Source organism: Ruegeria sp. AM5, from assembly GCF_056540645.1.
The window spans coordinates 337,705-393,887 of record NZ_JBQFXC010000001.1; the positions used below are offsets into that span (position 1 = coordinate 337,705).

A 56,183-nucleotide genomic window follows, 5' to 3' on the forward strand; every position below is an offset into this window, starting at 1 on the left:
TGGAAAAAGCAGTCGAGAAATACGGCGGTGGCCCGTTCGAGGTGCCTCCGGGTGGCCATTTCATCAAGATTGACCGTTTCAGCGGCGCGCGCCTGCCAGAAGACGCGAGTGGAGAATATGTGGTCGCCGAGTATTTCCGTGATGGCGTGGATGGTTTTATCGATCGCGTCTATGACGGTGGCTTCGCGATGGGATCTGACCTACCGTTGTTTGAAGAGGCAAGTTCGGGCCGTCAGGTGACCACCTCAACCGGGGATACGATCACGGTTGGCCCCAATGCCAGCCAGGGCGATCTGCAGGGCGGCGGGCTTTACTGATCCGCCCAAGTTTCCCGGCTCAGTCGTCTTGTGGTGCCTCGCACCTCTTGCTATCACGCACACCTGATTGAGCAAGTTGGGACCTGACCATGCGCGCCGAAACCCAGAATATCGTGGCGGAAATCGAAAAGTCGCTGGAGCTGCTGGCGCAGCGCATGGACTATGAAACAGCGCCGCACCGGTTGGAGGAATTCAACGCGCGTGTTGAAGATCCGAACCTGTGGGACAATCCCGAGAACGCGCAGAAATTGATGCGCGAGCGGCAGTTGCTGGTCGATGCCATCGAGACCTACGAATCTATCAAGACCGATCTCAGCGACAATATTGAGCTGATCGAACTGGGCGAGATGGAAGAGGACGAAGAGGTCGTGACCGACGCCGAAGAAGCGATCAAAAAGCTGCAGACCAAGGCCGCAAAGAAAGAGCTTGAGGCGCTGCTTGATGGCGAAGCGGACGGCAATGATACCTTCCTTGAGATCAACTCGGGCGCGGGCGGTACGGAAAGCTGCGACTGGGCCTCGATGTTGGCGCGGATGTATGTCCGCTGGGCCGAGAAAAAGGGCTATACGGTCGAACTGCAATCCGAGACAGCGGGGGAAGAGGCGGGGATCAAGTCCGCCGCCTACAAGATCACTGGCCACAATGCCTATGGCTGGCTGAAATCGGAAAGCGGTGTGCACCGTTTGGTGCGTATCTCTCCGTTCGACTCGGCGGCCAAGCGGCATACCTCGTTCAGTTCGGTCTGGGTTTATCCTGTGGTGGACGACAATATCGAGATCGAGGTGAACCCATCGGATATCCGCGTTGATACCTACCGGTCCTCGGGCGCGGGCGGTCAGCACGTGAACACGACGGACTCGGCCGTTCGGATCACGCATATTCCAACCGGAATCGTGGTGACCAGTTCCGAGAAATCGCAACACCAGAACCGAGATATTGCCATGAAGGCGCTCAAGTCCCGGCTGTACCAGCAAGAGCTGGATCGCAGAAACGCCGAGATCAACGCCGCCCACGAAGCAAAGGGTGATGCGGGCTGGGGCAACCAGATCCGGTCTTACGTGCTGCAGCCCTATCAGATGGTCAAAGACTTGCGGACCAATCACGAGACATCGGACACCAAGGGTGTGCTGGATGGCGATCTGGATGGTTTCATGGCGGCGACACTGGCCCTGAATGTCTCAGGCAAAAGCCGGTCCGAGGCACAGGGCGAGGGCTAATTGCGGCAGTCCCTGACCTCGGCTATGAACCTGATCAAGGGCCACTGGCAATTGATCGCAATTGTCGCGTTGGTGTTTGTGTTCTGGAACACGATGCTGATGCTTCCGTTGAAAATCCTGGTTGTGTTCCTGCATGAGCTTTCGCATGCAGGTGCCATTATACTGACCGGTGGTTCGGTTGAAAGTTTCTCGGTCTCTCCACAACAAGGTGGTCTGGTAATTGGCCGAGGAGGCAATCGGTTTGTCAGTCTGTCAGCGGGATATCTTGGGTCCTTGATGCTTGGGATGGGCCTGCTGATGATCGCCCTGCGCACCAATGCCGATCGGGCTGCGCTTGGTCTCTTTGGGGGAGTCATGCTGATTGTTGCGCTCCTGTATATCCGGGAACCGTTTGCCATGGCGTTCAGCGCGGGCTGTGGAGCGGTGCTGCTGGCCACCGCGTGGTTCCTGAACCGCAACCTGTGTGATCTGATTCTACGGGTCATCGGGCTGACCAGCATGATCTACGTTCCGTTTGACATTTTCGATGACACGATCCGACGCGCGGGATTGCGATCAGATGCATATATGCTGGCTGAAGAATTCGGCGGAACCACCATGATGTGGGGCGGGTTGTGGCTGGTGCTTAGTCTGGTGATGATCGTCTTTGGTCTGATGAATGTGCTGGGCCGCGACAGCAATGTGCGGATCGACCTCAGGATCAGATGATGCGCGCTCTTGCGCCGCTCTTCTTCGCGAAATTCTAAAAAGATACATTTAAACAGTGGCTTTAAATGGTCCGAGCACGTCGCTAGGCTGATGACGAGCAGCCAAAGGACCAACCCGCATGGATTTGACCAGAGCATCCGCGACGGACCTTCTTGACGCCTTATCCCGCCGACAGCTTTCAGCTGCAGAACTGATGCGCGCGACGCTGGAACGGATCGCCCAGGTGAACGGTGAGGTAAACGCGATTGTCGCGCTGCGGGATGAAAACGCTTTGATGGCCGAGGCGCGGGCGGCGGATGCCGCGTCACCTCGCGGCGCGCTGCACGGGTTGCCGATAGCGGTGAAAGATCTGGTAAATGTGGCAGGGATCACTTCGACGCAGGGTTCGCCATTGTTCAAGGATCATGTGCCGCAAACTGACGATCTGCTGGCCGCCCGGCTAAGGGCTGCTGGGGCAATTCTGATCGGTAAGACCAACACGCCGGAATTCGGACTGGGTTCGCACACGTTCAATCCTGTCTATGGTGCAACACGCAACCCTTATGATCCCACGAAAACCTGTGGAGGTTCGTCGGGCGGTGCAGCAGTGGCGTTGGCGACGGGAATGCTGGCGCTGGCGGACGGCTCGGACATGATGGGCAGCCTGCGCAACCCGTCCGCATGGAACAACGTATACGGGTTCAGGCCAAGTTGGGGGCGCGTTCCGTCTGAGCCAGTGGGGGACGGTTATCTGCATCAGCTTTCAACTCTGGGGCCTATGGCGCGCAGCCCTGAAGACATCGGGCTATTGCTTGACGTCATATCCGGCCCCGATCCAAGGATGCCATTAAACACAGAGGTCGAGCGCGTGTCGCCCGTTCAAGCGGCTGATCTGACAGGGATGCGCATAGGCTGGTTGGGCGACTGGGGCGGGGCGTTTCCGTGCGAAGAGAGTATCCTCGCGCTATGCCGCGATGCGTTGCACGTTTTCGAAGAACGCGGTGCGCGCGTTGAGGCGCTTGCACCACCGTTTGACGCGGACCTGATCTGGGACAGTTGGATTACTCTGCGCTCCTGGTCAGTGGCCGCAGGGTTGGAGCCTTTGGCCAAGAAGAAATCATCACTCAAAGATACCGCGCAATGGGAGTTGGAGCGCGGCCTGGCGCTCAGCGCGATGGATGTGCACCGGGCCAGTGTGAACCGGTCTGACTGGCACAAGCGGGCGGTGGAGCTTTTCGAAGACTATGACGCCTTGGTGTTGCCCGCAGCGCAGGTCTGGCCGTTCGAGCTCGAAACGCCGTACCCAACCGAAATCAAGGGGCAGGGGATGGATACCTACCATCGCTGGATGCAGGTCGTGACACCCGTCAGCCTTTTGGGGTTGCCCTGTCTGGGTGCGCCTGTCGGTTTTGGAGCACAAGGGCTGCCGATGGGAATGCAGCTGTTCGGTCCGCGTGGTGCAGATGCGCGGATCTTGTCGACTGGGGCGGCATATCATTCTGCAACGCTTTGGCCTCAGAAACGACCCGCCATGTAGAACAACCGCCCGGGAGGAGAAAACAAGAATGGACAAACCCTTTGGTGTGCCGACGCTGAAACCCGTTGATACCGCGATGCTGAAAGAAGCGTTACGCCGAGCTTGGCAGGATTATCGCCGCGCGCCGCTTTTCGGACTTCTGTTCGCAGGCTTCTACGTGCTGGCCGGGTGGCTGATGGCGTGGGTCACGCTGCAGACGGGAACGTCGTTCTGGCTGGTTTTGGCCGCGATCGGCTTTCCCCTGATCGGGCCGTTTGCTGCCGTGGGATTATATGAGGTCTCGCACCGGTTGGAACTGGGCGAGCCGTTGAATCCCGGTGCGATATTCGGCGTGGTCATACAGCAAAGCCGAAGGCAACTGCCGTCGATCTGCGCCATTATCGTGGTGATCTTTCTGTTCTGGTTCTTTCTGGGCCACATGATCTTTGCGCTGTTCATGGGGCTGTCGACGATGACCAATATTTCAACATCATTTGAGGTGTTCCTGACCCCGAATGGGCTGAGCATGTTGGTACTGGGCACACTGGTCGGGGCCGTATTTGCAATCATTCTGTACATGATCACCGTGCTGTCGATTCCTATGCTGCTGGATCGTGAGCTGGATTTTGTGACCGCGATGATCACCAGCTTTGCCTATGTCAAAGCGAACATGGGTGTGATGCTGGCGTGGGGGGCCTTCATCGCGATCATCACTTTTTTGGCGATGATCCCTTGGTTCCTGGGCCTGTTTATCGTCCTGCCTTTGCTGGGGCATGCCAGCTGGCATCTTTATCGCTTGATCTTGGACAACGATCCGTCCGGGGTTGCTCAGCCGACACCCTCTTAAATCTGTCCGTTTAAGTCAGGCCCTGATGAATTGTGCGCCTTTCGGGCCGATTGCAGTGCTGCGGACAAATCATGCCCAAGGTGATGCAGCGTAAGCCGTCTTACATCGGATCCACTGCCACCGGCCAACCGATACACATAACCCGACCATTCCTGAGGTGCCCATTCAGGCGGAAGGTTCAGAACCATCATTCTGCAATCCTGTGCGCCGGGCCGGGACATCAATGCGCAGACTTGTCCGCCGATGTGAGAAACGATGCCCTGAACCTCACGCATGGGCGCGGAGCATTTCGGCATATGCGACAAGGGTTCATAGCTGCGCAGCAAGGTGCAATGCCGAATGCGGCGCATAAACAGTAGCCGGTGAAGTGTTGGTTCGCGTCGGTTTGGTGAGGCCTCAGCGGCGTGATAAAATCCGGTCGCCATAGTTTTTTCTGACCCGGTGACGAGAAATCGATCGATGATTTCTGATGCGGGATGAGCGGCGACCGGTTCTATTTCATCCAAAGGTTTCAGCAGGATACGCGCGTCGATATCGAAGAATCGACACATCCGGTCCAGCACATCCGGCCTGGGAAAACTTTCACCTGACAGATAGCGATTAAACTGAGTTCGATTGATACCCAATTGGCGGCAAAGCTCTGAAACCGACCGATAACTGTTTGCGAGCTGCCTAAGGTTGGCTCCGAACATGCTGCGCAATTCTGCGGGGCTGCGATTGATGTCGGTCACTTCTGTCCCAGATTTCCGTTTGTATCTTCAGCAAAAACAGGTTTGCGGCGGCACAGCGGCCGCGCAGTATTCAGAAATCGTAAAGTTGACCCCAACGGGCGCTGCAAAGCGCCTCGCTACGCTTCACAGGCTAGTCTGATGATAAGCAAAATCAATAGGCTTTCAGCCTATTTGCATGATCTTTTTCATGCTGTTGCTCATATTTGATGAACGCATTAAGCCTTTTTGAGGTTAGCAGGGCACAATGGCCAAGCAGGCCGCCGCCCCGAGAATGAATTCAGTCCCGGGGCGGAAATGGGGCTTAGTCACCGCGCAACAGGGCTGCAACTCCGGTACGGGCGATTTCAATCAAGCCAAGAGGGCGCATCAGATCGGCAAAGGCATCGATCTTGTCCGGTGCACCGGTGATCTCGAAGATGAACGAATTCAGCGTACTATCGACGACATTGGCCCGGAAAATGTCGGCCAGTCGCAGGGCTTCGACCCGTTTATCGCCTTCACCCACAACCTTTATGATCGCCAGCTCGCGCTCGACCGAAGCACCTTCGACGGTCAGATCATGCACGTCACGGACCGACACGATGCGTCCAAGCTGCGCCTTGATCTGCTCGATCACTTGCGGGGTGCCGGTGGTGACGATGGTAATTCGGCTGAGATGCCCGGTATGGTCAACCTCAGCAACCGTTAGACTTTCAATATTATAGCCACGACCCGAGAACAGACCAATTACGCGGGCCAGAACCCCCGGTTCGTTTTCAACCAGCACCGCGATCGTGTGTTGTTCCTGCACGTCCGAGAATGTCGGGCGTAGGTTATATGCAGAATGGCGGGTGGAGCCTTTGACGATGTTTAGCGGAGTCATTGATAGACCTCATCTTGGACATAAGTTTCTTCGGGCTTTCGTAGCGCAGAGATCAGCGCTTGGAGGCAAACTACGCAAGCCAGTATTAGGATCGGGGCAAACACGAGGCGCAAAGACAATATCTCGGTCATCTTGAAAAGCACCATATGTGTTGCTGGTCCGATACCGATCCACATTGCGGCGGCCAGTACCAGACGCCATGGAGAAGTTGTCAGGACGCCAGCTCGAAGCAGGAACAATGCAACGATTGCAAGCAGCCCAGATTCATAGAACCAGAAGTACGGTGTAGACATGGAAATACCCAGAAAGAGCACCGCTACCCGCAAGTCAAAACCTACCCTTGGGCTGCGCCATGCAACGAAGACTGCAATTCCAGACAACACTGTCAGAGTCCATTGCATCGCAAGCGCGAGCGTTTCTGGCACACCTATGCTGGCCAGCAAGGAATAAGGGCTAAGCATCAGCGTATTGAGATGGATGGATTCTCGTATCTCTTCAAAGTGGACGCCCATCATGTTGCGCATTTCGGTCCAATATTCAACGCCAACGACCAGGGTGGCCAGAACGGACAAGACCACCGTCGTGACCGTTGCTGATATGATCGTTTTCCACGCACCGCTTGCCAAAAGCGCAAGCGGTATGAGCAGGCCGAGTTGGGGTTTAAGCGTCAGCAATCCAATAAAGAACCCTGCCAGCACGAAGCGGTCGTTCTTTAGCGCCGCTAGTGCGGCCAGAAGGCCTGCTGCCCAAAGGGTTGTGGTCTGCCCCATATACAAGTTTGGCAACATGGCGGGGGAGAGTGCAAAAGCAAACCAAACCGGTACAATTCCGCAGGAAAACGGTCGCACAGCAAGAAGCATTGCGACAATTGAGATCGCCGTGAAAATTGCCCAAGCCGGAGAAAACGACAATGCCCCGAGTGGTTGGAGTGCGACAAGGAACGAGGGAGGATAAGACCAAGGCATCCAATCGTCTTCCTTGGACGCTTCGTGTATTTCCGACAATCTGTCGATATCAAATGCCGCAAGCGGTTCGCCTAAATGCGCGAGGTGACCTGCAGCCCAGAACACCTTGAAATCAACGGATAACGCCATTTTTCCTTGATCAACAACGGCATACCAGCCTGTGCCGACCCAGAACAATATCAACGCTAGAACGAAGAGTGGAACCATGAGCCCCACTTGCCAACCGCGACGGCCGGCGAATATCGACAAATTCTCTTCCGGGCTCGAAGCTCTGGCTGAGAACTGACTGCTGAGATCACGCATGATCTAACCCTTTTTCATGTCACGTGCGGCGACCTTAGCTCCGGCATTTGACCTAGATGTGGCAAAGCGGTGCTCAAACAAGCACAGCTCCACCAGCTTGGATAACACCTTGCGTTTCGGCTTCGCCCAGCAGCATCTCATTGTGGGCCTTGCCCGATGGGATCATCGGGAAGCAATTCTCGTGCTTTTCGACCACGCAGTCGAAGATGATCGGACCGTCGTAATTGATCATCTCCATGATCGCGTCGTCCAGATCAGCTGGGTCGGAACAAAGAATACCCTTTGCGCCGAAAGCTTCTGCGAGTTTAACGAAATCGGGCAGGGCCTCGGACCACGAATGCGAATAGCGTTCGCCGTGCAGCAGCTCTTGCCATTGGCGCACCATTCCCAGCCGCTCGTTATTTAGGATGAACTGCTTCACGGGCAGGCGGTACTGCGCGGCCGTGCCCATTTCCTGCATGTTCATCAGCCACGAGGCCTCACCGGCCACGTTGATGACCAGCGCATCGGGATGTGCCATTTGCACACCGATCGAGGCGGGGAAACCATAGCCCATGGTGCCCAGACCGCCCGAGGTCATCCAGCGGTTGGGGTCTTCAAAACCCAGGTATTGCGCCGCCCACATCTGGTGCTGTCCAACCTCGGTTGTGACATAGCGGTCGTATTTCTTCGTCAGCTCTTCAAGCCGTTGCAGCGCGTATTGCGGCTTGATGGTCTTCTCGCTGTTTGTGAAGGCAAGGCAGTTGACCTTGCGCCATTCGTTAATCTGGTCTTGCCACTGCTTGATATTGGCAGCGTCTGTTTTGCGACCGCGTGCTTTCCAGACTTTCAGAATATCCTCAAGCACGTGGGCAACATCGCCAACTATTGGAATGTCGACACGGATAACTTTGTTGATCGACGACGGGTCGATATCTACATGGGCTTTGATTGAGTTCGGCGAGAACGCATCGATCCGGCCGGTGATACGGTCATCAAATCGCGCGCCGATGTTTATCATCAGATCGCAATCATGCATCGCCATGTTGGCCTCGTAGAGCCCATGCATCCCAAGCATGCCGATCCAGTTTTCGCCCGAGGCCGGATAGGCCCCAAGCCCCATCAGAGTCGAAGTGATCGGAAAGCCGGTTGCATCCACCAGTTCGCGCAGCAGCTGGCTGGCAGCTGGACCAGAATTGATAACGCCACCACCGGTATAGAAGACTGGTTTCTTCGCGGTCTCGATTGCTGCAACAAGTTCCGTGATTTCTTCCAAATCGCCTTTCAATACCGGCTGATAATGGGAAGTTGACGGTTTCGGCGTTGTATACTCTCCCGAGGCAAACTGAACGTCCTTCGGAATATCGACCAGCACGGGGCCGGGGCGACCCGATGTGGCCACATGGAAGGCTTCGTGCATAGTCGCCGCCAGCGAGTCGGTATCCTTCACCAACCAGTTGTGCTTGGTGCAGGGGCGGGTGATGCCCACGGTGTCGGCTTCCTGAAAGGCGTCAGAGCCAATCATGAAGGTCGGAACCTGACCGGTCAGAACAACGATCGGAATTGAATCCAACAACGCATCGGTCAAGCCGGTCACGGCATTGGTCGCGCCAGGACCGGATGTGACCAAGGCAACGCCCGGCTTGCCGGTCGAGCGGGCATAGCCTTCGGCAGCATGTACCGCACCTTGCTCATGCCGTACCAGAATGTGACGGATGTCATTTTGCAGAAAGATCTCGTCATAGATCGGTAGGACGGCGCCACCTGGGTATCCGAATACCGTGTCCACGCCCTGATCCTTGAGGGCCTGAACAACCATCTTTGCGCCGGTCATCTCACGTGTCATCTGCTTTGCTCCGTTCGCGACATGTGTCTTGCGTGTTGCCAAAAAAAAGCCCCCGAGATTTTCGGAGGCGCATGGGTTCGATTATGGTTTACCGTTACCGGCCCATGCGCGTGTTTCCTACGATTACGACTAGCGCTTTCATCGCCAGAGGCTCCTTCTTTGCGTGCAGGGACATTATGGTTGAGGGGAAGGGGCGTCAACAGGCAAATACAAAAATATTGTAAGTCCGGGCTTGTGGGATTTGATATTTTGTTGCGCAAAATGACGCAGATCGAGAAATATCCGCGAAAATTCGCCGTAAATTGGCGTGCGATCGGGCGATCAACAGTGGTCTGATTGCGTCAGGCCTATGTCTGAAACAGACCAGAGCAGCGCCCGATGCTGAGGCAGGCTGGTGAAAACAGCGCTAAATCGGGAGGTCAGACATGCTGCACGATCTTGTGGATCTGGGGCGCTATCCGATCGATCGGCCTGATTCATACGGGTACAGGCAGCTGATCGCGGACCTGAGGCGGGACCTGGAAGTTGATGGATGCGCGGTCCTCCCCGGCTTTGTGCACGAAGATGGCCTTGGGAAACTGATCGCTGAGGCCGATCACGTCGCTCCCAAAGCGCATCGATCGTTCAATCGCACGAATGCCTATTTTACGCAGGATGATCCCAGTTACGGGATCGGTCATCCAATCCGACGGTTTTATGACCGATCCAACGCCTTTGTTCCGGCTGACAACTTCCCTGTCACAAGCCCGCTGCGGCGTATTTATGAGTATGAAGGTTTCATGCCTTTCATCCGCATGGCTTTGAACGAGCCGGAGGATCGGTTCTTCCGATATGATGACCCGTTGGCGGATGTGATCATCAATGTGGTCGAGAAGGGAGGCGGCTTTCCGTGGCATTTTGACACCAATAATTACACCGTGACGCTGGCAATCCAGAATGGCGAGGAGGGCGGTGCATTCGAATACGCACCCAATCTGCGGACCAGTGAAGACGAGAATTTCAAGGGCGTCGCTGCGATTTTGGATGGCAGCAGGAGGGGTGTACACCAACTGGAACTGCAACCGGGTGACCTGCAGATTTTCAAGGGGCGCTATGCCTTGCACCGGGTTGCGCAGGTCGAAGGACAACGGAAACGCTATGTTGGTATCTTTTCGTTTGTCGAAACCGAAGGCATGTGTGGTGGGGTGGAGCGGACCCGTCAACTCTATGGCCGTGTGCTGCCGCATCATTATGAGCGTGAAGGGTTGCGGGGTGATCAACTGCTTGACTGATATGTGCTAATCTCGGGCCCGAGGTTGGAAAGGGCTGTTTTGATGCAGATATTACAACTTACACCATTTGTCCTTTGTTCTTCTTTGGACGCGCAGATTGAGTTCTACACTCGGCGGCTTGGGTTTTCCTGCACATTCAGGCAGGACAATTATGCCTTTTTGCGCCGTGATCCTGTGGCGATCCGATTATTGGAAAGTCCACCGCGTCAGGATGGGCGCGCATTGGGGGATGAGCAGTCGTTCTATGTTGACGTCAAAGGAATCGACAGCCTGTTCGAAAGCCTGCGCCCCAGGTTGGAGGAGCTGCCTGAAGGGCGGGTGCGCCCGCCATTCGATCAGCCCTATCAGCAGCGCGAATTTCATGTCCTCGATGAAGACGGTACTTTGGTGTTCTTTGGTGAAGATATCAGTGAACGCGGCAGCGGGTAGTGCTCCCGCCCGACTTCAATGTGCCGTTGGCACATCTCCTTCGGTTGGGCCGGGCAGCGCGTTTCGCGCTGCGGTCATAGCCCGGGGCTGGTGCCCTGCAGGACGCCATGCTCCAGGGCATAGCGGGTCAAGCCGGCGGTGGAGGAGATGCCAAGTTTGCGCTTGATGTTCTTGCGATGCGTCTCAACTGTGCGCACCGAAATGTCCAGCGCCAGTGCCACCTCTTTGTTGGATTTACCCTGCGCCAATTCCAGCAGGATTGTCTGTTCCCGGCCGGTCAGCGCCTCGCGCGTGTTGCCGTCCTTGGGCTCCAGCGAGCCGCTGGCCCCGGTACAAAGATACCGCTCGCCCCGCATCACTGCATCGATGGCTTGCTTGATCTCTTCGGTGGGAACGTCCTTGAGGATATAGCCTTTGGCGCCGTGGCTGAGCGCGGTTGAGATGTATTCGGGACTGTCATGCATCGACAGGATCAGAACGCGGGTTTTGGGCAGGCGCTCTAAAATGATCTCGGTGGCGTTCAACCCGCTCAGGCCGGGCATGTTGAGATCCATCAGGATCACGTCCGGCTGCAGGTGGGTTGCTCGATCGACAGCTTCTTGTCCGTTGGAAAGTGTGCCGACAACTTCGATCTCATCATAGCTTTCCAGCAGAGACTGAATGCCTTCGGCGACCATGGGATGATCGTCGACAATAAGGACCCGGATGATTGAGTCGGACATCAGATACCGGCCTTTCGTTTTGGCGTTGGGTCTTCCTGTGGTGGCAGCATATGACTGAGCGGCAAGCTGACCTCAATCACGGTGCCGCTACGCCCGCCGCGCGATGAGAGGATGCGTAAAGTGCCGTCAAGCTGTTCGATCCGTTCCTGCATGTTGCGTAGCCCGATTCCGGTGCTGACATGGCCTGGTTCGTTCCGCAACCCGCGACCATTGTCCGTAATCCGCATCGTGGCGCCTTTCTTATGACCCCGCAGGTCAATGGTAACACGGGTTGCTCCCGAGTGGCGCTCGATATTGGTCAGGGCTTCCTGCGCAATACGGTAGAGGGCAATCTTGCTGTCTTGATCCAATCGGTTTCGGAACACCACGGTTGAGAAATCGGTTTCAATACCCGTGCGTTCACTGAAATCGTCGGTCAAAGCCTTGAGCGCTGGCCCAAGCCCCAGATCATCCAGAACACCCGGACGCAGGTCGCGGCTGATGCGGCGAACCTCGGTGATGGCGGTTGCCAGATTGTCGATACCTGTTTGCAATGGTTCCTGCGCCGACACGTCGTCCCCGCGGATCAGACGTCGTCGGGCGTTGTCCAGTGCATAGCGTACGCCAACCAGAATCTGGCTGATGCCGTCATGCAATTCGCGGGCGACGCGCCCGCGCTCTTCTTCCTGAGCGTCCAGTACCCGCTGTGTCAGTTCCTTAAGCTTGGCATCAGCCAGCCGCCGTTCGCGGAAGTTCAGCAACATGCCCGAGGCAAAGACGATCAGAACAGCGGCCAGAACAATGCCTCCGATATAAAGGAAGGTTCGCTGCACGCGCGCCTCAACCTCAGCCCGGGCATTGGCGACGGTGGCGACGATGTCATCGATGAACACACCCGTGCCCACCACCCAGCGCCAGTCCTGCAGGCCAACAACATAGGCGATCATCTGAGCCTCTTCACCGGTCGATGGTTTTTGCCACATAAAGCTGTGCCAGCCTGCACCCTGTCGGGCGAGCGTGATAAACTCATCCACAATCGGGGTGCCATCGCTGTCGGTCAGATCGGCCCAGTTGCGATTGATGAATTCGGTCTGGCGCGGGCTGACGAGGTTGTTGCCGTCATAGTCATAGACAAAGAAGAACCCGTCCTTGCCGTAAATCATCGCCGACAGAATCTGGGTCACGAGGTTTTTTGCGATTTCGTCATCCGGGGAGGCGCGACCGTAAATATAGGCAAACCCGTTCCGCGCCTGGGTCACGTAATTACGCAGCTCTTCTTTTTTGGCTTCGATCAGGCGGCGCTCGAGGGCCTGTATCTCACTCTCGGCGGTCGCGCGCGATTCATAAGCGACCACCATTGCAATGGCCGCAACCGCTGCGATCAGCGGGATTGCGGCAACCAGCGACAGTTTTTGCGCATAGGTTAGCGAGATTAGGTTCCGGATTCCTCCCATGTTCGAATCGATACGCAAGCTGCCGGCAAATTGCAAAAAATTTGGAAGAACACATTGCTCGGCCACAGTGATTTGGGCGCGAGCGGTTAAAATCAACCGGATTTGTGCTTTTGAATGTGGAAAAACCCGACTGGCTACGTAGTAGTAGGTATTCACATTCATGTGTGTGGAACTAGGCTAACGCGCACTAGAAACGATCGACCCGGCATCACCCGGGGAATGAATATGAAGGGGAGGATCACTCATATGGATCGTCGTAAGTTTCTGAAAACATCAGCACTGGGCGGCTCGGCCGCTGCAGCCACCACGCTGGCAGCGCCCGCCTATGCGCAAGGCAAGCGCACGCTGACTATGGTCACCTCGTGGGGCCGTGGCCTCGCAGGTGTGTTCGACAGCGCGCAGCGTTGCGCCGACAGCATTACCACAATGTCGGATGGCGACCTGAACGTTGAAATCAAAGCCGCTGGTGAACTGGTTGGTGCCTTTGAGGTGTTTGACGCGGTATCGTCCGGACAGGCCGATATGTACCACGCGGCAGACTACTACTTTGTGGGTCAGCACCCGGGCTATGCGTTCTTCACCGCTGTTCCGTTCGGCATGACCGCGCAGGAACTGGTGAACTGGTACTACCATGCCGGCGGCATGGAGCTGCATGATGAGCTGGGCGAAATCTTCGGCCTGAAATCCTTCCTGGCCGGTAACACTGGCGCGCAGGCAGGTGGCTGGTACTCGAAAGAGATCAACAGCCCCGAAGACTTTAACGGCCTGAAATTCCGCATGCCGGGTCTGGGTGGCAAGGCGCTGGGCAAACTGGGCGCATCCGTTCAGAACATTCCGGGTTCGGAAGTGTATCAGGCGCTGTCGTCCGGTGCTATTGATGGAACCGAGTGGATCGGTCCCTGGGCTGATGAAAAAGCGGGCTTCCAGGAAATCACCAAAACCTACTACACCGCGGGCTTCCATGAGCCGGGTGCGGGTCTGTCGCTGGCCACAAACCGCGAGGTTTATGACAGCCTGTCCGCCGCGCAGCAGAAGATCATCGAGATCGCAGCTGCCGAGTGCCACCAGTGGAACCTGGCACAATTCCTGGCCAACAACGGTGCAGCGCTGCAGCGTCTGCAGGCCGGTGGTGTTAAGGTCATGGAATTCCCGGACAGCGTTTGGGACGCGTTTGGCGCAGCCAGCCAAGAAGTTCTGGATGAAAACATGGGTGATGAGCTGTTCAAGCGCATTCACGACAGCGCCATGGAGTCGATGGCAGCATCGTCGGCATGGAACAACCTGTCGTCGGGTGTCTACACCTCGCAGCGTGACCGCGTACGCGGCTAAGCAATCCGCTCAATGCAATCGGTTCCCCCGTCAGCGGGGGAGCCTTTCCTGTTGCACATAAGCGGCCCGGACATGCCGTCATAACCAAACGTGCAACCGATGCGACCTGGGGACAACATGCAGGACGAAAACGGTATCTCGTTCTTCGGCGCCCTGTGGAATGGACTGGTCTGGTTCATTCAGAACATTGCCGAAGCCTTCTATAATTTCGGATACGCCATCACGCATCCGCAGCTCTGGCTGGACTGGTCGAACAAAGAAGCAATCATGCGCTTTGTTTATTATGGCGGGTCTGTCGAGTTCTTCTTCGTGATCTTCGCGCTGTTTCTGGTGCTGACGGCCATTGGTCTTTACTATCGGAACTTCATGTGGGGAATGGTGCGCGGGCTCGAGGGCTTCGCCAATACCACTGGCCGCTTCTTTGCGTGGGCGGGATTGCTGATGGTAATTCAGCAGATCGTTATCGTATTCATGCAGCGGGTGTTCACACGGCCGGATATGTCCTTTGGGCTGGGTATACCTTTTCAAATGGATATCAGTTGGTTCGCCGAAGAACTTAAACTCTACAACGCCATGGTTGTCTGCCTCTGCTGCACTTATACATTCGTGCAGGGCGGCCATGTGCGCGTTGACCTGATCTATGCGGGCATCAGTCACAAGGCCAAACGCGTCGTTGATATGTGCGGGGCGGTTCTGTTCATGATGCCCATGGCCGTTCTGACCTGGATGTATGGATGGTACTTCATGTGGCGGCACCTGATCGTGCCGAAACCCTCGGCCAGTGACACGCTGGATAGGCTTGTGGCCAAGTCCCGAGCGCTGCGTTGGAACGTGGAAACCATCGGGTTTAGTCCTAACGGGTTCAACGCCTACTTCCTGTTCAAAATCCTGCTGGTGGTCTTTGCCGCCATGGTGTTCCTGCACGCGATTGCGTTCCTGTATCGCTCGTATCTGGAATACGTGGAAGGGCCGGAAAGTGAAGGAAAATACCTCGACAAGGACAGCCTTGGCGAGGGTGAAGAAGCCTACGAAGGCGCGCATTAGGGACGGAGAACCAGACAATGCTATTCGGACTTGATGGCGTCGAGATAGGCCTCATTATCGTATTTTTCTGCCTCTTCGGAGGCATTCTTTCGGGTTTCCCCGTGGCCTTTGCCATCGGTGGGGCCGGGGTGATTTCGTTCGGGATTATCGCTGCTTTGGATAGTGCCGGACTGTTGATCCACCAGGCGATCGACACCGGCTCGCAAGCCTACCGCGACGTGGTGAATTCTGGCGTCAAACCTGACGTGATATCCGTGTTCCGATACCCGGATTTGCCAAGGATCGCCGAGCCGGTCTTTGTACAAGGCTGGGAAACCGCGCTGGACCGGAATGTTTCCTTCATCGTGAACCGCATGAACGAACGTGTTCTGGCCGGGCAGTCGATCGAGACGCTGCTGGCGGTGCTTATGTTCGTTCTGATGGGCATCACGCTGGAGCGTTCAAAAATTGCAAACGACCTGCTGACCACGATGGCGCGCGTCTTTGGCCCGCTGCCCGGTGGCCTTGCGGTCTCGATTGTGGTCGTGGGCGCGTTCCTTGCTGCCTCGACCGGAATCGTCGGCGCGACCGTTGTTACCATGGGACTGTTGGCCCTGCCGACCATGCTGCGGAACAACTATTCGCCGGAATTGGCGACAGGTGTGATCGCGGCCTCGGGTACGTTGGGGCAGATCATTCCACCGTCCATCGTGATCGTTCTGCTAGGTACACTGGCTGGTGACCTCTATTCGACCGCGCAGGAAACACGCGCGGTTGAGGCCGGGTGCACCGACGCACTGACCTATCTGGGCGAGCCTGCAGTTGTTTCGGTGGGTACACTGTTCCAGGCCGCGCTGCTGCCTGGGATCATGTTGGCGCTGCTCTATGCGCTCTATGCCTTTGGCTATGCGCTGTTGAACCCGGAAAAGGCCCCGGCTGTTGAATTGTCGGGAGGCTCGGGTGAAACCATCACGCGCTCGGAAGGGCTGACCTGGCTGCTGGGCGCTCCGGTTGCTCTGATTGTTGGCGCGGTGCTTCTGGGAAGCGCGGGAGTGATTGGCAGCCAGAACATCTCGGTCTCGGCATTTACGGATATCGGGCAGGGCGCCTCGCTGCGCACGAACGTGTCCGAAGAGTGTAAGGCTTCGATGATCGAACTGCATGGGCAATCAGCCTGGGACCAGGCCGTGGCCGAGCAGGAAGCGATTGACGAAGCAGGTGGTTCGTCCGAAGCCCAGCGTCTGAGCGAAGAGGAACTGGCTGCTGCGCAAGAGGCCAAGATCGCCGCTGCAGCGCCAATTGGCAACGGTGTCGCCGTGATTGTGGTACTGCTGGGTCTGACACTGGTACTGGGTCGCGGAATCGCACCGTCGCAAGCGCCGCAGCCTCTGATCGTCGGAGCGATTGGCCTGTTGCTGATGCTGTTGGTCGACGTGTTGCTGATCGCGCCAACGACTTCGTCCGGGGCTACGTTCCTGATACTCGCCATACCTTTTGCGCTCGCAATGCATGGGTGCAAAGAAGCTGCCGCCCGTTGCGCGACCAATGATCTGATCCGTGTGGTCTTCCCACCGCTGGTGCTGATCATCGCGGTGTTGGGTTCGATTCTTGGCGGTGTCACCAACCCTACGCCGGCTGCGGCACTGGGGGCGGGTGGAGCGATCATGCTAGCGGCCTATCGGAAACTTCAGGATCAGAACCGGTCGGGCAAAGTGATCATCTGGTCGACCTTCGCGGTGATCATCGCTCTGGTGATGGGTGTGAACTTCGATCTGCGCATCAATCAGGGCAATGTTTCGGTCGAAAGCTGGATCGCGTTCATCATCGCCTATTCAGCCTACCTCTATGCGCTGTTCGGCTTGATCTACGGCTGCTGGGTTTTGTTCTCAAGCGGGGTTCTGACACCGGTGGTGCGCGAGACGGCCAAGGTGACATCAATGGTCTTCACCATCCTGATCGGATCGCAATTGCTGAACCTGGTGGTGATTTCCTTTGGTGGAGAGCACTATATCCAGCAGTTCCTGCGCAGCTTTGATAATGAATTCACGGTTTTCCTGATCGTGATGCTGGTGCTGTTCATTCTTGGCTTTGTGCTGGATTTCCTTGAGATCATCTACATTGTGATCCCGATCGTGGGCCCCGTGATCTATGGCGGATCGTTTGATCCGAAATGGGTGACCATCATGGTGGCGGTGAACCTGCAGACCTCGTTCCTGACGCCTCCGTTCGGATTTGCGCTGTTCTATCTCAGGGGTGTTGCGCCGAAAGAGGTCACCACTGGCCACATCTATCGCGGCATCATACCGTTCGTGATCATTCAGGTTGTGGGCATCGCAATCCTGTGGTTCTTCCCGTCGATTGTAACCATCGTTCCTGACCTGATCCCGAACTGATCTGTCGCTTAGACTGACGAATACGGAGGCCCATTAGGGCCTCCGTTTGTTTTTCAGGAATTCGGCTGTGGGTGTGTCAGCCTTTCAAACTCCGCTTCAGTGGCATGATCGATTGCAAGGTCTGTGGTCTCGACAAGTCCGGCATTGGGATTGTCGAACGTGGCCTTGTCCAGCTTGCCGACCTTTTGCCCGACAATGGTGGTCACCACCGCATCGCCAGTGACATTCACTACCGTCCGCATCATATCGAGGATCCGGTCGACGGCCAGAATGATGCCGATGCCTTCCAGCGGCATACCCAACTGGTTCAGAACCATCGCCAGCATCACTATCCCCACACCGGGCACACCTGCCGTGCCGATTGAGGCTAGAACCGAGATTGAAATCACGGTCAGATAACCGCTCAACCCCAGATCGATGCCATATGCGTTGGCCAGAAATACCGTCGCCACACCATGCATGATTGCGGTGCCGTCCATGTTGATCGTCGCCCCTAGGGGAATACCGAACGACGCCACGGAACGGTCAACGCCGACGCGCTGAGTCACGCATTGTAAGCTGGCCGGAATTGTCGCGTTCGAGCTTGAGGTCGAGAACGCAAACACCTGCGCCGAGCGCATCTTGCGCAGGAATACCCGAGGGCTCAGCCCGGTCGTAAAATACAGCAGCGCCATCAACGTGACACACAGATGGAATACCAGCGTCAGGCTGATCGTGGTCAGATAGCCGATCACCGGTCCGAATAAGCCAAAGCCCTCCATCGCAAAGGTTTTGGCAATCAGGCTGAAGACGCCGATGGGGGCGAAGGCCATGACGATATTGACGATCTTCATCGCCAGTTCATTCATGAACTCGCAGCCTTCCACAAAGGCCTTGGCGCGGCTGCCCATCATTAGCACTGCAATACCAACGACCATTACGTAGAAGATGATCTGCAGCATCTCACCATTGGCCAACGCGTTGATCGGGTTCTTGGGAATGATGTTTGCCAGTATTTCCCAAGTGGTCTGTGGGTTGGCGACGCTTACGCTGTCACCGGCCAGATGCAGGCTCGTGAATCCTGTGCCCGGCCCAATGAGGCCCGCAAAGATCAAGGCAGTTGTCACGGCCAAGGCGGTGGTGGCCAGATAGGTAACGAAGGTCAGCCCTCCGACACGGCCCAGCAATTTGACATCGCCAATGCCGACAACGCCGCACAGCAGTGAGAACACAACCAGCGGCACAACAAGCATCTGAAGTGCATTAAGGAACATTTGCCCAAACATGGACAGCACACCCTGCACAAGTGTTGCGTTGAGCGCAGCGATATCGAGATAGTTCAAGACCAGACCAAAGATCGAGCCCAAGGCGAGCGCGACCAGAATCTGGGTCGTCAGCGTGGCCGAAATCAGTCGGCGTGCGGCATATGTCATTTTCCCCCTCCTTCAGAACCTCTGCGACAGGGTGGGAGGCCTGCCGTAGCGACAATAAAGCCAGCCCGGTCAGCGTCTGATTGAGCTGCGGGTTTCAGGTTTGGGCTGGACGTTTAGAAGTGCGGCTAATTTGGTGACCATGCGTCAACTTTCAATCGCACGGGCGGGGGAAGGTCGATTAAGATTGCTTAACAATTGGGCGCAGCATGGCGGAAGGTAGTTTAACGTGATGAAAAAAATGTATTTATTTTGTCGATACAGGTGCTGAAAATTCGATCAAATCCCAACGATTTCCGAAAGGATCCCGCCAGACGGCGACAATTCCATAGGGTTCATGGCGCGGGCGCTCTTCAAATCCTACGCCTGCTTCCAGCATCGCCGCGTGATCGCGGTAGAAATCATCTGTTTCGAGGAAAAAGCCAACGCGCCCACCGGTTTGATTGCCGACCGATGCAATCTGTTCCGCGCCCACCGCCTTGGCCAGCAACAACGAAGCACCATCCGAGCCCGGAGGCGTGATCCGCACCCAGCGTTTACCATCGCCCAGATCAATATCCTGCGTCAGAGTAAAGCACAGCACTTTGGTGTAGAACGCGATCGCTGCGTCATAATCCGGGACGACCAGCGTCACCGCATGAAGGCTCTGACGCATGATAGATTAACCTTTGGTGGGGTGGCGGTCAGGCAGTTGGATGTTGGCCACCTGCTCGGCAATCGGGGCCGACGATAGGGGGTGGTGGGCCGTATGGTCACACTGCTCGGGATTTTTAATTCGCTGCCATTCACCCTGCATATAGACCTGCAAGCCCGCGAATTTGGCCTTGTACCCCATCTTGGGGCTGCCGGGCACCCAATAGCCCAGATAAATATAGGGCAACCCAGCCTCGCGCGCGATCTCGATATGGTCGAGAATCATGTAAGTGCCCAGCGAGCTTTGCTGGAACTCTGGATCGTAGAATGAGTAAACCATGCTCAGCCCGTCATCCAGTACATCGGTCAAACTGACGGCGATCAGCTCGCCGGTTTCGGGATCGGCATATTCTACGACTCGGCTGCGGATCGGGGTTTCCTCGATCATCGCGGCGAATTCGAAGACATCCATATCGGCCATGCCGCCATCCGCATGGCGCGCGTCCAGATACCGACGGAACAGGTCGAACTGTTCATCCGTTGCCCAGGGCGATGTTGCACGTCGGATCAAGTAGGAATTGCGCTTGTGGGCCCGTTTTTGGCTTTTGCTTGGCTGAAAGGCTGACACATCGATACGGGCAGATAGACAGGCGGCGCAGTCGGTGCAGGACGGGCGATACAGAACGTTCTGCGAGCGGCGAAATCCTTGTTGCGAAAGGCAATTGTTCAATTGATCCGCACCTTCCCCCTGTAGGGCGGTGAACAGTTTGCGCTCCATCCTGCCCTCAAGGTAAGGGCAGGGCTGGGGTGCCGTCACATAGAATTGTGGCGCAATTGGCAGCGTGTGTCGCATGAAGGTCCCGCATTTCCTCGGAACCGATGATAGCAACGGTTTTTGGCGCAGCCAAGTGTTTCACTCAGGTGTTTTTAGGCGCGCTGGTTGATCATCACGGTGCCGAGGAAGGCATCGGTCAGGCCCTGACAGCGGGCGCTGGTCATCATCATGATGACCGAAATGATCTGTAGTACCGGGATCGCCATGCTGACAAAGTAACCTGCCGTATGTGCAATGGCTTTCCCCGTATCCATTCGGGCGCCAAAGGCGTCACGCAACTCTATCCCCATGAAGCGCATCCCCAGTGTGGCCGAGCCGTTGGCGATGGTAACGACGCGATAGACAAAGCTGATGACTGCGTAGATCAGCGCCAATATGAAGAAGCCCATGCCAAAGGTCAGCAGAATCGCAACTGTACAGAGCAATGAGATAAAGGCGATGTCGAACAGCCACGCGAAAAAGCGCTTGGTCGCTACGGATTGGTAGAATTCGGGTTGGCTGTCGGGGTCAGGCAGATGAGACATAGACTGTAATCCGGGTTTTGTGCAGAAACACCCTGTCCCGATGGGGGGGGACAGGGCAAGCCACGATTAGGCAGGTTGTTCGCCGTTTTCGTCATCACGATTATCGCGGGCGCGTTCATCCATGAACTCGTCGAACTCGGCCTTGTCCTTGGCTTCACGCAGGCGGTGCAGGAACGCCTCAAAGTCTTTCTGTTCACGCTCCAAACGCGCCAGTGTGTCGGCCTTGTAGGCGTCAAACGCGCTGTTGCCCGAAGGTTTCATGGCGCTCATGTGGCTGTTCCACGACGAACGGCGGCTGCAGGATTTGCTGAACATGCGTTTGCTCCAGATCATATAGGCAAGAAAGGCCAGGCCGATGGGCCAGAAGAAGATAAAGCCAAGGACCATTGCGGCGATCCAGGCGCCTTTTCCCTTGCTATCAAGCCAGGCTTCGCTTCGGTGCAGCCATCCCGGATTTTGGGGAACGGCGTGGTCGGACAATGCGGTCATGTGCTCTCTCCAGCTAGGATGTAAATGCTTTTCACATTACCAAGATGGGAGGGGGGATAGGTGGTTGCAAGGGGGTATGTGAAAAAGATTTACATTTTTCGGAAACCAGCGTCTAACCGGGCGGATCAATCAGCGGGGTAAGGCGGATTTGCGTCTCAGTAATTCAGGCCAAGCGACGCAGCCCATCGGTTAAACGTTTCATTAAGAACGCTTAATAATCAAACCCTTCCATAGGGTTTGCGCAATGGCTGCATACATAGTTTTCCGAGGAGCAATCAAGGGAGGTCGCGGAAATGAATGTTGTGAACACAACTCATTGGCCGTTCGGGCCAGAGGAGAGTTTCATCTTGTCGACCGAACCAGGCCTAGCTTCGCAAGGCGGCGTATCTAGATCGATTGATCAAGTCGATTTGCCTTTTTTGAACCTCGATCCCCATGATCTCGAAGGGAAAGAAGATCTGCCGGATTTCGAACCGCGCGGGTTTTGGGACGGGATGATCGACAGCACGGTCAGCGCGTATCAGGGCGCTGGGTCTCACGAGGTTGAGTTCAGTCTTTTGATGGTGAACCACGAGATCGCGACACGCGGAAGCGCCACGCTCATTTCGGAGCTGTACCATACACAGCAAGTCGCGCTTGAAACCATAAGCATGCATGGAACGGCCATACCTGTTTCTTACGAGGCCCGGTCCGCCTTTGGATTTGAGGGCGTTCACATTGGTCAAGCAGCACAGTTTCAGCATCTGTCTATAGCCAGCGAACAGGGGGAGATGTTCGATGTGCATGGGGTCGATGCAAATGGCGATCTGGTTCTGGCGTCATTCGGCTATTACGAGGTCGTCGAGATCGCAGGCAAGCTTCATCAAAACGGTATTTCTGATTTTGCGCTGAGTTTTGAGGTGTCGTTCGAGCTCGAAATGAATGAGACCGGTCTTTATGAAGTATTTGCTGCGGTCTCGTTCGATGGCCAAATTGACTTTAACCACGGAATGTCGCGCTTTTTTGAGTTTGAAGAGGATATGTATTTCCCAGCTCGCAATCTGGGGAGTGTGGAATTTGGCCCTCTGCCAGATGGCCTGTTCCAACAACTGGCGATGTTTCAGGCTCATATGGGTGACGCCTGGGACGAGTTGGTGAGTTTGAACGATCAGCTTGAGGCGGTGTTTTTGCAGCTTCGTGAAGACGAGCACTATGACGAGTGGGATTTGGCCGGGCAGGGGATTGAAAATCCGTTCACTTTCGATTTGCCGCCAGTGGATCAGTGGCTATAACGATTTGGACATTAGGCCCTTTCTGCTGTTCAATCGGACAGGGCTAAGCCAACTCTGTCCGATCATGTGCGCTGGCCGCATCTGATTTTCGGCCGTCACAAGTCATAGGCAAATGGAAGATATTGAAAACACCAGCCCACCGTCACTCGATCAGATCCTCTCGCTGGAAAAACAGGTATGGACTGCGCTGGTTGAAGGCAATGCACAGGCCGACCGGGCACTTCTGAGCCCCGATTTTCTGGGCGTGTATCCAACGGGTTTTGCCAACCGCGACGATCATGTTGGCCAGTTCGCCGATGCGCCTACGATGGCGCAATATGAACTCAGCGATACCAGGTTGCGCGTCTTATCGGCGGATGTGGTCTTGCTCTCATACAGGGCAGATTATCTACGCCCCGAAGCACAGGAATGGGAGGCGATGCTGATCTCATCCCTATGGGAGCGGCGTCACGATGTCTGGATCAACAGTTTCAGCCAGGACACGCCACTGGAACGGTCATGAGCCAGCCTCTTGTTATCAACCGCTTGCCGCGCGCTTTTCATACCGATCTGGGTGACGAAACACGCGCGGCGCTGCCCGATTTGACTGCCGAGCAGGGGGAGTTGATCGCGGGAACTGCGGGCTCTAGCCCCTACCTGAAAGGGTTGATTGACCAAGAAAGGAACTGGTTGCCACACGCGTTGCAGCAACCGGAGCAGGCATTGTCGGAACTGATGGACGCGGCGCGCGCGCTGCCGTCGGATCAGTTGAAACCCGGTTTGCGGCAAGCGAAGAGGCGCATGGCCTTGCTGACGGCGCTGGCCGATCTGGCGGGTGCGTGGCCGTTGGAAAAGGTAACTGCTGCGCTGACTGACTTTGGCGCTTTGGCCGTAGATGTGGCAGCGAAGGCCGAAATTGCCGCGCTGATCCGGCGCGGCAAGCTGCCGGGTATGACCGAGAATGATGTCGAAACCGCAGCTGGTATGGTCATTCTGGCGATGGGCAAAATGGGCGCATATGAGCTGAATTATAGCTCGGATATCGATCTGATCGTGCTGTTCGACGAAACCCGTTTCGATCCCGATGATTTCTATGAAGCCCGTCAGGGAATGGTGCGCGCCACGCGGAATTTCTGTGCCACGCTCAGCGACAAGACGGCGGATGGGTATGTATTCCGCACCGATCTGCGACTGCGCCCGGACCCGGCAGTCACACCCGTGTGTCTGGCGATGGAAGCGGCTGAGCGCTACTATGAAAGCCTTGGGCGCACGTGGGAACGCGCGGCCTATATCAAGGCACGCCCCTGCGCCGGGGACATCGCGGCAGGTCAGAGATTCCTTGATGCATTGCGCCCGTTCGTCTGGCGGCGGCATCTGGATTTTGCCGCCATTCAAGACGCCCATGACATGCGCTTGCGCATTCGCGAGAACAAGGGAACGGGCGGAAGTCTCTCGATTCCCGGCCACGATATGAAGCTGGGGCAGGGCGGTATTCGAGAGATCGAGTTTTTTACTCAGACCCGTCAATTGATCGCGGGCGGACGTGATCCCGACCTTCGCGTCCGGGGTACCGTTCCCGGTCTGGCGGCGTTGGCGTCGAAGGGCTGGGTGCCCGAAGACGTCGCAGAGAAACTGACTGACCACTACCGCGCCCACCGCGAGGTCGAGCATCGCATCCAGATGGTGCACGACGCACAGACCCATAAGGTGCCAAATTCAGAGGACGGTTTCGAACGGGTCGCGTGCCTGATGGGGATCAGCAGCGCCGAATTGACCGCCGAACTGACCCGCCGCCTGACCGAAGTGCACGAACTGACCGAAGGGTTCTTCGCCCCTGGACCAGGCGCGGTACCCGTGCCGCTTCAGGAGGTTGAGTTTGACAAGGGTGTGCTGGCTCGCTGGCCGACTTATCCGGCGCTTCGATCGCAGCGTGGTGCACGGATATTCGAGCGGCTCAGGCCGGAACTTCTGGCGCGATTGGCAAAAACTGCGAAACCCGACGAAGCGCTATTGGCACTGGATGGTTTTCTGGCGGGATTACCCGCCGGAGTGCAGCTGTTTTCCCTGTTCGAGGCGAACCCGCATCTGATCGATCTGCTGGTCGATATCGTTGGAACGTCACATGCGCTCGCCACCCATCTGTCGCGCAACGCCTCGGTTTTTGATGCGGTGATTGGTGGCAGTTTCTTCAGCGATTGGCCCGGGCAGGCGACCTTGCAGTCGGACTTGACGCAGGCCTTGGCAGAGGAAAGCGACTATGAAACACAGCTCGATTTCGCACGTCGCTGGTGCAAGGAGTGGCACTTTCGCATCGGTGTGCATCATCTGCGCGGACTGATCGATGGGGCGCAGGCCGGGCAGCAATATGCCGAACTCGCGCAGGCCGTGATTGCGGCGGTTCTGCCCTGCGTTGTCGACCAGTTCTCCAAAAAGCATGGACCGGTGCCGGGGCGCGGCGCTGCGGTTTTGGGCATGGGGTCACTTGGGGCAGGGCGCATCAACTCGCAATCCGATCTGGACATGATCGTCATTTATGACCCGCAGGATCAGGATATGTCCGACGGTCCTCGCCCGCTGGCGACGCGGACGTATTATGCTCGGTTCACCCAGGCACTGATCACGGCGCTCAGCGCGCCAATGTCGCAGGGACGGCTTTATGAGGTCGACATGCGTCTGCGCCCGTCGGGCAATCAGGGGCCGGTGGCCACAAGCTGGGCCAGCTTCACCAACTATCAGCAGAATGAGGCCTGGGTGTGGGAACACCTTGCTTTGACTCGCGCCCATGTCGTCGCAGGCGACGCCGGTCTGGCCGAGGATATCGAAAACTTCCGCGCCGATTTCCTGTCGCAACCGCGCGACCGTGACAAAGTGCTGAAAGAAGTGGCCGAGATGCGCGAAAGGCTGGCCGGCGCAAAAGCGCCAGCGGGCGTTTGGGACGCAAAGAATGGGCCGGGCCGCATGATGGATATCGAACTGATGGCAGAGACGGGCGCATTGCTGGCCGGATTGCCCCAGCGCGATGTCCATTCGGGTCTGGATGGGGCGGTCGCTGTCGGGCTGCTGGATGTCGCGCAGGCGCAAACCCTGAAGGGTTGTTACGATTTATGCTGGTCGGTGCAATGTGCGGCGCGTCTGCTGTCGGGAAAGGTGATCGAGGCCGACAAGATCGGTGAAGGCGGTACGGCCTTTCTGTGTCGGGCGACCGGGTTCGATCAGGTCGAACAGCTGCAATCCGCGTTGCAAGACAATTACAGCACTGCGGCCTCGTTGATCGGCGCAGTTGTCGGAGGGGTTGAAGATGGCACGCAGTGATGATCCGAATGACCACAAAGGCCTGATCCGCGAGGCGTATCGCATTGAAGGCATCACCTTGCCCGAGTGTCGCAGCATCTTTCTGGATTGGGCGCTGAGCCTGCCCGGAGAGCTTGACCAAAATCAGGCTCTGACCAACCTGCACGCAGTCTATTCGGAACAGGCTGCTGATCATCCGATGACGCAGGTCCTGACCGAGGGTTTGCAGGCGGCCCATGCCCCCAAGCGTCGTGGCGGCTGGCGCAAGCGCAACCGTTAACGGGGCTTTCACCCACGCGCATTCACGATTATGAGGGCGCCATGACAACCACAGCTGATCGCCCCCGTATCCGTTTGAAACCCAAGGCCAATGCGCGTGGCCTGCGCCACGGGTTTCCCTGGGTCTATGCCAATGACATCGTCACCGACCGCCGGACCCGCAAAATCGGGCCGGGGTCCTTGGCTGTGCTGGAAGACGAGAAGCGCGCGCCAATCGCTCTGGTCGCAGTGAATCCGGTCTCGAAGATCATGTGCCGGGTGCTGGATCGCGACATTAACGCGCAGTTGGATGCGGACTGGTTTGAAACCCGTCTGCGCCGCGCGCTTGAGATGCGCGAGCGACTGTTCGATGCGCCTTACTATCGCCTGATCCATGCCGAGGCGGATGGGTTTCCCGGGGTGATCATCGACCGGTTCGGAGACGCCTGCGTGATCCAACCCAACGCAACCTGGGCTGAGGCACATCTTGAATCTCTGACCGACGCGCTAGTCAAGGTGACCGGGGTCGACACCGTGCTGAAGAACGCCTCAGGGCGCACGCGTGTGCTCGAGGGGTTGGACGACACCAATCTGACCTTGCGCGGCATCGCGCCCGATAAGCCTCTGCCGGTGCCAATGAATGGCGCAACCTACATGGCTGACCTGACTGGTGGACAGAAAACCGGCCTGTTCTATGACCAACGCCCCAATCACGCGTTTGCCGCCAAGTTGGTTCACCCCGAGGCGCAGGTGCTGGATGTATTCAGCCACGTCGGAGGCTTTGGTCTGGCCATGCTGGCGGGCGGCGCAGCACAGGCATTGTCCGTTGACGGCTCGGCAGCGGCGCTCGAATTGGCGGCGAAGGGTGCGGAGGCCTCAGGATTTATAGACCGCTTCCAAACGCGGCAAGGCGATGCCTTCGATATACTGACCAAGCTGGGCGAAGAGGGTGCGTCGTTCGACGTCGTCATCTGTGATCCCCCGGCCTTCGCCCCCTCGAAACAAGCATTAGACGCTGGCCTGCGCGCTTATGAGCGTATTGCGCGTCTGGCAGCCCCGCTGGTCAAGCCGGGCGGGTATCTTGGCCTATGTTCCTGTTCTCACGCCGCTGATTTGGGCCGCTTCCGCGACGCCTCATCCCGCGGGATCGGACGGGCAGGGCGACAGGCCCAGCTGATCCACACGGGATTTGCCGGGCCAGACCATCCGCAACTGCCGCAGCTGGCAGAAAGCGGTTACCTCAAAGCTGTGTTCTACCGCCTGTGAAAGCGGTTCTGGATACCTGCGTCATCTATCCGACAGTGATGCGAGAGATGCTGCTGGGTGCTGCGCGGCTTGGCCATTTCACGCCCGTCTGGTCGATGCGTATCCTCGAAGAATGGGCCCGTGCCGCCCGCAAGCTCGGCCCCGAGGGAGAGGCGCAGGCACGCGCCGAAATCGCGCTGGTTCAGGCCCAATGGCCCAATGCCGAGCAACCCGCCAACCACGGTGTTGAACAACGCCTCTGGTTACCGGATGCCGCCGACATCCACGTTCTGGCTACGGCGGTCACAAGCTCAGCGGATGTCGTTGTCACCGTCAATGCCAAGGACTTTCCCAAGAATATTCTGGCCGAGGAAGGGCTTGATCGGCGCGACCCCGACGGGCTGCTGCATGAATTCTGGCTGTCGGACCCAGAGGGTCTGACGCAGATCGCCACCACTGTCCTTGCCGAAGCTAACCGCCTGTCCGGCGATCAATGGACTCTGCGCAGCTTAATGAAAAAAGCCCGCCTGCCGCGCCTGGGCAAGGCCCTCACAGCGTAGTACCGGATCCTCTTCATCTGGCCATAAATATCTCGGGGAGCGCGAGGGGCTGGCCCCTCGCTCCCGATCTAGCCACCAGAACCCCACTTCTGTTCCAAAACCTCCAACGCCGCAATTCGCTCATCCGTCTTGGGGTGGCTCATCAACCAGGCGGGTACGACGCCCGCACGCTGCTGCGTCAGATCCTCTAGCTTGTGGAACAATGATTTCTGCGGACCAATACCGATCCCTGCCTTGGTCAGCAGCGCGGCCGCATATTCATCGGCCTCATATTCATCACTCCGCGACAGGCGGGAAGCCAGCAGATGGGTCAGCATGTTCGCAATCCAGGCACCAATGAAGGGGATGAAGCGGTTCAATAGCATCATCAAGGCAGCGCGCAGCGCGTTTTGGCCCGAGAAATCAATCATCCGCCGCCGTGCGTGGCCAAGCGCGACATGGCCCAATTCATGCGCGATTACGCTTGCCATTTCTTCGGCTGAAACCTCGCCATTGCGGAATTTTCTATAGAACCCGCGCGTGATGAAGATACGCCCGTCGGGCGCGGCCAGACCATTCACCGGATCAATCTCGTAGATGTAGACCGGGACCCGGTCAATTTCCAAAGCTGCAGCCAGCCGGTCCGTCATGCGTTTGAGCGCAGGGTCTGCAAGCTCGGTCGATTTCGCGTCCAGTTCACGATGCGTGCGCCAGACGGAAATCCGGTACATCACAACGGCATAAGCTATGGCCAACAGGATCGGGGTTAATCGAAGCATGAGTTAGATATGGGCGGCCCGCCCCGAGGAGGCAAGCGGTAACTCGCCCTTCACGTCCGATCAGATGTGCGGTTCAAACCAGCGCTACCTGCTTGGCGAGGGCAGGTGCAGGTTCGAATGAAATTCGGCAAGGGACTGCTTGGTCAAAACTGTGCCCTTCGAGGCCTCAAAAAATGCGCGTTCAGCTTCCTTTTCTGCGACCAGAGCATCAACTCTCAGGTCCCTCACATCCGCGCGCAGATCGTCGCGCGCCTCCTCGTAGGTGTCAGCGTCACGCAGCTCATCCTCAAGCGCACTCAGCTTGTCATCGTAGTCGGGATCCGCAGGATCAAGCGCGGCGATATCATCGGCGATGTCTTCGCTGCTGCGGCCATCGTAGCCTTCGTTCAGATCACGCAGTTCACGGCGCGCCTCATAGAGGTCACCGCGCAGGTCGTAATAGGTTTCCGCTGCAGCCTGATAGGTCGCGATCTTGCCGACATTGCTGTTGGGCGAGGCGTTGCGGAACGCCGGGGCTGCTGCCTTAGACGCATTCAGGTTACGCAGCTTGTCCGAGCCATCGGGATCGGTGATCGCTGCAACAAGCGGGTCGCGGTAATAGCGGTAGCGGTCCTTCTTGCGATCGGAATATGGCTTGTCGTAGCGCAGTTGATAGTCGGTTTCATCATAGAACTTCTTATCATCCGAATAGCGGTAGCCGTCAGGATCGTAAGACACCGGCTGGATCGTTGCCCAGTCCTTGTGCCGGTAGTTTGGCTGTGGCAGATCGAGATTGCCGTGGAACTCGCCCAGCGTCGCCTTGGTCAATGTCCGCCCTTTCGAAGCGTCATAAAAGGCAGCCTCCGCATCTTGCAACGCGTCGCGGGTTTCGTATCTCAGATCCCTCACATCCGCGCGCAGATCGTCGCGCGCCTCCTCGTAGGTTTCAGCATCGCGCAGCTCATCCTCAAGCGCACTCAGCTTGTCATCATAGTCCGGATCCGTAGGATCAAGCGCGGCGATATCATCGGCGATGTCTTCGCTGCTGCGGCCATCGTAGTCTTCGTTCAGATCACGCAGTTCACGGCGCGCCTCATAGAGGTCCTCGCGCAGGTCGTAATAGGTTTCCGCCGCCGCCTGATAAGTTGCGATCTTGCCGACATTGCTGTTGGGTGAGGCGTTGCGGAACGCCGGGGCCGCTGCCTTGGATGCATTCAGATTACGCAGCTTGTCCGAGCCATCGGGATCGGTGATCGCCGCAACAAGCGGGTCGCGGTAGCGACGCTTGCTGGGCTTTTTATCGTCATAGTGCTTGGTTTTATTATCTGTGCGAGCAACAGGTCGCGGGGAATACTCAACCGGAGCAACCGACGCCTTGCGGTACGATTTCTTTACCCGGTTCGCGCTTGACTTGGTTTTTACCGGCGAACGCTTGCCAAATAGTTGCTCGACATCGCGTTTAAACTCTCTTCCAAAGCCCGCCAGTGTGGTCTTTTGTACCTTGCCGTTCCGTCCCTTAGCTTTAGCAGAGGTTTTGGCTGACCGGTGGTGTTTTGCCTTTTGCTTCTTGTTAAACCCGAAAGCCTTTTCCACGCGGCGCGTTTTGGACTTGGCCTTGCCGGGATCTTTACCCGCGCTTTTGGCACCCTTAGTCTTGCCGGATTTTCCCTTTTCGCCACCTTTGTTGCCGTCGTTGCTTTTTCCAGAATTACCTTTGCCGCCGCCGCGGCCCTTTCCATTGCCATTATCATTCTTGGCATAAGCGGCGTCAGGGGAAAGTACCAATGTCGCGGTCGCACCCGATGCAATTGCGAACGCTGTAATGGTCAAAACAGATGTCAGGATATTTCGTAGTTTTGAAATGGTCATCTCAGCCCCCCAGCTTCAATCCCTTTGTCGTATATCACGAATTCGAGAGAGGCAGGGAATTTTGCCGAGATTGTTTCTTTGGTGGTGCTTTTGACGCGAATATCTCTGAAAACTAGGCCTATTGTTTCCGGTTTCTGAGTTAACCAGGACTCCGACGGTGACTAGCGCGTCAGTTCCCGCATACCTTGTTCCAAACCCGCCAGCGTCATGGGTACCATGCGATCTTCGAATATCTCACGGATCATGCCGATCGAATGGGTATATTCCCAATACTTCTGAGGCACTGGATTGATCCACAGGTTCGATGTCCACTGTTCGCGTGCACGGCCCAGCCAGACTTGGCCAGATTCCTGATTCCAATGCTCATTTGCACCGCCGGGATAAGCGATCTCGTAGGGACTCATCGAGGCATCGCCGACAAAGATGCATTTGTAGTCCGGCCCGTATGTGCGCAAGACCTCGTGCGTCGGAGTTTGCTGATCCCAGCGGCGGCGATTGTCGCACCAGACGCCTTCATAGAGGCAATTGTGGAAGTAGTAGTATTCCAGATGTTTGAATTCGGTTCGGGCCGCTGAGAACAGTTCTTCGACGACCTTGATATGCGGGTCCATCGATCCGCCCACGTCCAGAAACAAAAGCACTTTGACGGCGTTGTGTCGTTCGGGTCGGGTTTTGACATCCAGATATCCGTGTTCAGCCGTAGCCCTGATCGTTCCATCCAGATCAAGCTCTTCCGCTGCACCTTCACGCGCCCAGCGGCGCAGGCGTTTCAAGGCAACCTTGATGTTCCGGGTGCCCAGTTCAACAGTGTCATCTAAGTTCTTGAATTCGCGCTTGTCCCAGACCTTTACTGCACGCTGATGGCGGCTTTCTTTCTGGCCGATGCGCACGCCTTCGGGGTTGTAGCCATAGGCACCGAAAGGTGAGGTGCCCGCGGTGCCGATCCACTTGTTACCGCCCTGATGGCGACCCTGTTGGTCCTTGAGGCGCTCGCGTAGCGTCTCCATCAGCTTCTCAAAGCCACCAAGCGCCTCGATCTCGGCTTTTTCTTCATCCGACAGGTGCTTTTCGGCCATCTTTGCAAGCCACTCGGCAGGAATATCGACCGCCTCGAGTACTTGATCGAAACTGATTTCACCCAACCCTTCGAAACTGGCGGCAAAGGCACGGTCGAACTTGTCGATGTTGCGCTCGTCTTTCACCATCGAAACGCGGGCGAGATAGTAAAACGCCTCGACATCGTATGTCGCCAAGCCCTTTTTCATCCCTTCCAGAAACGTCAGGTACTCGCGCAGAGATACGGGAATGCCCGCGTTTCGGAGGTTTTCGAAGAAGGGCAGGAACATCGTTCTATACCAGACGAACAATGACCAGTGAAATCACCAGCCCGACCAACGCAAAGGCAATGCCGTAACCTGCAGCGTATTGAGCCATATCCGCACCGCTTCCGTTACGTTTGCGTGCTGTCAACGCGCCCAGAATCGCGCCCAGAATAGCCATGCCCAGAACCACTATCATGTGACGTTATCCACCCGTGCTTGTGGCGGCTGACTGCGCGATGTCTTGTGTGACCGAGCGCACCACCAAATCCGAGCCGAAGCCGTAACGTGCCCATCCGATACTGTCCAGCCGAACGCGACGTGCCTGATCTAGTTGACCGGACTGCCGCAGCGCCTCGGATTTGAGCAGCAGCAGGGTGGCCAGAAGGGCGGCGTTCTCGGCCTTCGTCATAACACTGATTGCTTTGTTCAATTCGGGCAGGGCCTCGGTGCCCTGACCCTGTGCCAAAGCAAATGCTGCGGTTTGTGCCGTGATATGAGCGCGCTGAATTTCCGTTCCCGGGGTGGCGTTCAGGTATTTCAGGGCAATTTCATATTGCTGCTGCGCCGCCTCGGGGTCGTCGAATTGCCCCATGCGCCCCAGCAGATAATGCGGATAGGCGCGGCGGTGGTCGGTCCAGCCTTGCTGTTGACCAATTCGCGCTGCCTCGTTCGCAGCGTTAACGCGCTTGGCCGTACCAGTGCCAGCCCCCAAAGCGCGTTGAACTGCATTAATCCACACCCGAGGTGTCTCAGTAACCTGTTGTGGCGCAACCCGATCCCCTCTGGGGTTCAGCCGGCTGAGTACGCCGGGCAGAACCGCTGCCACCTGTTCGCGTGTCATGCCATTTTGCAACTCAGGCGCATAGGCTGCGCGCAGGATCAACATGTCGAATCCGGTCAGAACCGTGTGGAAATTGTCGTCGTTGAATACTGAATCGGTTAGGCGATAGAGGTCGTTCAGAGGTCCAAGTGCCTGAGCCAATTCTTCATGCAGGCAGTCCCGAATTTCCTGTGGGCTGGCATCGTAGGGGATGAATATCCCGATCCGTTCACGTTTTCGCAGTTCGGTCCAGTTGCTTTTGCTTTTGCGCCTGTCACGGCGGTATTCTTCCAGACTTGAAGAGTTGGGCACGACGAAACAGGCTGCCTGCGGCAGGATGCGGCGGATCTGTTTCTGGCTTACAGCCTCGATCGTGATGTTCGCCTGACCCTCTGGAATCTGCCGGATGTCGATCTTCGCCTCACGTTGCAACCGGGTCAGTAGCCGGCTCAGGTCGGTCTGCATCGTTGGTGGCGGTGTCCCAGTCAGACGCACCGTGATGGGTCCATCAAATCGGGTGAAAACGGGCAACTCTGCGCCGCTCTCAAGTGCGAAATGCAGCGATAGGAAATCTGCGGCGATGTTCTTGTTTGAGCGGGCAGGCGGGCTTGGACGAGCAGCGCCGAAGGATTTAGACGGCGGCAGCGAAGCTTCAATCACCTGGGTACGGGTCGGCGTCTCGATCCGGTCGACCGTGGTGCAGGCAGACAGCGCCGCCAGAAGTAGGGTTGCGCCTAAAAGCCTCATGGTCGCTGATACTTCAGGAACGGCGACAACTTGCCGATGCGGTCATAGAGTTTGCGTGCGGTATGGTTGTTTTCCTGCGTCAGCCAATAGACTGAGGGGGCTTTCTGCCTGTCCGCTTCTTCATAGACGGCCTCAATCAGGGCGCGCCCAACTCCGGTGCCTCGCGCTTCTGGGCGGGCATAGAGATCCTGCAGATAGCAGACACTTTCTTCCTTCCAGGCGTGGCGATGAAACAGGTAGTGGGTCAGTCCAAGCAGTTGCCCATCCAAATCCGCGACAAAACAGGAAAAGTCATTCGGATCATCACCTAAGAGCCGCGCAAAGGTGCTTTGGAAAGTCGAATCCTGCACTTCGGTTTCATAAAATGCCAGGTAGTCACGCCACATTTCGGCCCATTGATCCCGGTCTTCTGGTTGCAAGGGGCGAATTGTGACGGCGTTAGACATTTTACTATTTCCTGCTCTGGAGGCCCGATTGGCGCGGGGTCTTTCGTTGATGTAATGCTGACACCCGACCGTACCGATGACAAGCTGTGATCACCGCTTGCTGCGCGCCATAAAGGCCAGCCGTTCAAACAGATGTACGTCCTGCTCATTTTTTAGAAGCGCACCATGTAGCTTGGGCAGTGCATTCACACCGTCGCGTTTAAGGTCCTCAGCGCTCAAGTCCTCAGCCAAGAGCAGTTTCAGCCAGTCCAGCACTTCCGAGGTCGAGGGCTTTTTCTTCAAACCCTGCGTTTCGCGGATTTCGTAGAACTGGGTCAGCGCGGTGGTCAGCAGCGCATCTTTGATGCCGGGGTGATGGACTTCGACGATACGGCGCATCGTGGCTTCGTCTGGAAAGCGGATGTAGTGAAAGAAGCAGCGGCGCAGGAATGCGTCAGGTAGTTCCTTTTCGTTGTTCGACGTGATTATGACGATAGGGCGGTTCTTGGCACGGATCGTCTCGCCAGTCTCGTAGACGTGGAACTCCATCTTATCGAGTTCCTGCAGCAGGTCGTTCGGAAACTCGATATCAGCCTTGTCGATCTCGTCGATCAGCAACACGACCTTTTCATCCGCGTCAAACGCCTGCCACAGCTTGCCCTTGCGAATGTAGTTCGAAACATCATGCACGCGCTCTTCGCCAAGCTGGCTATCGCGCAAACGGCTGACCGCATCGTATTCATACAACCCCTGTTGCGCTCGGGTGGTGGATTTCACGTTCCACTCAATCATCGTCAGCCCCAGCGCGCCTGCGACCTGTTTCGCCAGCTCGGTTTTGCCGGTTCCGGGTTCGCCCTTGACAAGCAGCGGGCGTTCCAGCGTGACGGCGGCGTTCACGGCAATGTTCAGATCGTCGGTGGCAACATATTCTGCGGTGCCTTGAAAACGTGCGGTCATGGGACCCCTCATGTGGTTTCCGCGGAATGCGGGCTGGGTTTGCTCTGCTCGGGTTACAGAGAGGCAAGGTTATTTACAAGCCGGGCCGCAGCGTCGCGAAAGGATGGAATGGGCTGTAAGTCCAATCTGTTTTGGGCGATTCGTTCGGGGCGGGGTATCGCAGGGGTTGAAGCTGCCTGAAAAACGCCTTGCGAGAACCACAGAAAAACAAGGTTTTGTTGTTACAAGTCTCAATATTAGAGCAGTCGGAGTGACGCGGCGGCGAGGCATACGTTTGTGTAGTGACAATCTCTGCCCCGTCGGATAAACGCTCCGCAGAAGGGGGTGCCGAATGTCAGGTAATACAATCGCAACCGACGTTTCAGGCCATACCGAGGGAGCAAATATGAAGCAGGAAGTTTTTCTGCCGGAAGATTACCGTCCGGCTGAAGATGAACCTTTCATGAATGATCGCCAGCTTGAGTATTTTCGCCGCAAGCTGATGGATTGGAAGACAGAACTACTCGCAGGCAGCCGTGATACGATCGAAGGTCTGCAGGACAACACCCGAAACATTCCCGATGTCGCTGACCGCGCAAGCGAAGAGACCGACCGTGCGCTGGAACTGCGCACCCGGGATCGTCAGCGTAAGCTGGTGGCCAAAATCGACTCGGCCCTGCGCCGGATCGAAGAAGGGGAGTATGGATATTGCGAGAAGACCGGTGATCCGATCTCGCTCAAGCGCCTGGATGCGCGTCCTATCGCGACTATGACGCTTGAGGCGCAAGAGCGTCACGAGCGCCGCGAAAAGGTCCACCGCGACGATTGATCGCTGGGAAATTGCAACAAAACAACAGCGCCGGGGCCTGTCGCCCCGGCGTTTTTGCGTTATGGCAGGCCCATGAATATCAATGGTCTGAATTTCTGCGTCATTGGCGGCGGCATTGGGGGCATGGCGGCGGCACTCGCACTGCGAAGTCAGGGTGCTCAGGTGACGGTTCTGGAGCAGGCCCCAGAACTGACCGAAGTTGGTGCTGGATTGCAAATCAGTGCGAACGGGATGGCGGTACTGCGTGCGCTAGGCGTTGCTGGTAAGGTCCCGGAAGCTGGACAAATCTCGGGTGGGACCGTTTTGCGCGATTACCGTAATGGGCGCGTGATCAGTCGGGTCCCGGTCCCTGCCGCTGGGTCGACTTACTATTATCACCGGGCAGATCTGCTGGACCTGTTGCACAAAGCCGCCTTGCGCTCTGGGGTGGATATTCGGCTGGATGCACCTGTCGCCACGGTTCATAAACACCCAAGCGAAGCCGAGATCGTTCTGGAAAGCGGCGAAAGGCTGCGTGCGGAATGCGCAATCGCCGCAGACGGTGGGCGCAGCGCTATCCGCCCGATCTTGAATGGTCCCGAGGTCCCGGTGTTCACCCATCAGGTTGCCTGGCGAGCAACGATCCCCTGGACCCAGCGAGAAGAACTGCCATGCGCGTCCTTGACGATGGGGCCAGGCCGGCACGTGGTAACCTACCCGCTGCGCGATCAACGCCTCGTGAACATCGTGGCCATAGAAGAGCGTTCCGACTGGCAAGAGGAAGGCTGGCGACGTCAGGGTGATCCCGACGACCTGCGAACCCGGTTCGCCGATTTTGGCGGACCGGTTGGTGACATATTGTCAAAGATTGAAGAGGTTCACCTTTGGGCGCTGTTTCTGCGCCCCGTGGCGCAAATCTGGCAGAATGGGCGATTGGCCGTGCTTGGGGATGCGGCGCACCCGACGTTGCCTTTTATGGCCCAAGGAGCTTGCCTAGCACTGGAAGATGCCTGGGTCCTGACACGCGCGTTCCAGGACAACTCAGGCGTCGCCCGCGCATTGGCTACCTATGAAGCCACTCGACGACCGCGTGCCAGGCAAGTGATTGGCGCCGCAGGCGCAAATGCGCGTAATTTCCACCTTCGTGGGCCAATGAGGCTGGCCGCGCAGGCCGCCTTAATGGCGGTTGGTCCACGCTTGGCGCGGCGCTACGAGTGGATCTATAGCTACGACGCGACCGCGTAAGCGTTCACAGGTCGAGATCAACCCAGACCGGCACATGGTCCGAAGGTTTTTCGTGCCCCCTCACTTCGGCATCGATCCTGCAATCACGCATCAAATCTGCAGCTTGCGGCGTCAGAAGAAAGTGATCGATGCGGATCCCGTCGTTTCTGTTCCACGCACCGGCTTGATAATCCCAGAATGAGTAATGACCGGGGCCTTGCGTTCGTGCGCGAAAGGCTTCGGTGAAGCCCAGATTTAATATCTTGCGAAATGCTGCACGGCTTTCGGGCCGAAACAACGCATCCTCGCGCCAGGCGTCGGGGCGCTTGGCATCTTCGGCCTGCGGAATAATATTGTAATCCCCGGCCATCAATGCGGGTTCCTCTGATGCCATCAAATCGCGGGCACGATCATAGAGGCGCTCCATCCACTCAAGCTTGTAGTCATATTTCGGCCCCGGCACCGGATTGCCATTTGGCAGATACAATCCGCAGATGCGCAGTGCTCTCTTTCCTATGACAGTGGCTTCGATCCAGCGCGCCTGCTCATCACTTTCATCACCGGGCAACCCAAGGGAGACATCCTCAAGCGGCAATTTCGAAAGGATTGCAACGCCGTTGAAGCTCTTTTGCCCATGGGTTTCAACGTTATATCCACGCTCCCCGAAAATCTCGCGGGGGAAATTCTCATCGATTGATTTGATTTCCTGCAGCAACACGACATCGGGCTGTGCCTCATCCAACCAGCGAGGTAACGCCTCGGCCCGTGCCTTGATACCGTTGATGTTGAATGTGGCGATTTTCATGCGTGATCCTCCGGTGCCATTGGCAACCTATCGCGCAGAATACACGCAACGGCAAGTTGCCGAACAAGTTAGCGAGGCTCTGCCTCGCGCTCCGAGGTATTTTTAGCCAGATGAAGAAACGGATTCTTAACCATATTCGTCAAAACTGAGTATGCGGTACAGGCGGAGGCGCCGATGACCGCGCCAGGTGAAGCTCTCTGACTTTGACTGTCAGAGAGCGGATCCCTCTTCATCTGGCTAAAAATACCTTGGGGGTGTGGGGGCAAAGCCCCCACTGGCGCTACATCGAGAACGATGTGCCGCAGCCGCAGGAAGACGTGGCGTTGGGGTTCTCAATCACGAAGCGCGCGCCGATGAGTTCCTGTGTGAAATCAATTACCGCGTTCTCCAGAAACGGCAGAGAGATCGAGTCGACGATGACCTTTTGGCCTTTGCCCTCTAGCACCAAATCGTCCTCTTTCGGCTCATCCAGGGCGATCTCGTATTGAAAACCGGAACATCCGCCACCCTCCACAGCGACACGCAGGGCCTGGCCCTGATCTGCGGCACCGATTTCGGCCAGGCGTTCAAAGGCGCGTTCTGTGACTGTTGGGGGCAGATTCATGCCGGTCTCCAAAGGTTTATTTCCTTAGCATCGTACAATATATGGAATCTGACGACAGGCGACAAGGACAAGACCTTTGGACAGAGCGGGTTTTGCCTCGGACCCAGGCCGCGCAAGGGGGCGGCTTGTACCTGAGGAGGAAAGCAGTTTTCGGTCATGCTTTCAGCGCGACCGTGACAGGATAATTCATGCCAGCGCGTTTAGGCGCCTCAAACACAAAACTCAGGTGTTTGTCGAGCATGAGGGCGACAGTTATCGAACCCGCCTGACGCATTCCATTGAAGTGGCTCAGGTGGCCAGGACGATTGCCGGGGCCTTGGGTTTGAACGGCGAATTGACCGAGGCAGTCGCTTTAGCGCATGACCTAGGGCACACACCGTTTGGTCACACGGGCGAGGATGCTCTGCATGCGTTGATGGAGCCATATGGTGGCTTCGATCACAACGCGCAGGCCATTCGGATCGTAACCAAACTTGAGCGTCACTACGCCGAGTTTGATGGGTGCAACCTGACCTGGGAATGTCTGGAAGGAATAGCTAAACACAACGGACCGGTTACTGGCGAGCTGCCCTGGGCGCTGGCCGAATGCAACCAGGGCTTTGACCTCGAACTCCATACCCATGCGAGCGCCGAGGCGCAGGTCGCGGCGCTATCGGACGACATTGCCTACAACAACCACGATCTGTTTGACGGATTGCGGGCGGGATTGTTCAGAGATGAAGACATTCAGCAGCTTCCCATAATTGATGCCTGTTTCGCCGAAGTGGATGCCAAGTATCCGGGTCTTGACCCTTATCGCCGTCGGCACGAGGCGCTCAGACGGGTATTTGGCGTCATGGTTTCGGATGTTATCGACACCTCACGCGCGTTGATAGCGGCCTCGGGGGCGCAGTCGGTCGAGGATATCCGCCATCTGGGTTATCCGGTCATTCAATTTTCGGATGATCTTTGGGCGAAGCTCAAACAGATCCGTGCCTTCCTGTTTTCGCGCATGTATCGCGCACCGAGCGTGATGGAAGTGCGCGCCAGTGTCAGCAAGGTGGTTGAGGAACTGTTTCCGATTTACCTGTCCGACCCGAAACAGATGCCCAGGCACTGGCATGTCGATATCGAGACGGCAAAGGATGAGACCGCGCTGGCCCGCATCGTCTCGGATTATATCGCGGGCATGACCGACAGGTTTGCGCTGCAAGACCATGCCCGGCTTACCGGAGATCACTCGATCGCAATATAGGCGATGGCCCAGACCTGTTGGCTGGCTTGTGTTTGAGCCAGTTCAGCATCATTCGTGGGCGGGAAAACGATCATCGTGGGGCCGTAACTACCAATGCCCATCGGCACGCCATCCGCGTGGGTGGCCACGATGGGTTGATGTGTCTCGATGCTTTCCCATGGGATTTCAGCCTGATAGCCATCCATAGCCATGGGCAGAGCAGATTTGCCCCTCGCACCTGCCATCGTCATCACGTCGGACAACAGTGGGCCGGAAAAGGTATAGTCGCGCTGGTTCTCTGGCGGGCCGTAGGGGATGGCGATTTCGATCTGTTCCAACCCGTCCAGCATGGCAGCGTCAAAGCCTGCTGCACCGTCATGTGTGACTTCGAGAAAACCCAACAGCCCACCGTCGTTCTCAGCGCGCGCGGGCAGATTGGTTTCGGTGATGGCGCCACCGAGCGTCAGCAGTACGTGGCCTTGAGGTGAGGGCATCTCGGCCCATGTGGGCAGGGCGGTGGTCAGCAACAGGGCGAAGGGCAGGGTAAGGCGCATTCAGGGGCTCCGGTCACGGTTTTCCCCGACCTTAGCCCTGATAGCGGTTAATCCAAGCGCAAAATTTAGGCGTCCATTGACCTTGGCGCTTTGCGTGGTAAACCCCGCGGCAAGCAAAAGGACATCCGAAATGAACCTGTTTTCCGAGATCCGCGGCCTGGTACTGGACGCGCTGGCGCAGATGCAGTCCGAAGGCGCGCTGCCTGAGGGGCTGAGCTTTGACAACGTGGCGGTTGAGCCTCCGCGCGATGCGGCGCATGGCGATATGGCGACCAATGCGGCGATGGTACTGGCGAAACCGGCGAAGATGAAGCCGCGGGACATTGCGGATGTGCTTGCGGGCAAGCTGTCTGCAGACGACCGGATCACCAGCGCCGAGGTGGCGGGCCCGGGCTTTCTAAACCTGCGGCTTGCGTCTTCAGTTTGGCAGGGAGTGTTGGCTGCGGTGCTGGAAAAGGGCACCGGTTATGGCCGTTCGACCATGGGATATGGTCAGAAGGTGAACGTGGAGTATGTCTCGGCCAACCCGACCGGCCCGCTGCATGTGGGCCACACGCGGGGGGCTGTGTTCGGTGATGCGCTGGCAAGCTTGCTGGCCTATTCGGGCCATGAGGTGACCCGCGAATACTACATCAACGATGGCGGCGCGCAGGTGGATGTGTTGGCGCGGTCGGCCTATGAAAGGTATCGCGAGGCGAATGGTCTGAGCCCAGAGATCGCCGAGGGCCTGTACCCGGGCGATTACCTGATCCCGATCGGTGAAGCGCTGAAAGAGAAATACGGCGACAGCCTGATCGACAAGCCGGAAAGCGAATGGCTGGAAGAGCTGCGCAACTTTGCCACCGACGCGATGATGGACCTGATCCGCGCCGACCTGAAGGCGCTGGGCGTTGAGATGGACGTGTTCTTCTCAGAGAAGTCGCTCTACGGCACGGGTCGGATCGAGGCGGCGCTGCAGTCTTTGACCGACAAGGGCCTGATCTACGAAGGCGTGCTTGAGCCGCCGAAAGGCAAGAAGCCCGAGGATTGGGAGCCGCGCGAGCAAACCTTGTTCAAATCTACTGAACACGGGGATGACGTCGACCGCCCGGTCAAGAAATCGGACGGCAGCTGGACCTATTTCGCCCCGGATATCGCTTATCATTATGACAAGGTGAGCCGTGGGTTTGACGCGCTAATCGACGTGTTCGGTGCGGACCATGGCGGCTATGTCAAACGGATGAAGGCGGCGGTTTCGGCCCTTTCCGATGGTAAGGTGCCGCTGGATATCAAGCTGACCCAATTGGTGAAGTTGTGGAAGAATGGCGAGCCATTCAAGATGTCCAAGCGGGCAGGGAACTTTGTCACGTTGCGCGATGTAGTCGATCAGGTCGGGCCTGATGTAACCCGTTTCGTGATGCTGACCCGCAAGAACGACGCACCGCTGGATTTCGATTTCGACAAGGTGCTGGAACAAAGCCGCGAAAACCCGGTGTTCTACGTCCAATACGCTCATGCCCGGGTCATGAGTGTACTGCGCCGTGCGGCTGAGGCCCGGATCGCTGCCGATGATGCGGCTCTTTCCGGGGCGGATCTGGGCAAGATTGATCACGCATCTGAGCTGACGGTTGCCAAGAAACTGGCAGAATGGCCACGTTTGGTTGAAATCGCTGCACGGACCAATGAACCGCACCGGGTTGCCTTCTATCTCTATGAATTGGCAGGAGATTTTCACGCGTTGTGGAACAAGGGTAACGACGAAACCCAGCTGCGTTTCATCCAGGATGGCGATGTTGCCACAAGCCAGTCGAAAATCGCGCTGGCCCGCGCTGTTTCTGTTGTGATTTCAGCGGGCTTGGGTATTCTTGGCGTTACCCCGGCGCAGGAGATGCGGTAACAAATATCGCCCGAACCGCCGGTCTGAGGCAGACAAGAAATGACCCGCGCGCCACTTTTCCGGCGCACTCGGGCGGTGAGGCGGATATGGCACGTTACGATTACTCGGGGCAGCACAGCCCCGAGCAAATGCATTACTCGAATCAAGCCCATGCGCATGATGCGTATGACTATTCCGAAGAAAGCTATGGCTATGACGAAGCCCCGCGTGCAGGCGCAGGGCTGGGCCGTATTGTCAACGTTTTGGGGGCGGTTGCGTCCTTGGCACTGGTGGCAGGTGTAGGTGTTTGGGGCTATCAACTGATCATGCGCGATGTCAGCGGTGTACCTGTGGTGCGCGCTGCCGAAGGACCGATGCGTGTACAACCCGAAAATCCCGGCGGAACGCCTGCTGACCACCAGGGGTTGGCGGTGAATGCTGTTGCAGCGGTCGGAACAGCTGCGCCGCCAGCAGATCGGCTGATCCTGGCCCCGCGCCCTGTTTCGCTGACCGATGAAGACACACCCATGACTGGGCTTGAGGCCACGAATGCCGTGCAGGTCATCGAAGAGCCTGCCACAGATCAGGCCGTTGTGAATGCTCTGGCCGAGGGGCTTGCTGCCGATACCACGCATGAGCAAACGCCGGAAGAAGGCGTTCAGTTGGCTTCACTGGTCACGCCCGAGGAAGAGCCTGCGATCGACCCGGCAGATTACGCCGCGCAACAGCCTGACCCGAAGATAGCCGCTTTGCCGGGGGTGCGCCGGTCGCTGCGACCAGCCGTGCGGCCCGCCCGTGCAACACCGAGTTCTATTTCGTCCAACAGTGCAACCGAGGCGGCGATCAACGCTGCTGTAAAGGCTGCCGTTGGACTGGATGTGGACCCGGATACGCTGACCAAAGGAACGCGGCTGGCGCAGCTTGGAGCCTATGAAAGCGCCGATGTTGCACAGGCCGAATGGGCGCGCCTGAATGGGCGCTTTGCCGAGTATATGGATGGGAAACAGCGAGTTATCCAGAAAACTTCAAGCGGTGGCCGCACCTTCTATCGCCTACGCGTCATGGGATTTGATGATCTCGGCGACTCGCGCCAGTTCTGTGCCGCTTTGGTTGCGCAGGGTGCCGACTGTATCCCGGTCGCCGTCCGGTGAGATTTGGCGCGGTTATCACCGATGCCGAAGGGCTGCGCCTGACGCCGGATGAAAAAGCTTTGTTCAAAGAGATGAACCCGTTCGGGTTCATTCTGTTTGCCCGCAACATCGAATCCGCTGATCAGACCCGCGCCTTGTGCGAGGACTTCCGCGCAGCGGTTGGCCGAAATTGCCTAATCACCGTCGATCAGGAGGGGGGCCGCGTACAACGTCTGCGCGCACCTTTAGCCCGTGAATGGTTGCCTCCTTTGGATCATGTCGCGCATGCCGAAGATCAGGCCGAGCGCGCGATGTATCTGCGCTATCGTCTGATCGCGCATGAACTGCTGGAATTGGGCATCGACAGCAATTGTGCACCGATGGTCGATCTGGCCCGCGAGGGTACTCATGCGTTCCTGAAGAACCGCTGCTATGGGTCTGATCCCGAAAAGGTTTCCGCGATTGGTCGAGCCGTTGCCAACGGACACTTTGATGGCGGAGTGTTGCCGGTAGTAAAGCACATGCCCGGCCACGGTCTGTCGACGCTCGACAGTCATCACGAGTTGCCGCATGTGGATCTTTCTCTAAGTGCACTGGAAGCAGCAGACTTTGCACCATTCCGCGCGCTGAACGACTTGCCGATGGGGATGACGGCGCATTTGGTTTATGACCAGATCGATCCACGGCCCGCAACGATTTCTGCTGGAATGATGACGATGATTAGGGAGCGCATCGGTTTCGACGGTCTGATTATGACCGACGATATCACGATGAAAGCCCTGAACGGCGCGCCCGCCGACTTGGCCCGACAGGCACTGGACGCTGGATGCGATGTTGCTTTGCACTGCAACGGGGCCTTTGAAGAGCGTGCTGAGGTGCTCGAAGCCGCTGGTGAGATGTCGGATGCGGCACAAGCCCGCGCAGATCGGGCGCTGGTCCGGAGACAACCGCCACAGGAACTTGACATCCAAGCCGCCGAGGCGGAACTATCTGCCCTAATGGGCGGGCAGGTATATGCAGGATAACCTTTTCAGCGAAGACCCGGTCTCGGTTGCCGATCGGCTGGCCGCCGAGGCTTTGATTGTAGACGTCGACGGGTTTGAAGGTCCGCTCGATGTGCTTTTGACACTTTCGCGTACGCAAAAAGTGGACCTGCGAAAAATCTCGGTTCTTGCGCTGGCTCAACAGTATCTGACCTTTGTCGAAAAAGCGCGTCAGTTGAGGATCGAACTGGCCGCCGACTATCTGGTGATGGCCGCTTGGCTAGCTTTCCTCAAATCCCGCTTGCTGCTGCCCCCGGACCCGGATGACGAAGGCCCATCGGGTGAGGAACTGGCCGCGCACCTCGCATTCCAATTGGAGCGTCTGCAGGCCATGCGCGATGCCGCTGCGCGCCTGATGGCGCGTGACCAATTGGGCCGTGATTTCTTCAAACGTGGGCAGGGTGAGGATGTTACGCGTATCCGCACCGTGACCTATTCCGCGACGCTACTGGACCTGATGCAGGGCTACGCGCGTATCCGCACGCGCGACGAGTTCCGACCCTTCGTCATGGACCGCGACGCCGTTTTCACCATGGAACAAGCGCTTGAGCGGATGCGACCCCTGATAGGCTTTGCCGGTGCGTGGACGGATATGGAGACCTACCTGCCCGAAGGCTGGGATGCTGATCCGGTGCGGCGACGCTCGGCCACGGCTGCAACCTTCGCAGCCTCGCTGGAGCTGGTGAAAGAAGGACATATGGAGATCAAGCAAAGCGAGACCTTTGCGCCGATCCATCTGCGTAAGAGGACTGAGACACGTGACTGACGCCAACGAAGAAACAGGCACACTGTTCGAAGCGCCGCCCTTGGCGGAACAGGAACGTATGGTCGAGGCCGTGCTGTTTGCCAGCGCCGAGCCAGTGACGATTGGCGATCTTGAAGCGCGGATGCCCCATGGCAGCAATGCCGCGCAAGCTGTTGAATCGCTTCAGAAACGGTACGAAGGGCGCGGGGTGCGTGTGGTGCGCGTTGGTGAGGCTTGGGCGATCCGCACAGCCCCCGATCTTGGCTTCCTGATGCAGAAGGAAACGGTTGAGACCCGCAAGCTTAGCCGGGCTGCAATCGAAACGCTGGCAATCGTGGCCTATCACCAGCCCTGCACGCGTGCGGAGATCGAGGAAATCCGGGGCGTGTCCGTTTCGCGCGGAACTATCGACCAGTTGCTCGAAATGGAATGGATCCGGCTGGGCCGCCGCCGCATGACACCGGGCCGTCCGGTGACATTCGTCGTAACGCCTGAGTTTCTGGATCATTTCGGGCTGGAAAACGCCCGTGACCTGCCGGGCCTGAAGGAGTTGCGCGCAGCCGGACTGTTGGAGAATCGCCCACCCCCTGGTGCTGTGTCGCTGGGCGAAGGGCAGGGTGATGACGAGGACGAAGATCAAACCGAGCTGTTCGAAGAAGAGTGATCGGACAGCCCTTTTATTGCCGCAGATCCCGCCTATCATTGGGTGCAGGAAACGGAGTTGAGCCAATGAATGCCAATCGGATCATCGATATGATCGTGCGCCGGGTGATGCGTCGCCTGGTGAACCACGGTGTGGACAAGGGTATTGATATGGCCAGCAAGGTGGGCCGTAAACCGGGTCAGTCTGATACTGGGAATGGCCCCGAGGCGGACCGCCAGATGCGCGATGCGACCAAGCGCCAAAATCAAAGCGCAAAGCAGATGCGGCAGGTGTCGCGTCAGATGCGTCGGTTCATGAAGTTCTGAAACTCAGCCCACAGCTTTGAAATGCTTGGACAGTTTCAGGCCTTGACCCTGATAGTTCGAAGCAATCCCAGCACCATATAGCTGTGTCGGCATTTCGGCCATCTTCTCATAAACTAGGCGCCCGACGACTTGTCCGTGTTCCAACACAAATGGCGCTTCGTGGCAGCGCACTTCCAGCACCCCGCGTGATCCAGCGCCGCCTGCTTCGGCATGTCCAAAGCCCGGGTCAAAGAATCCGGCGTAATGTACCCGGAACTCGCCGACCATAGCGAGATATGGGGCCATTTCAGCAGCATACATTGGCGGGATATGCACCGCTTCGCGGCTGACGAGAATGTAGAACGCGCCGGGGTCGAGGATGATGCGACCGTCCTTGGTATGCACCTCTTCCCAGTATTCCTGCGGGTCGTATTCGCCGATCCGATCCAGATCGATCACCCCGGTATGGGGCTTGGCGCGATAGCCGACCAGATCGGTATCGGGCAGTTGCAGATCGACCGAAAACCCCAACCCGTCCTGAATGACGGCTGGCCCATCAACCAACGGCGTTTGACCATGCAACGCGGTCAGCTCGGCGTCGCTGAGTACCGCCTGACCTTTGCGGAAACGGATCTGATTCAGACGCATTCCGGGGCGCACCAGAACCGAGAACGATCGCGGGCAGATCTCGGCATAAAGCGGACCTGTGTAGCCTGCGGGAACCCGATCAAACTCGGTTCCGCCATCGGTGATCGTGCGCGTGAGCAAGTCGAGCCGCCCGGTCGAGCTTTTGGCATTGGCCACCGCACTGACGTCATCGGGCAGGGCGAGCGATTCCATTAGCGGCACCAGATAGACACAGCCCTTTTCCAGAACAGCGCCTTCAGTGATGTCGATGCGGTGCATCTCAAACTCGGCCAACCGGTCTGCGACAGAACGCCCTTCGCCCGCCAGAAACGACGCGCGCACCCGGTAAGCCACTGTTCCCAAACGTAGATCAAGGCTTGCCGGCTGCACCTGTGCAGGGATGATGTCTGGGCTTGCGGCGATCTCACCGCGTGCAATCATCGCCTCAAGCTGTTGATTTGGGCAAACACCTGTCATCTCGATCCCCTCTGCTGCCAGAGCGGGATCTGGCCTATGTGCCATAAACGTCGGTGTGATTTGGTCGGGCTAGCAGGACTCGAACCTGCGACCTTCCGTCCCCCAGACGGACGCGCTACCAGGCTGCGCCATAGCCCGACGTTGAGGTGTTCATAAAGACTTTCCCGGCGGGGGCAAGAGGAAATCATCGCCTTTTTTGCTATCCCGCCGTGTGGTGTTCGACGCGATTCAGCCACCTGCGCAGGTCCTTGGCGATGGGTGCAATCTGGTGCAACAGCTCATCGTCATACTCGTCACGATTCCATGCCAGCGAGGCAATACCACCCATCAGCGGCGCTGCATCCAGCTCAGCCGGTATCGGTTTGGGTTCGGGGGTTGCGACGGGTTCCGGAGCCTCTGGGGCAGGGGAATGGGCGGGTTCGCCCAAATCCATGTCGATCTGGTTTGCGGATGGTTCCGGCGCTGAAGCGAACGGAACCACAGTATCGTCGATGCTGGGTGCTGGCGTGTTTTCGTCCAGGCTAGGCGACAGCGATGCAACATGCGCAACGCCCTGTTCCCGAAGGATACGCTGAACACCTTTGATGGTAATCCCGTCCTCGTGTAGCAGTTTCTTGATACCGCCCAGCAGACGCATATCATTGGGGCGATAATATCGCCGCCCACCGGCGCGTTTGACGGGTTTGACTTGGGTAAACCGGCTTTCCCAGAAACGCAGCACATGAGCCTGAACTCCGAGCCAGTCCGCAACTTCACTTATGGTGCGAAAGGCATCGGGGGACTTACTCATAACCTGGATGTCCTGAACTTACTTGCGGTTCCCTGCGGCGACGCGATCCTTCATCAGGTGCGACGGACGGAATGTCAGTACACGACGGGGCTGGATCGGAACCTCTTCACCGGTTTTAGGGTTGCGACCGATACGGGCGGTTTTGTCCCGAACGCTGAAGGTGCCGAATGACGAAATCTTAACCTGTTCGCCACGCACCAGCGCGTCAGACATGTGGTTCAGAACGCTTTCGACCAGCTGTGCGCTTTCATTGCGTGACAGGCCAACCTCACGAAAGACGGCCTCGCTCAGATCCATTCGGGTCAGTGTTTTGTCGCCCATGCTTTTTCCCCTGTTGATGTCTGAGCATATGGCTATGCAAAATTCGCTGTCAATATCAATGAATTGCAGGAGGCTCTGTAAGCCGGATTGTGCCGGTCACCAACGCAGTGCGACCGCACCCCAGGCCAGACCGCCACCAATCGCCTCTGTAACGATCAGATCGCCGGTTTTGATCTGGCCGTTTTGCTTGCCCACCGACAGGGCCAGAGGGATGGAGGCTGCCGATGTGTTGCCATGGTCCTGAACGGTGACCACAACGTTATCCATCGGCAGGCCCATCTTCTTGGCGGTGCCCTGAATAATGCGGATATTGGCCTGATGCGGCACGATCCAGTCAACATCGTCGCTGGACAGACCTGCACGCTCCAGCGCGACTTCTGCGGTTCGGGCCAGTTTTTCGACCGCATGACGGAAGACCTGATTGCCCTGCATCCGCAAGTGGCCGGTGGATTGGGTCGAAACCCCGCCATCAACATAGAGAAGGTCTTTGTAGCGTCCGTCCGAATTCAAGTCGGTCGCAAGAATACCGCGATCATCCGAAGTGCCCTGACCCTCTTGCTCTTCCAGAACCAGTGCGCCCGCGCCATCGCCAAACAGCACGCAGGTCGACCGGTCGGTCCAGTCCATGATTCGTGAAAAGGTCTCGGCGCCGATCACCAGTACGCGCTTGGCCTGACCGGACAGGATCAGGGCGTTGGCGTTGCTGAGCGCAAAGACAAATCCAGCGCAGACCGCCTGTACATCGAAGGCAAAACCTTTGGTCATGCCCAACCGGGCCTGAACCATGGTTGCCGCCGAAGGAAAGGTCAAATCAGCTGTGGAGGTTGCCAGCACAATCGCGTCGATATCATCCGCCGTCAGTCCGGCATCAGCCAGTGCAGCTTCGGCCGCTTTGGTGGCCAGATCGGAAGTGGTTTCGTCCTCGGCCGCAAAGTGTCGCCGCTCGATCCCGGACCGGGTGCGAATCCATTCGTCCGTCGTATCCAGCGTTTTCTCGAACTCAGAGTTCGGTACAACGCGCTCTGGCAAATAATGCCCGACACCTACAACAACTGAGCGGCCTGCCATGCTGGGGTACTGCCTTTTTTGTTATTATTCCGATTGAGACACGGAATGGGCCGCATCTTGTGCAAGTGCGGCTGTTGATGCAACCCGTGCCGCCAATTTTTCGGCGAAACCGGATTCAGCCAGAGTGAAGGCCAGCTTAACCGCTGCGGAAACGCCGGTTGCGTCCGCTCCGCCGTGGGATTTCACCACGGTTCCGTTGAGTCCCAGGAACACGCCGCCATTGACGCGGCGCGGGTCTATCCGCTTTTTCAGACGATTCAACGAGGTGATTGCCAGGATCGAGGCCAGCCGGGATAGAGGCGAGTATTTGAACGCCTCACGCAGCAAATCACCGATAAGGTTCGCGGTGCCTTCACCAGTTTTAATGGCGACATTGCCGGTGAACCCGTCAGTCACGATCACGTCAGCTTTGTCGCCGGGGATATCGCTGCCTTCGACAAAGCCCACGAATTCGAAATTCGCCTGATCGGCAAAGTCCGAAATCATCGCATGGGCTTCTTTCAGTTCGGCGCGGCCCTTGTGTTCTTCGGTGCCGACATTCAGCAACCCGATCCGAGGGCGGCTGAGCGCCATACCGTTGCGCGCGTATGAAGCCCCCATCAGCGCGTATTGCAAAAGGTCCTTGGCATCAGCGCGCACATCTGCGCCGACGTCCAGCATCACGTTGAACCCATGCGGATTGCGCGAGGGCCACAGGATCGCGATGGCAGGGCGGTTCACGCCGGGCAGCTTGCGCAGCCGCAACATGGACATGGCCATCAGCGCGCCCGTATTGCCGCAGGACACTGCGCCGTGCGCTTCACCTGCACGCACCGCTTCCAGAGCGGACCACATCGACGTGCTCTTGCCGCTGCGGACAACCTGGCTTGGTTTGTCTTCCATCGTGACCACGTCCGGGCAATCACGAAAAACGACGCGCCCATCAAGGACACGCCGTTTGGCAACCAGCTTGCGTAGTTCCTGTTCCTGACCGTGCAGGATGAACCCGATCTTCGGGTTCTTGTCCGCAGATTTTGCAATGCCCGCCACAACGACGGCAGGGCCCGAATCTCCGCCCATAGCGTCAACCGAGATGATGATCCGTCCGGTCTGCGTGGGCTGATCCGTCATGCCTTGGCCTGCGTCCAATCAGGCTTAGGCCGCGTCTTCGTCCAGGTCGATTTCGTCGGCCTGAGCGACGACTTCACGATCGTCATAGTGGCCGCAAGATGCGCAAACGTGGTGTGGGCGCTTCAGCTCGCCGCAGTTCGGGCATTCGTTCGGGTTTGCAGCAACCAGAGCGTCGTGTGCGCGGCGGTTGTTGCGACGCGACTTGGAAACTTTGTTCTGTTGGACGGCCATGGTCTCAACCTTTGTCTGATATGGGCTGACAGAATCGCTGTCAGCCGGGTTACGTACTTTGTTTTCTCGTGGTTTGACGCGCGTTTAAGGGGCTTGCCCCGCAATGTCCAACCCAAATTCCAATGAGCGCGCGAAAATACTGCGATTCTCGTCATGTTCAAGCGGTTTTTCTGACGGCCTGCTATGACAGGAAATCCCTCGCCTGTCACTCGTCTTTTTTCATCGCATCCCGCAGCCCCGCCAAACCAGCGAAGGGTTTTACATCCTCATCTGTGAGGGCCTGTTTGCCCGGTTCGGTATAGTCTATCTGGCCCAGCTCGACTCCATCCTTCCGTGGGTATTGGGGCAGGGCCAGCGACAGCGCTTCAACCATGATCAGCGCAGGATCGATCTCGGGGCCAAGCGGTTCGGTCTCGTCATCCTCGGGGATTTCGAACTCGGGCTCTTCCGGATCGCTCCAATCGGCCACAAAGACGCGACTCACCGGGGTGTCGATGCGTGTGGTCACAGGTTCCAGCGTCACGACACAAGGTTGGATCACCGTTGCGCCCAGCTTGCCAGAAAGCATCCAATCCCGTTTGCCCTGCGCGCGCAATTCGCCGACAAAGCTGAGCTTGCGCAGGCCAAGCAGGCCGAGCTCTTGTTTTATGGCCTCCAGCGCGTCGCCGGTCGGGCGCAACTCAAACGGGGTCGGAGCGTTTTGCGGCAGGTCTGCGACGCGTAAAGATGTCTGGTTGCTCATTCGTGAGGTTTTCCTGTGTTGAACCGGAGCCTTGGTTTCTGTAATCGGATAGGGTCCGCAAGGGGCCATGGCAAGAGGATGTGCATGTTGAAGGGTTTGAACAGGTTGAAACCAGCGTCGAAAACGCTTGTCTTTGCGGCCTGTCTGGCGGTCGCGGGCGCATGTTCACCAATCTTCAAGAATCACGGCTACGTGCCTCCGCCAGAGGATCTGGCCAAAATCAAGGTCGGCGTCGATACCCGCGATAGTGTTGAAGAAACCATCGGCGCGCCCAGCTCGGCGGGGGTAGTGCGGGATTCGGGCTATTACTATGTCGCCTCGCGCGTCCGTCATTATGGGCCCAAACGACCCGAGGTCGTTTCACGTGAACTGGTCGCGATCAGCTTTGATCAGCGCGGTGTCGTTCGCAATATCGAGCGGTTCGGCCTGGAAGACGGCTATGTCATCGTGCTGGATCGTCGCGTGACCGATTCCAACGTGGAAGACAAAGGCTTCCTGCGTCAGCTTCTGGGTAACATCGGCAACTTCAACCCGGCAAATATTCCTGGCGCAAACAACTAAAGCGACCAATTCTCTTGCAGTGGTCACAGGACAGTCACACATTCTGTAGTAAGGACCAGACAGATGTGACCGGTCAGCAACCGCAGGAGGATGCGACCATGGCGGTTTTGTTGGACAAGGGCCGATATCGCGCCCGCTTGGCGCAAACCAAGCAAGACGTGGCGGCGGCGCAGACGCTGAGGATGCTGACCTTTGCTACTGATGGTCAGGATTGTGATGCTTTTGACGAACGCTGCGCCCATGTTCTGGTCGAAGATCTGCAGGCCGGTGAGGCGTTGGTGTGCTGTTTCCGTGTGCTGACAATGCAGGGCGGCTTCGAAGTCGGACTCAGCTACTCGGCACAGTTCTATGATCTGTCGGCGCTACGCGATTTTACGGGACCGATGGTTGAGATGGGCCGGTTCTGTATCCACCCGGACTACAATGATCCGGATATCTTGCGTGTCGCGTGGGGCGCAATGACGGCGTATGTCGATCAGAACGGGATCGAAATGCTGTTTGGTTGTTCGTCATTCGCTGGAACCGAAACAGCCGAATATCTTGACGCTTTTGCGATGCTCAAACACCGGCATCTGGCACCAAGGCGTTGGTTGCCACGAGTCAAGGCGCCGGATGTGTTTCGCTTTGCGGCGCGTTTGCGCCGACGCCCCGATGTAAAACAGGCGATGCTTCGGATGCCGCCCTTGTTGCGCACCTATCTGATGATGGGGGGGTGGGTCAGCGATCATGCGGTGGTAGACAGGCACATGAACACCCTGCATGTGTTCACCGGCCTTGAAATCGAAGCAATTCCCCCAGCTCGTAAACGGTTGCTGCGCGCGGTGGCCGGGTGATTTGAGTATCTGGGAAAAGGTGAAGTTGGGGCGTTGACGCCTTGCTTTGGCCGGTTTAGCTGGCGGGTATGGCGAGAATTCCTTTATTGCAGATGTCCGGTATCTCTCTGACGTTCGGGGGTGATCCGGTGTTTTCCGATCTGGACCTTGTGGTTCAACCCGGTGATCGCGTGGCGCTGGTCGGGCGGAACGGGTCTGGCAAATCCACTTTGATGAAAGTGATGGCCGGGCTGGTCGAGGCCGATCAGGGTGAAATCGTCATCCCTCCTGGTAAATCAGTGGGTTACATGGAGCAGGATCCCGGAATGCAGGGATTCGCGACGCTTGGAGACTACGCCTCAAGCGGGTTGGAGCCGGGTGAGCTGTATAAGGTCGAACGCGCGGGCGAAGGGCTGAAATTCGACCCTGAGCGCGCGGTCGAAACCGCTTCGGGTGGGGAAAGGCGACGCGCCGCCTTGGCCAAGCTGATGGCCGAAGCGCCGGACCTGATGTTGCTGGACGAACCGACGAACCACCTGGATATCGAGGCGATTGCGTGGTTGGAGCGTGAGTTGGGATCGACGCGCGCGGCTTATGTTTTGATCTCGCATGATCGCGCTTTCCTGCGTGCGTTGACCCGTGCGACGCTGTGGATCGATCGCGGAGTTGTGCGGCGGCAAGAACAGGGCTTTGCGGCCTTTGAAAACTGGCGGGACAAGGTCTGGGAAGAGGAGGATCAGCAGCGCCACAAGCTGAACCGCTTGATCAAGTCCGAGGCGCGATGGGCCGTCGAGGGTATCAGCGCCCGCCGCAAGCGCAATCAGGGTCGTGTTCGGGCGCTACAAGCCTTGCACGCCGTGCGTGCAGCGCAGATCAAACGTCAGGGATCGGCTGCCATGACGTTGGAATCCGGTCCGAAATCAGGCCGCAAGGTCATCGAGGCCAACGGCGTTTCAAAGTCATTTGACTCTCAGCAGATCGTGCGCAATTTCGATCTTCTGGTTCTGCGCGGTGACCGTGTGGCCTTTGTTGGGCCGAACGGTGTGGGCAAAACGACGTTGCTGAAAATGCTGCTAGGTCAGGTTGAACCAGACGAGGGTTCGGTGGTGCTGGGCACTAACCTTGAGATCGCCGTGTTCGATCAGGCGAGGGCACAGTTGGACCCGGAAATGAGCCTGTGGGACAGCTTGACCGGCGATCCCGAGATGCGGGTCTCGGGCAAGGCCGATCAGGTGATGGTGGGCGGCCAACCCAAGCATGTAGTGGGCTATCTCAAAGAGTTTCTGTTCGATGACGCGCAGGCAAGAGCGGCTGTTAAGTCCTTGTCCGGTGGGGAAAAAGCCCGGTTGCTGTTGGCGAAACTGATGGCAAAATCCTCGAACCTTCTGGTACTGGACGAACCGACGAACGACTTGGATGTCGAAACGCTGGATCTGCTGCAGGAACTTCTGGACGACTACGATGGAACGGTCTTGCTGGTCAGTCACGACCGAGATTTTCTGGATCGGGTCGCCACCACAACCATCGCGATGGAGGGCAATGGGCGCGCAACGGTCTATGCCGGCGGTTGGTCCGACTACATCGCGCAGCGAGGTGATGTAGTTGCGAAAAAGGAAGAAAAAGCAAGGCCTTCAAAGCCGAAAGTGAAGCAAGAGGCGAAGCAGAAGGCGGGGCTTTCATTTTCGGAGAAACACCGACTTGAGAAGCTACCAGCAGAGATCGCGCGCCTTGAAGCCGAGATCGCCAAGCTCGAAGATCTGATGTCTGATCCTGAGCTGTTCACACGCGAACCGATCAAGTTCCAGAAGGCAACCGATGCCCTGGTCGAACGGCAGGAAAAACTGTCAGCGGCTGAGGAAGAGTGGCTGATGCTTGAAGAGAAGGCCGAAGCCGGTTGAGTCCGAGTTGTACAACCTCAATCGACTAGATTGTCTGAGTTGTACAAACCTATGCACCGGTTTGCGCGTGCTCAAATGGGGCGGGCGGGGTTACCGACAACAGTTGCTCGGGCGGGGACGTCCTTCGTGACGACGCTGCCTGCACCGACGATGGCGCGGTCTCCGATAGTAACGCCGGGCATGATGATCGCGCCACCGCCGATCCAGACGTTTTCGCCGATTGTCACCGGGTGGTCGATTTCCAGACCCTGTGCGCGCAGGGCTGGGTCTTTGGCGTGTTGGGCGCATTAGATCTGCACCGTGGGGCCGAGCATCGAGTCACTGCCGATGCGAACAGGCGCGGTGTCGAGAATGACACAGCCCGCATTCAGATAAACCCGGTCGCCCAGCGACAGGTTCATTCCATAAGCGCAGTGGAACGGAGCCTCAAAATAGCAATCTTGCCCGATCCCCGCAAAGAGCGCCGCCAATTCGGGAGCTATAGCCCCTCGGTCATCGGGCGGGCAGGTGTTGTGGGCATGGACCGCGCGGCGTGCTTTCATACGAAGCACTTCCAGTTCGGGGTCGAGGCAGCAATACCACTCGCCTGCCGCCATTTTCTGCCGCTCGGTCATGAAACCCGTCTTAGCGCATCCGCAGGGCACCGTCGATGCGGATGACCTCTCCGTTCAGGTAGCCCATCTCGACGATGAACCCGGCCAGACGACCGTATTCGCGCGGGTCGCCGAGGCGAGCAGGGTTGGGGACGTCCGCCGCAAGCTGTTGCTGCACCTCTTCGGGCAGACCAGCCAGCATCGGGGTCATGAAGATGCCCGGTGCGATGGCCATCACACGGATACCAGTCGAGGCCAGATCGCGCGCCATGGGTAGCGTCATGCCGACCACGCCGCCTTTCGAGGCTGAGTAGGCCGCCTGACCTTTTTGCCCGTCAAAGGCGGCGATGGAGGCCGTGTTGATAATCACGCCGCGTGCGCCATCCGGTTCAGGATCATTCTTTGCCATCTCTGCGGCAGCAAGACGTGAGACGTTGAAGGAGCCGACCAGATTGATGTCGATGGTACGCTGGAACGCCTCCAGAGGGTGGGGGCCGTCTTTGCCCACAGTCTTAGCTCCAATCGCGATTCCGGCGCAGTTCACTGCGGCGGTGATACGACCCATCTTGTCCATCGCATGTGCAATCGCTGAAGCGACCGAGGCCTCATCCGTCACATCGGTTTGTGCGAAATGTCCGCCGATTTCAGCCGCGACCTGCGGGCCACGCTCGGCGTCGCGGTCAAGGATTGTGACCTGCGCGCCGTTCTCGGCAAAGTGACGGGCTGTGGCTTCACCCAGGCCGGAGGCTCCGCCGGTGATCACCGCAGCTGTGGTTGTGAGTTGCATGGCGGGTTCCTTCCTGA

57 protein-coding genes, 1 tRNA gene and 1 pseudogene (1 of these 59 running past the window's edge) are annotated in these 56,183 nt (G+C 57.5%); 28 read left to right on the top strand and 31 right to left on the bottom strand.

Going from position 1 to position 56,183, the window contains the following annotated elements:
- The 5 genes from ACR0AH_RS01710 to ACR0AH_RS01730 form a co-directional block, all read left to right on the top strand.
- Positions 1-317, top strand: the 3' portion of a protein-coding gene (locus ACR0AH_RS01710) for a penicillin-binding protein 1A (protein ID WP_480585332.1). It extends 2,170 nt beyond the left edge of the window; 317 of the gene's 2,487 nt are visible here — the last part of the coding sequence; its start codon lies beyond the left edge, outside the window; its stop codon occupies positions 315-317.
- 89 nt (positions 318-406) lie between these two features.
- Positions 407-1,534, top strand: a complete 1,128-nt coding sequence (prfB, locus tag ACR0AH_RS01715; RefSeq protein WP_170396566.1) for a peptide chain release factor 2 — start codon at positions 407-409, stop codon at positions 1,532-1,534.
- Positions 1,535-2,242, top strand: a complete 708-nt coding sequence (locus ACR0AH_RS01720) for a M50 family metallopeptidase (protein WP_480590059.1) — start codon at positions 1,535-1,537, stop codon at positions 2,240-2,242.
- A 118-nt stretch (positions 2,243-2,360) separates the two neighbouring features.
- Positions 2,361-3,758 carry an amidase gene (locus ACR0AH_RS01725; protein ID WP_480590061.1) on the top strand — a complete coding sequence of 466 codons (1,398 nt, stop codon included), beginning with the start codon at positions 2,361-2,363 and terminating at the stop codon, positions 3,756-3,758.
- Between the two features lie 28 nt (positions 3,759-3,786).
- Positions 3,787-4,584: a DUF2189 domain-containing protein gene (locus tag ACR0AH_RS01730; RefSeq protein ID WP_170663664.1), complete on the top strand. Its 798-nt coding sequence runs from the start codon at positions 3,787-3,789 to the stop codon at positions 4,582-4,584.
- Here ACR0AH_RS01730 and ACR0AH_RS01735 read toward each other — a convergent pair.
- The 4 genes from ACR0AH_RS01735 to ACR0AH_RS01750 all read right to left on the bottom strand — a co-directional run bounded on the left by ACR0AH_RS01735 (position 4,581) and on the right by ACR0AH_RS01750 (position 9,270).
- Positions 4,581-5,276 (bottom strand): helix-turn-helix domain-containing protein, encoded by a 696-nt coding sequence (locus ACR0AH_RS01735; RefSeq protein WP_170404700.1) that lies wholly within the window; start codon positions 5,274-5,276, stop codon positions 4,581-4,583. The two genes, ACR0AH_RS01730 and ACR0AH_RS01735, sit on opposite strands and share 4 nt — an antisense overlap.
- A gap of 340 nt (positions 5,277-5,616) precedes the next feature.
- Positions 5,617-6,177, bottom strand: a complete 561-nt coding sequence (ilvN, locus tag ACR0AH_RS01740) for an acetolactate synthase small subunit (protein ID WP_170396580.1) — start codon at positions 6,175-6,177, stop codon at positions 5,617-5,619.
- Positions 6,174-7,349, bottom strand: a complete 1,176-nt coding sequence (locus ACR0AH_RS01745; protein WP_480590063.1) for a glycosyltransferase family 87 protein — start codon at positions 7,347-7,349, stop codon at positions 6,174-6,176. Before ACR0AH_RS01745 ends, ilvN begins: the two co-directional genes overlap by 4 nt.
- 169 nt (positions 7,350-7,518) lie before the next feature.
- A complete protein-coding gene (locus ACR0AH_RS01750) occupies positions 7,519-9,270 on the bottom strand; it encodes an acetolactate synthase 3 large subunit (protein WP_170733348.1) in 1,752 nt (583 codons plus the stop codon).
- Positions 9,271-9,695: 425 nt separating this feature from the next.
- On the opposite strand from ACR0AH_RS01750, the gene ACR0AH_RS01755 reads away from it, so the two are divergent.
- A complete protein-coding gene (locus ACR0AH_RS01755) occupies positions 9,696-10,541 on the top strand; it encodes a HalD/BesD family halogenase (RefSeq protein WP_480590065.1) in 846 nt (281 codons plus the stop codon).
- Between the two features lie 42 nt (positions 10,542-10,583).
- On the top strand, positions 10,584-10,970 hold the full coding sequence (locus ACR0AH_RS01760) for a bleomycin resistance protein (protein ID WP_480590067.1): 387 nt from the start codon (positions 10,584-10,586) through the stop codon (positions 10,968-10,970).
- Between the two features lie 74 nt (positions 10,971-11,044).
- On the opposite strand, the gene ACR0AH_RS01765 is transcribed toward ACR0AH_RS01760, so the two are convergent.
- Both ACR0AH_RS01765 and ACR0AH_RS01770 read right to left on the bottom strand, forming a co-directional pair.
- Positions 11,045-11,692, bottom strand: a complete 648-nt coding sequence (locus tag ACR0AH_RS01765; RefSeq protein WP_170396590.1) for a response regulator transcription factor — start codon at positions 11,690-11,692, stop codon at positions 11,045-11,047.
- On the bottom strand, positions 11,692-13,125 hold the full coding sequence (locus ACR0AH_RS01770) for a cache domain-containing protein (protein ID WP_170646315.1): 1,434 nt from the start codon (positions 13,123-13,125) through the stop codon (positions 11,692-11,694). Before ACR0AH_RS01770 ends, ACR0AH_RS01765 begins: the two co-directional genes overlap by 1 nt.
- Before the next feature lie 246 nt (positions 13,126-13,371).
- Here ACR0AH_RS01770 and ACR0AH_RS01775 point away from each other — a divergent pair, with 246 nt between their 5' ends.
- The 3 genes from ACR0AH_RS01775 to ACR0AH_RS01785 all read left to right on the top strand — a co-directional run bounded on the left by ACR0AH_RS01775 (position 13,372) and on the right by ACR0AH_RS01785 (position 17,870).
- Complete coding sequence (locus ACR0AH_RS01775; protein ID WP_170396967.1) at positions 13,372-14,454, top strand: TRAP transporter substrate-binding protein; 1,083 nt, start codon at positions 13,372-13,374, stop codon at positions 14,452-14,454.
- Positions 14,455-14,571: 117 nt separating this feature from the next.
- Positions 14,572-15,498 (top strand): TRAP transporter small permease subunit, encoded by a 927-nt coding sequence (locus ACR0AH_RS01780; protein ID WP_170598117.1) that lies wholly within the window; start codon positions 14,572-14,574, stop codon positions 15,496-15,498.
- 17 nt (positions 15,499-15,515) lie between these two features.
- Positions 15,516-17,870: a TRAP transporter large permease subunit gene (locus tag ACR0AH_RS01785; protein ID WP_170396596.1), complete on the top strand. Its 2,355-nt coding sequence runs from the start codon at positions 15,516-15,518 to the stop codon at positions 17,868-17,870.
- A 53-nt stretch (positions 17,871-17,923) separates the two neighbouring features.
- Here ACR0AH_RS01785 and ACR0AH_RS01790 read toward each other — a convergent pair whose 3' ends face one another.
- The 5 genes from ACR0AH_RS01790 to ACR0AH_RS01810 all read right to left on the bottom strand — a co-directional run bounded on the left by ACR0AH_RS01790 (position 17,924) and on the right by ACR0AH_RS01810 (position 21,760).
- Positions 17,924-19,282: a dicarboxylate/amino acid:cation symporter gene (locus tag ACR0AH_RS01790; RefSeq protein WP_480590069.1), complete on the bottom strand. Its 1,359-nt coding sequence runs from the start codon at positions 19,280-19,282 to the stop codon at positions 17,924-17,926.
- Between the two features lie 244 nt (positions 19,283-19,526).
- Entirely contained in the window at positions 19,527-19,934 is a 408-nt protein-coding gene (locus ACR0AH_RS01795) for a VOC family protein (protein ID WP_170396600.1), read from the bottom strand.
- Between the two features lie 6 nt (positions 19,935-19,940).
- Complete coding sequence (locus ACR0AH_RS01800) at positions 19,941-20,765, bottom strand: arginyltransferase (protein ID WP_170396602.1); 825 nt, start codon at positions 20,763-20,765, stop codon at positions 19,941-19,943.
- A 74-nt stretch (positions 20,766-20,839) separates the two neighbouring features.
- Positions 20,840-21,271: an RDD family protein gene (locus tag ACR0AH_RS01805; RefSeq protein ID WP_170396604.1), complete on the bottom strand. Its 432-nt coding sequence runs from the start codon at positions 21,269-21,271 to the stop codon at positions 20,840-20,842.
- A 66-nt stretch (positions 21,272-21,337) separates the two neighbouring features.
- The gene (locus tag ACR0AH_RS01810) at positions 21,338-21,760 is read right to left on the bottom strand and encodes a DUF2852 domain-containing protein (protein ID WP_170396606.1); all 423 of its coding nucleotides are present in this window, start codon (positions 21,758-21,760) and stop codon (positions 21,338-21,340) included.
- 347 nt (positions 21,761-22,107) lie between these two features.
- On the opposite strand from ACR0AH_RS01810, the gene ACR0AH_RS01815 reads away from it, so the two are divergent.
- The 6 genes from ACR0AH_RS01815 (at position 22,108) to ACR0AH_RS01840 (ending at position 28,364) form a co-directional block, all read left to right on the top strand.
- Positions 22,108-23,031, top strand: coding sequence for a hypothetical protein (locus ACR0AH_RS01815; RefSeq protein ID WP_170733343.1), 924 nt, complete (start codon positions 22,108-22,110; stop codon positions 23,029-23,031).
- A gap of 112 nt (positions 23,032-23,143) precedes the next feature.
- Positions 23,144-23,533, top strand: a complete 390-nt coding sequence (locus ACR0AH_RS01820) for a nuclear transport factor 2 family protein (protein ID WP_170396632.1) — start codon at positions 23,144-23,146, stop codon at positions 23,531-23,533.
- A complete protein-coding gene (locus tag ACR0AH_RS01825) occupies positions 23,530-26,322 on the top strand; it encodes a [protein-PII] uridylyltransferase family protein (protein ID WP_480590072.1) in 2,793 nt (930 codons plus the stop codon). The genes ACR0AH_RS01820 and ACR0AH_RS01825 overlap by 4 nt, the downstream gene beginning before the upstream one ends.
- Positions 26,309-26,581 carry a hypothetical protein gene (locus ACR0AH_RS01830; RefSeq protein ID WP_170513003.1) on the top strand — a complete coding sequence of 91 codons (273 nt, stop codon included), beginning with the start codon at positions 26,309-26,311 and terminating at the stop codon, positions 26,579-26,581. The genes ACR0AH_RS01825 and ACR0AH_RS01830 overlap by 14 nt, the downstream gene beginning before the upstream one ends.
- 41 nt (positions 26,582-26,622) lie before the next feature.
- A complete protein-coding gene (locus ACR0AH_RS01835; RefSeq protein ID WP_480590074.1) occupies positions 26,623-27,825 on the top strand; it encodes an RSP_2647 family RNA methyltransferase in 1,203 nt (400 codons plus the stop codon).
- Entirely contained in the window at positions 27,822-28,364 is a 543-nt protein-coding gene (locus tag ACR0AH_RS01840; RefSeq protein ID WP_480590076.1) for an RSP_2648 family PIN domain-containing protein, read from the top strand. The genes ACR0AH_RS01835 and ACR0AH_RS01840 overlap by 4 nt, the downstream gene beginning before the upstream one ends.
- Positions 28,365-28,432: 68 nt before the next feature.
- On the opposite strand, the gene ACR0AH_RS01845 is transcribed toward ACR0AH_RS01840, so the two are convergent.
- From ACR0AH_RS01845 to ACR0AH_RS01875, 7 genes are all read right to left on the bottom strand, one after another.
- Positions 28,433-29,122 carry a M48 family metallopeptidase gene (locus ACR0AH_RS01845; RefSeq protein ID WP_170693574.1) on the bottom strand — a complete coding sequence of 230 codons (690 nt, stop codon included), beginning with the start codon at positions 29,120-29,122 and terminating at the stop codon, positions 28,433-28,435.
- Positions 29,123-29,206: 84 nt separating this feature from the next.
- Positions 29,207-30,970 carry a hypothetical protein gene (locus tag ACR0AH_RS01850; RefSeq protein ID WP_480590078.1) on the bottom strand — a complete coding sequence of 588 codons (1,764 nt, stop codon included), beginning with the start codon at positions 30,968-30,970 and terminating at the stop codon, positions 29,207-29,209.
- 161 nt (positions 30,971-31,131) lie between these two features.
- A complete protein-coding gene (locus tag ACR0AH_RS01855; RefSeq protein ID WP_480590080.1) occupies positions 31,132-32,316 on the bottom strand; it encodes a vWA domain-containing protein in 1,185 nt (394 codons plus the stop codon).
- A gap of 4 nt (positions 32,317-32,320) precedes the next feature.
- Positions 32,321-32,488 (bottom strand): hypothetical protein, encoded by a 168-nt coding sequence (locus tag ACR0AH_RS01860; protein WP_170396648.1) that lies wholly within the window; start codon positions 32,486-32,488, stop codon positions 32,321-32,323.
- A gap of 6 nt (positions 32,489-32,494) precedes the next feature.
- Positions 32,495-33,859, bottom strand: coding sequence for a DUF2927 domain-containing protein (locus ACR0AH_RS01865; protein WP_480590082.1), 1,365 nt, complete (start codon positions 33,857-33,859; stop codon positions 32,495-32,497).
- Positions 33,856-34,305: an N-acetyltransferase family protein gene (locus tag ACR0AH_RS01870; RefSeq protein ID WP_480590084.1), complete on the bottom strand. Its 450-nt coding sequence runs from the start codon at positions 34,303-34,305 to the stop codon at positions 33,856-33,858. The genes ACR0AH_RS01865 and ACR0AH_RS01870 overlap by 4 nt, the downstream gene beginning before the upstream one ends.
- Before the next feature lie 90 nt (positions 34,306-34,395).
- On the bottom strand, positions 34,396-35,241 hold the full coding sequence (locus ACR0AH_RS01875) for an AAA family ATPase (protein WP_170396653.1): 846 nt from the start codon (positions 35,239-35,241) through the stop codon (positions 34,396-34,398).
- Between the two features lie 385 nt (positions 35,242-35,626).
- Between ACR0AH_RS01875 and dksA the strand changes: the two genes are divergently transcribed.
- Both dksA and ACR0AH_RS01885 read left to right on the top strand, forming a co-directional pair.
- On the top strand, positions 35,627-36,049 hold the full coding sequence (gene dksA, locus ACR0AH_RS01880) for an RNA polymerase-binding protein DksA (RefSeq protein ID WP_074736317.1): 423 nt from the start codon (positions 35,627-35,629) through the stop codon (positions 36,047-36,049).
- A 72-nt stretch (positions 36,050-36,121) separates the two neighbouring features.
- Positions 36,122-37,273 (top strand): FAD-dependent monooxygenase, encoded by a 1,152-nt coding sequence (locus ACR0AH_RS01885; protein ID WP_170732425.1) that lies wholly within the window; start codon positions 36,122-36,124, stop codon positions 37,271-37,273.
- Positions 37,274-37,277: 4 nt separating this feature from the next.
- Here the strand turns inward: ACR0AH_RS01885 and xth are convergent, their stop codons facing one another.
- Both xth and ACR0AH_RS01895 read right to left on the bottom strand, forming a co-directional pair.
- Positions 37,278-38,057: an exodeoxyribonuclease III gene (xth, locus tag ACR0AH_RS01890; protein ID WP_170611073.1), complete on the bottom strand. Its 780-nt coding sequence runs from the start codon at positions 38,055-38,057 to the stop codon at positions 37,278-37,280.
- A gap of 280 nt (positions 38,058-38,337) precedes the next feature.
- Positions 38,338-38,661 (bottom strand): HesB/IscA family protein, encoded by a 324-nt coding sequence (locus ACR0AH_RS01895; protein ID WP_170406378.1) that lies wholly within the window; start codon positions 38,659-38,661, stop codon positions 38,338-38,340.
- A 76-nt stretch (positions 38,662-38,737) separates the two neighbouring features.
- On the opposite strand from ACR0AH_RS01895, the gene ACR0AH_RS01900 reads away from it, so the two are divergent.
- A complete protein-coding gene (locus ACR0AH_RS01900) occupies positions 38,738-39,895 on the top strand; it encodes a deoxyguanosinetriphosphate triphosphohydrolase (RefSeq protein ID WP_170732423.1) in 1,158 nt (385 codons plus the stop codon).
- Here the strand turns inward: ACR0AH_RS01900 and ACR0AH_RS01905 are convergent.
- Entirely contained in the window at positions 39,877-40,428 is a 552-nt protein-coding gene (locus ACR0AH_RS01905; protein ID WP_480590086.1) for a putative pterin-binding protein, read from the bottom strand. The genes ACR0AH_RS01900 and ACR0AH_RS01905 overlap by 19 nt on opposite strands.
- Before the next feature lie 130 nt (positions 40,429-40,558).
- Between ACR0AH_RS01905 and argS the strand changes: the two genes are divergently transcribed.
- The 6 genes from argS (at position 40,559) to ACR0AH_RS01935 (ending at position 46,170) form a co-directional block, all read left to right on the top strand.
- On the top strand, positions 40,559-42,304 hold the full coding sequence (gene argS / locus ACR0AH_RS01910; RefSeq protein ID WP_170732421.1) for an arginine--tRNA ligase: 1,746 nt from the start codon (positions 40,559-40,561) through the stop codon (positions 42,302-42,304).
- A gap of 86 nt (positions 42,305-42,390) precedes the next feature.
- Positions 42,391-43,434 (top strand): SPOR domain-containing protein, encoded by a 1,044-nt coding sequence (locus ACR0AH_RS01915; protein WP_170732419.1) that lies wholly within the window; start codon positions 42,391-42,393, stop codon positions 43,432-43,434.
- Positions 43,431-44,438 (top strand): beta-N-acetylhexosaminidase, encoded by a 1,008-nt coding sequence (gene nagZ, locus ACR0AH_RS01920; RefSeq protein ID WP_480590089.1) that lies wholly within the window; start codon positions 43,431-43,433, stop codon positions 44,436-44,438. Before ACR0AH_RS01915 ends, nagZ begins: the two co-directional genes overlap by 4 nt.
- Complete coding sequence (locus tag ACR0AH_RS01925; RefSeq protein ID WP_170509855.1) at positions 44,428-45,222, top strand: segregation and condensation protein A; 795 nt, start codon at positions 44,428-44,430, stop codon at positions 45,220-45,222. The genes nagZ and ACR0AH_RS01925 overlap by 11 nt, the downstream gene beginning before the upstream one ends.
- Positions 45,215-45,865 carry an SMC-Scp complex subunit ScpB gene (scpB, locus tag ACR0AH_RS01930; RefSeq protein WP_170567026.1) on the top strand — a complete coding sequence of 217 codons (651 nt, stop codon included), beginning with the start codon at positions 45,215-45,217 and terminating at the stop codon, positions 45,863-45,865. The genes ACR0AH_RS01925 and scpB overlap by 8 nt, the downstream gene beginning before the upstream one ends.
- 65 nt (positions 45,866-45,930) lie before the next feature.
- Positions 45,931-46,170, top strand: a complete 240-nt coding sequence (locus ACR0AH_RS01935) for a hypothetical protein (protein WP_170611055.1) — start codon at positions 45,931-45,933, stop codon at positions 46,168-46,170.
- 3 nt (positions 46,171-46,173) lie between these two features.
- Here ACR0AH_RS01935 and ACR0AH_RS01940 read toward each other — a convergent pair whose 3' ends face one another.
- From ACR0AH_RS01940 to ACR0AH_RS01975, 8 genes are all read right to left on the bottom strand, one after another.
- Positions 46,174-47,253, bottom strand: coding sequence for a 2'-deoxycytidine 5'-triphosphate deaminase (locus ACR0AH_RS01940; RefSeq protein WP_170509858.1), 1,080 nt, complete (start codon positions 47,251-47,253; stop codon positions 46,174-46,176).
- A 61-nt stretch (positions 47,254-47,314) separates the two neighbouring features.
- Positions 47,315-47,391, bottom strand: a tRNA-Pro gene (locus tag ACR0AH_RS01945).
- Between the two features lie 61 nt (positions 47,392-47,452).
- Positions 47,453-48,043 (bottom strand): MerR family transcriptional regulator, encoded by a 591-nt coding sequence (locus tag ACR0AH_RS01950; RefSeq protein WP_480590092.1) that lies wholly within the window; start codon positions 48,041-48,043, stop codon positions 47,453-47,455.
- 18 nt (positions 48,044-48,061) lie between these two features.
- Positions 48,062-48,364, bottom strand: coding sequence for an integration host factor subunit alpha (gene ihfA, locus ACR0AH_RS01955; RefSeq protein WP_008755922.1), 303 nt, complete (start codon positions 48,362-48,364; stop codon positions 48,062-48,064).
- Between the two features lie 96 nt (positions 48,365-48,460).
- Positions 48,461-49,432 (bottom strand): beta-ketoacyl-ACP synthase III, encoded by a 972-nt coding sequence (locus ACR0AH_RS01960; RefSeq protein WP_170406350.1) that lies wholly within the window; start codon positions 49,430-49,432, stop codon positions 48,461-48,463.
- Positions 49,433-49,456: 24 nt separating this feature from the next.
- The gene (gene plsX, locus ACR0AH_RS01965) at positions 49,457-50,542 is read right to left on the bottom strand and encodes a phosphate acyltransferase PlsX (protein ID WP_170396680.1); all 1,086 of its coding nucleotides are present in this window, start codon (positions 50,540-50,542) and stop codon (positions 49,457-49,459) included.
- 24 nt (positions 50,543-50,566) lie between these two features.
- Positions 50,567-50,773 (bottom strand): 50S ribosomal protein L32, encoded by a 207-nt coding sequence (gene rpmF / locus ACR0AH_RS01970; protein WP_008756996.1) that lies wholly within the window; start codon positions 50,771-50,773, stop codon positions 50,567-50,569.
- Positions 50,774-50,978: 205 nt separating this feature from the next.
- Positions 50,979-51,515: a YceD family protein gene (locus ACR0AH_RS01975; protein ID WP_170567032.1), complete on the bottom strand. Its 537-nt coding sequence runs from the start codon at positions 51,513-51,515 to the stop codon at positions 50,979-50,981.
- A gap of 84 nt (positions 51,516-51,599) precedes the next feature.
- Between ACR0AH_RS01975 and ACR0AH_RS01980 the strand changes: the two genes are divergently transcribed.
- From ACR0AH_RS01980 to ACR0AH_RS01990, 3 genes are all read left to right on the top strand, one after another.
- Complete coding sequence (locus ACR0AH_RS01980) at positions 51,600-52,076, top strand: outer membrane protein assembly factor BamE (protein WP_170396685.1); 477 nt, start codon at positions 51,600-51,602, stop codon at positions 52,074-52,076.
- Positions 52,077-52,174: 98 nt separating this feature from the next.
- Positions 52,175-52,909, top strand: coding sequence for a GNAT family N-acetyltransferase (locus tag ACR0AH_RS01985; protein WP_480590842.1), 735 nt, complete (start codon positions 52,175-52,177; stop codon positions 52,907-52,909).
- A 68-nt stretch (positions 52,910-52,977) separates the two neighbouring features.
- Positions 52,978-54,786 carry an ABC-F family ATP-binding cassette domain-containing protein gene (locus ACR0AH_RS01990; protein ID WP_480590094.1) on the top strand — a complete coding sequence of 603 codons (1,809 nt, stop codon included), beginning with the start codon at positions 52,978-52,980 and terminating at the stop codon, positions 54,784-54,786.
- A gap of 71 nt (positions 54,787-54,857) precedes the next feature.
- On the opposite strand, the pseudogene ACR0AH_RS01995 reads toward ACR0AH_RS01990, so the two are convergent.
- A pseudogene (locus ACR0AH_RS01995) lies at positions 54,858-55,400 on the bottom strand (sugar O-acetyltransferase).
- 10 nt (positions 55,401-55,410) lie between these two features.
- The gene (locus ACR0AH_RS02000; RefSeq protein ID WP_170509870.1) at positions 55,411-56,166 is read right to left on the bottom strand and encodes a 3-hydroxyacyl-CoA dehydrogenase; all 756 of its coding nucleotides are present in this window, start codon (positions 56,164-56,166) and stop codon (positions 55,411-55,413) included.
- Positions 56,167-56,183: the final 17 nt, after the last annotated feature.

Coding starts and splice junctions, on each gene's coding strand:
- ACR0AH_RS01835 (WP_480590074.1), top strand. CDS start 26,623: ATGACAACCACAGCTGATCGCCCCCGTATCCGTTTGAAACCCAAGGCC.
- ACR0AH_RS01855 (WP_480590080.1), bottom strand. CDS start 32,316: ATGTTCCTGCCCTTCTTCGAAAACCTCCGAAACGCGGGCATTCCCGTA.
- ACR0AH_RS01785 (WP_170396596.1), top strand. CDS start 15,516: ATGCTATTCGGACTTGATGGCGTCGAGATAGGCCTCATTATCGTATTT.
- ACR0AH_RS01845 (WP_170693574.1), bottom strand. CDS start 29,122: ATGCTTCGATTAACCCCGATCCTGTTGGCCATAGCTTATGCCGTTGTG.
- ilvN (WP_170396580.1), bottom strand. CDS start 6,177: ATGACTCCGCTAAACATCGTCAAAGGCTCCACCCGCCATTCTGCATAT.
- ACR0AH_RS01760 (WP_480590067.1), top strand. CDS start 10,584: ATGCAGATATTACAACTTACACCATTTGTCCTTTGTTCTTCTTTGGAC.
- ACR0AH_RS01725 (WP_480590061.1), top strand. CDS start 2,361: ATGGATTTGACCAGAGCATCCGCGACGGACCTTCTTGACGCCTTATCC.
- ACR0AH_RS01825 (WP_480590072.1), top strand. CDS start 23,530: ATGAGCCAGCCTCTTGTTATCAACCGCTTGCCGCGCGCTTTTCATACC.
- argS (WP_170732421.1), top strand. CDS start 40,559: ATGAACCTGTTTTCCGAGATCCGCGGCCTGGTACTGGACGCGCTGGCG.
- ACR0AH_RS01805 (WP_170396604.1), bottom strand. CDS start 21,271: ATGTCTCATCTGCCTGACCCCGACAGCCAACCCGAATTCTACCAATCC.
- ACR0AH_RS01750 (WP_170733348.1), bottom strand. CDS start 9,270: ATGACACGTGAGATGACCGGCGCAAAGATGGTTGTTCAGGCCCTCAAG.
- ACR0AH_RS01960 (WP_170406350.1), bottom strand. CDS start 49,432: ATGGCAGGCCGCTCAGTTGTTGTAGGTGTCGGGCATTATTTGCCAGAG.
- ACR0AH_RS01775 (WP_170396967.1), top strand. CDS start 13,372: ATGGATCGTCGTAAGTTTCTGAAAACATCAGCACTGGGCGGCTCGGCC.
- ACR0AH_RS01885 (WP_170732425.1), top strand. CDS start 36,122: ATGAATATCAATGGTCTGAATTTCTGCGTCATTGGCGGCGGCATTGGG.
- ACR0AH_RS01790 (WP_480590069.1), bottom strand. CDS start 19,282: ATGACATATGCCGCACGCCGACTGATTTCGGCCACGCTGACGACCCAG.
- ACR0AH_RS01925 (WP_170509855.1), top strand. CDS start 44,428: ATGCAGGATAACCTTTTCAGCGAAGACCCGGTCTCGGTTGCCGATCGG.
- ihfA (WP_008755922.1), bottom strand. CDS start 48,364: ATGGGCGACAAAACACTGACCCGAATGGATCTGAGCGAGGCCGTCTTT.
- ACR0AH_RS02000 (WP_170509870.1), bottom strand. CDS start 56,166: ATGCAACTCACAACCACAGCTGCGGTGATCACCGGCGGAGCCTCCGGC.
- ACR0AH_RS01810 (WP_170396606.1), bottom strand. CDS start 21,760: ATGACCGCATTGTCCGACCACGCCGTTCCCCAAAATCCGGGATGGCTG.
- ACR0AH_RS01730 (WP_170663664.1), top strand. CDS start 3,787: ATGGACAAACCCTTTGGTGTGCCGACGCTGAAACCCGTTGATACCGCG.
- ACR0AH_RS01950 (WP_480590092.1), bottom strand. CDS start 48,043: ATGAGTAAGTCCCCCGATGCCTTTCGCACCATAAGTGAAGTTGCGGAC.
- ACR0AH_RS01860 (WP_170396648.1), bottom strand. CDS start 32,488: ATGATAGTGGTTCTGGGCATGGCTATTCTGGGCGCGATTCTGGGCGCG.
- ACR0AH_RS01850 (WP_480590078.1), bottom strand. CDS start 30,970: ATGACCATTTCAAAACTACGAAATATCCTGACATCTGTTTTGACCATT.
- ACR0AH_RS01830 (WP_170513003.1), top strand. CDS start 26,309: ATGGCACGCAGTGATGATCCGAATGACCACAAAGGCCTGATCCGCGAG.
- plsX (WP_170396680.1), bottom strand. CDS start 50,542: ATGACGGATCAGCCCACGCAGACCGGACGGATCATCATCTCGGTTGAC.
- ACR0AH_RS01795 (WP_170396600.1), bottom strand. CDS start 19,934: ATGCGTCAGAGCCTTCATGCGGTGACGCTGGTCGTCCCGGATTATGAC.
- ACR0AH_RS01990 (WP_480590094.1), top strand. CDS start 52,978: ATGGCGAGAATTCCTTTATTGCAGATGTCCGGTATCTCTCTGACGTTC.
- ACR0AH_RS01895 (WP_170406378.1), bottom strand. CDS start 38,661: ATGAATCTGCCCCCAACAGTCACAGAACGCGCCTTTGAACGCCTGGCC.
- xth (WP_170611073.1), bottom strand. CDS start 38,057: ATGAAAATCGCCACATTCAACATCAACGGTATCAAGGCACGGGCCGAG.
- dksA (WP_074736317.1), top strand. CDS start 35,627: ATGAAGCAGGAAGTTTTTCTGCCGGAAGATTACCGTCCGGCTGAAGAT.
- ACR0AH_RS01875 (WP_170396653.1), bottom strand. CDS start 35,241: ATGACCGCACGTTTTCAAGGCACCGCAGAATATGTTGCCACCGACGAT.
- rpmF (WP_008756996.1), bottom strand. CDS start 50,773: ATGGCCGTCCAACAGAACAAAGTTTCCAAGTCGCGTCGCAACAACCGC.
- ACR0AH_RS01940 (WP_170509858.1), bottom strand. CDS start 47,253: ATGACAGGTGTTTGCCCAAATCAACAGCTTGAGGCGATGATTGCACGC.
- ACR0AH_RS01755 (WP_480590065.1), top strand. CDS start 9,696: ATGCTGCACGATCTTGTGGATCTGGGGCGCTATCCGATCGATCGGCCT.
- ACR0AH_RS01765 (WP_170396590.1), bottom strand. CDS start 11,692: ATGTCCGACTCAATCATCCGGGTCCTTATTGTCGACGATCATCCCATG.
- prfB (WP_170396566.1), top strand. CDS start 407: ATGCGCGCCGAAACCCAGAATATCGTGGCGGAAATCGAAAAGTCGCTG.
- ACR0AH_RS01870 (WP_480590084.1), bottom strand. CDS start 34,305: ATGTCTAACGCCGTCACAATTCGCCCCTTGCAACCAGAAGACCGGGAT.
- ACR0AH_RS01975 (WP_170567032.1), bottom strand. CDS start 51,515: ATGAGCAACCAGACATCTTTACGCGTCGCAGACCTGCCGCAAAACGCT.
- ACR0AH_RS01980 (WP_170396685.1), top strand. CDS start 51,600: ATGTTGAAGGGTTTGAACAGGTTGAAACCAGCGTCGAAAACGCTTGTC.
- ACR0AH_RS01820 (WP_170396632.1), top strand. CDS start 23,144: ATGGAAGATATTGAAAACACCAGCCCACCGTCACTCGATCAGATCCTC.
- ACR0AH_RS01735 (WP_170404700.1), bottom strand. CDS start 5,276: ATGTTCGGAGCCAACCTTAGGCAGCTCGCAAACAGTTATCGGTCGGTT.
- ACR0AH_RS01770 (WP_170646315.1), bottom strand. CDS start 13,125: ATGGGAGGAATCCGGAACCTAATCTCGCTAACCTATGCGCAAAAACTG.
- ACR0AH_RS01935 (WP_170611055.1), top strand. CDS start 45,931: ATGAATGCCAATCGGATCATCGATATGATCGTGCGCCGGGTGATGCGT.
- ACR0AH_RS01745 (WP_480590063.1), bottom strand. CDS start 7,349: ATGGTTCCACTCTTCGTTCTAGCGTTGATATTGTTCTGGGTCGGCACA.
- ACR0AH_RS01780 (WP_170598117.1), top strand. CDS start 14,572: ATGCAGGACGAAAACGGTATCTCGTTCTTCGGCGCCCTGTGGAATGGA.
- ACR0AH_RS01800 (WP_170396602.1), bottom strand. CDS start 20,765: ATGCGACACACGCTGCCAATTGCGCCACAATTCTATGTGACGGCACCC.
- ACR0AH_RS01985 (WP_480590842.1), top strand. CDS start 52,175: ATGGCGGTTTTGTTGGACAAGGGCCGATATCGCGCCCGCTTGGCGCAA.
- ACR0AH_RS01865 (WP_480590082.1), bottom strand. CDS start 33,859: ATGAGGCTTTTAGGCGCAACCCTACTTCTGGCGGCGCTGTCTGCCTGC.
- ACR0AH_RS01915 (WP_170732419.1), top strand. CDS start 42,391: ATGGCACGTTACGATTACTCGGGGCAGCACAGCCCCGAGCAAATGCAT.
- ACR0AH_RS01905 (WP_480590086.1), bottom strand. CDS start 40,428: ATGCGCCTTACCCTGCCCTTCGCCCTGTTGCTGACCACCGCCCTGCCC.